This window comes from Acinetobacter tandoii DSM 14970 = CIP 107469 (genome assembly GCF_000400735.1).
Taxonomy (GTDB): Bacteria; Pseudomonadota; Gammaproteobacteria; order Pseudomonadales; family Moraxellaceae; genus Acinetobacter; species Acinetobacter tandoii.
Window position 1 is genome coordinate 358,343 of record NZ_KE007367.1, and the last position, 57,671, is coordinate 416,013.

At 38.9% G+C, this 57,671-nt stretch carries 59 protein-coding genes (2 of these 59 running past the window's edge); 45 read left to right on the top strand and 14 right to left on the bottom strand.

The window, feature by feature from the left end; genetic code table 11:
• A protein-coding gene (locus I593_RS11025; RefSeq protein WP_016167650.1) for a hypothetical protein crosses the window boundary here: on the top strand, window positions 1-752 show its 3' portion. It extends 439 nt beyond the left edge of the window; the window shows 752 of its 1,191 coding nt (coding positions 440-1,191); the start codon falls outside the window, past its left edge; it ends in the stop codon at window positions 750-752.
• A gap of 1 nt (window position 753) precedes the next feature.
• Here I593_RS11025 and I593_RS11030 read toward each other — a convergent pair whose 3' ends face one another.
• Window positions 754-1,722, bottom strand: coding sequence for an alpha/beta hydrolase (locus tag I593_RS11030; protein ID WP_016167651.1), 969 nt, complete (start codon window positions 1,720-1,722; stop codon window positions 754-756).
• A gap of 215 nt (window positions 1,723-1,937) precedes the next feature.
• Window positions 1,938-3,149: an iron-dependent methanol dehydrogenase gene (mdh, locus tag I593_RS11035; protein WP_016167652.1), complete on the bottom strand. Its 1,212-nt coding sequence runs from the start codon at window positions 3,147-3,149 to the stop codon at window positions 1,938-1,940.
• 286 nt (window positions 3,150-3,435) lie between these two features.
• Here mdh and I593_RS11040 point away from each other — a divergent pair, with 286 nt between their 5' ends.
• The 3 genes from I593_RS11040 (at window position 3,436) to I593_RS11050 (ending at window position 8,424) form a co-directional block, all read left to right on the top strand.
• On the top strand, window positions 3,436-5,445 hold the full coding sequence (locus I593_RS11040) for a hypothetical protein (protein WP_016167653.1): 2,010 nt from the start codon (window positions 3,436-3,438) through the stop codon (window positions 5,443-5,445).
• Window positions 5,446-5,621: 176 nt separating this feature from the next.
• Window positions 5,622-7,337, top strand: coding sequence for an AAA family ATPase (locus I593_RS11045; RefSeq protein ID WP_016167654.1), 1,716 nt, complete (start codon window positions 5,622-5,624; stop codon window positions 7,335-7,337).
• 103 nt (window positions 7,338-7,440) lie between these two features.
• A complete protein-coding gene (locus I593_RS11050; RefSeq protein WP_016167655.1) occupies window positions 7,441-8,424 on the top strand; it encodes an ion transporter in 984 nt (327 codons plus the stop codon).
• A gap of 95 nt (window positions 8,425-8,519) precedes the next feature.
• On the opposite strand, the gene I593_RS11055 is transcribed toward I593_RS11050, so the two are convergent.
• A complete protein-coding gene (locus I593_RS11055) occupies window positions 8,520-9,746 on the bottom strand; it encodes an MFS transporter (protein WP_042069085.1) in 1,227 nt (408 codons plus the stop codon).
• 501 nt (window positions 9,747-10,247) lie between these two features.
• On the opposite strand from I593_RS11055, the gene I593_RS11060 reads away from it, so the two are divergent.
• Window positions 10,248-11,168 (top strand): LysR family transcriptional regulator, encoded by a 921-nt coding sequence (locus I593_RS11060; RefSeq protein WP_016167657.1) that lies wholly within the window; start codon window positions 10,248-10,250, stop codon window positions 11,166-11,168.
• A 68-nt stretch (window positions 11,169-11,236) separates the two neighbouring features.
• On the opposite strand, the gene I593_RS11065 is transcribed toward I593_RS11060, so the two are convergent.
• Window positions 11,237-11,689 carry a DUF441 domain-containing protein gene (locus tag I593_RS11065; RefSeq protein WP_016167658.1) on the bottom strand — a complete coding sequence of 151 codons (453 nt, stop codon included), beginning with the start codon at window positions 11,687-11,689 and terminating at the stop codon, window positions 11,237-11,239.
• 125 nt (window positions 11,690-11,814) lie between these two features.
• Here I593_RS11065 and I593_RS11070 point away from each other — a divergent pair, with 125 nt between their 5' ends.
• Complete coding sequence (locus tag I593_RS11070) at window positions 11,815-12,525, top strand: pseudouridine synthase (protein WP_016167659.1); 711 nt, start codon at window positions 11,815-11,817, stop codon at window positions 12,523-12,525.
• Here the strand turns inward: I593_RS11070 and I593_RS11075 are convergent.
• From I593_RS11075 to I593_RS11085, 3 genes are all read right to left on the bottom strand, one after another.
• A complete protein-coding gene (locus I593_RS11075) occupies window positions 12,518-12,961 on the bottom strand; it encodes a GNAT family N-acetyltransferase (RefSeq protein WP_016167660.1) in 444 nt (147 codons plus the stop codon). The genes I593_RS11070 and I593_RS11075 overlap by 8 nt on opposite strands.
• 93 nt (window positions 12,962-13,054) lie before the next feature.
• Window positions 13,055-13,405, bottom strand: coding sequence for a type II toxin-antitoxin system RelB/DinJ family antitoxin (locus I593_RS11080; RefSeq protein ID WP_016167661.1), 351 nt, complete (start codon window positions 13,403-13,405; stop codon window positions 13,055-13,057).
• A 109-nt stretch (window positions 13,406-13,514) separates the two neighbouring features.
• Window positions 13,515-14,420 carry a pseudouridine synthase gene (locus I593_RS11085; protein WP_016167662.1) on the bottom strand — a complete coding sequence of 302 codons (906 nt, stop codon included), beginning with the start codon at window positions 14,418-14,420 and terminating at the stop codon, window positions 13,515-13,517.
• Window positions 14,421-14,552: 132 nt separating this feature from the next.
• On the opposite strand from I593_RS11085, the gene tsaE reads away from it, so the two are divergent.
• The 4 genes from tsaE to hfq all read left to right on the top strand — a co-directional run bounded on the left by tsaE (window position 14,553) and on the right by hfq (window position 18,556).
• Window positions 14,553-15,029: a tRNA (adenosine(37)-N6)-threonylcarbamoyltransferase complex ATPase subunit type 1 TsaE gene (gene tsaE, locus I593_RS11090; RefSeq protein ID WP_016167663.1), complete on the top strand. Its 477-nt coding sequence runs from the start codon at window positions 14,553-14,555 to the stop codon at window positions 15,027-15,029.
• On the top strand, window positions 15,022-16,953 hold the full coding sequence (gene mutL / locus I593_RS11095) for a DNA mismatch repair endonuclease MutL (RefSeq protein ID WP_016167664.1): 1,932 nt from the start codon (window positions 15,022-15,024) through the stop codon (window positions 16,951-16,953). The genes tsaE and mutL overlap by 8 nt, the downstream gene beginning before the upstream one ends.
• Before the next feature lie 6 nt (window positions 16,954-16,959).
• On the top strand, window positions 16,960-17,904 hold the full coding sequence (gene miaA / locus I593_RS11100) for a tRNA (adenosine(37)-N6)-dimethylallyltransferase MiaA (RefSeq protein WP_016167665.1): 945 nt from the start codon (window positions 16,960-16,962) through the stop codon (window positions 17,902-17,904).
• A 94-nt stretch (window positions 17,905-17,998) separates the two neighbouring features.
• Window positions 17,999-18,556 (top strand): RNA chaperone Hfq, encoded by a 558-nt coding sequence (gene hfq / locus I593_RS11105; protein ID WP_016167666.1) that lies wholly within the window; start codon window positions 17,999-18,001, stop codon window positions 18,554-18,556.
• A gap of 218 nt (window positions 18,557-18,774) precedes the next feature.
• Here hfq and I593_RS11110 read toward each other — a convergent pair whose 3' ends face one another.
• Both I593_RS11110 and I593_RS11115 read right to left on the bottom strand, forming a co-directional pair.
• The gene (locus I593_RS11110; protein WP_016167667.1) at window positions 18,775-20,085 is read right to left on the bottom strand and encodes a peptidylprolyl isomerase; all 1,311 of its coding nucleotides are present in this window, start codon (window positions 20,083-20,085) and stop codon (window positions 18,775-18,777) included.
• 16 nt (window positions 20,086-20,101) lie between these two features.
• Window positions 20,102-22,546 (bottom strand): LPS-assembly protein LptD, encoded by a 2,445-nt coding sequence (locus I593_RS11115; RefSeq protein WP_016167668.1) that lies wholly within the window; start codon window positions 22,544-22,546, stop codon window positions 20,102-20,104.
• A 120-nt stretch (window positions 22,547-22,666) separates the two neighbouring features.
• Here I593_RS11115 and I593_RS11120 point away from each other — a divergent pair, with 120 nt between their 5' ends.
• The 29 genes from I593_RS11120 (at window position 22,667) to I593_RS11260 (ending at window position 44,657) form a co-directional block, all read left to right on the top strand.
• A complete protein-coding gene (locus tag I593_RS11120; RefSeq protein ID WP_016167669.1) occupies window positions 22,667-23,683 on the top strand; it encodes an aminoglycoside phosphotransferase family protein in 1,017 nt (338 codons plus the stop codon).
• Window positions 23,680-24,369 (top strand): N-acetylmuramate alpha-1-phosphate uridylyltransferase MurU, encoded by a 690-nt coding sequence (gene murU, locus I593_RS11125; RefSeq protein WP_016167670.1) that lies wholly within the window; start codon window positions 23,680-23,682, stop codon window positions 24,367-24,369. The genes I593_RS11120 and murU overlap by 4 nt, the downstream gene beginning before the upstream one ends.
• A gap of 85 nt (window positions 24,370-24,454) precedes the next feature.
• Complete coding sequence (rsmG, locus tag I593_RS11130; RefSeq protein WP_026441037.1) at window positions 24,455-25,087, top strand: 16S rRNA (guanine(527)-N(7))-methyltransferase RsmG; 633 nt, start codon at window positions 24,455-24,457, stop codon at window positions 25,085-25,087.
• A gap of 25 nt (window positions 25,088-25,112) precedes the next feature.
• Window positions 25,113-25,895: a ParA family protein gene (locus tag I593_RS11135; RefSeq protein WP_016167672.1), complete on the top strand. Its 783-nt coding sequence runs from the start codon at window positions 25,113-25,115 to the stop codon at window positions 25,893-25,895.
• Window positions 25,892-26,779: a ParB/RepB/Spo0J family partition protein gene (locus tag I593_RS11140; RefSeq protein ID WP_016167673.1), complete on the top strand. Its 888-nt coding sequence runs from the start codon at window positions 25,892-25,894 to the stop codon at window positions 26,777-26,779. The genes I593_RS11135 and I593_RS11140 overlap by 4 nt, the downstream gene beginning before the upstream one ends.
• 26 nt (window positions 26,780-26,805) lie before the next feature.
• Window positions 26,806-27,444, top strand: a complete 639-nt coding sequence (locus I593_RS11145; protein ID WP_016167674.1) for a MotA/TolQ/ExbB proton channel family protein — start codon at window positions 26,806-26,808, stop codon at window positions 27,442-27,444.
• Window positions 27,445-27,452: 8 nt separating this feature from the next.
• Complete coding sequence (locus I593_RS11150) at window positions 27,453-27,875, top strand: ExbD/TolR family protein (protein WP_016167675.1); 423 nt, start codon at window positions 27,453-27,455, stop codon at window positions 27,873-27,875.
• Window positions 27,875-29,602, top strand: a complete 1,728-nt coding sequence (msbA, locus tag I593_RS11155; RefSeq protein ID WP_016167676.1) for a lipid A export permease/ATP-binding protein MsbA — start codon at window positions 27,875-27,877, stop codon at window positions 29,600-29,602. Before I593_RS11150 ends, msbA begins: the two co-directional genes overlap by 1 nt.
• Window positions 29,603-29,604: 2 nt before the next feature.
• A complete protein-coding gene (gene lpxK, locus I593_RS11160) occupies window positions 29,605-30,609 on the top strand; it encodes a tetraacyldisaccharide 4'-kinase (protein ID WP_016167677.1) in 1,005 nt (334 codons plus the stop codon).
• Window positions 30,610-30,618: 9 nt separating this feature from the next.
• Window positions 30,619-31,380 carry a 3-deoxy-manno-octulosonate cytidylyltransferase gene (kdsB, locus tag I593_RS11165; RefSeq protein WP_016167678.1) on the top strand — a complete coding sequence of 254 codons (762 nt, stop codon included), beginning with the start codon at window positions 30,619-30,621 and terminating at the stop codon, window positions 31,378-31,380.
• A gap of 12 nt (window positions 31,381-31,392) precedes the next feature.
• Window positions 31,393-32,379 (top strand): DNA polymerase III subunit delta', encoded by a 987-nt coding sequence (locus I593_RS11170; RefSeq protein ID WP_016167679.1) that lies wholly within the window; start codon window positions 31,393-31,395, stop codon window positions 32,377-32,379.
• 11 nt (window positions 32,380-32,390) lie between these two features.
• The gene (locus tag I593_RS11175) at window positions 32,391-32,732 is read left to right on the top strand and encodes a PilZ domain-containing protein (protein ID WP_016167680.1); all 342 of its coding nucleotides are present in this window, start codon (window positions 32,391-32,393) and stop codon (window positions 32,730-32,732) included.
• A gap of 25 nt (window positions 32,733-32,757) precedes the next feature.
• Complete coding sequence (locus tag I593_RS11180; RefSeq protein WP_016167681.1) at window positions 32,758-33,531, top strand: TatD family hydrolase; 774 nt, start codon at window positions 32,758-32,760, stop codon at window positions 33,529-33,531.
• A 54-nt stretch (window positions 33,532-33,585) separates the two neighbouring features.
• Window positions 33,586-34,185, top strand: a complete 600-nt coding sequence (locus I593_RS11185; protein WP_016167682.1) for a TetR/AcrR family transcriptional regulator — start codon at window positions 33,586-33,588, stop codon at window positions 34,183-34,185.
• Between the two features lie 11 nt (window positions 34,186-34,196).
• Window positions 34,197-34,748: a prepilin-type N-terminal cleavage/methylation domain-containing protein gene (locus I593_RS11190; protein WP_016167683.1), complete on the top strand. Its 552-nt coding sequence runs from the start codon at window positions 34,197-34,199 to the stop codon at window positions 34,746-34,748.
• Window positions 34,738-35,109, top strand: a complete 372-nt coding sequence (gene gspI, locus I593_RS11195) for a type II secretion system minor pseudopilin GspI (protein ID WP_016167684.1) — start codon at window positions 34,738-34,740, stop codon at window positions 35,107-35,109. The genes I593_RS11190 and gspI overlap by 11 nt, the downstream gene beginning before the upstream one ends.
• A gap of 2 nt (window positions 35,110-35,111) precedes the next feature.
• Entirely contained in the window at window positions 35,112-35,738 is a 627-nt protein-coding gene (gene gspJ, locus I593_RS11200; protein ID WP_016167685.1) for a type II secretion system minor pseudopilin GspJ, read from the top strand.
• Between the two features lie 41 nt (window positions 35,739-35,779).
• Complete coding sequence (gene gspK, locus I593_RS11205; protein ID WP_016167686.1) at window positions 35,780-36,727, top strand: type II secretion system minor pseudopilin GspK; 948 nt, start codon at window positions 35,780-35,782, stop codon at window positions 36,725-36,727.
• Between the two features lie 108 nt (window positions 36,728-36,835).
• Window positions 36,836-37,432, top strand: coding sequence for a 6-pyruvoyl trahydropterin synthase family protein (locus tag I593_RS11210; RefSeq protein WP_016167687.1), 597 nt, complete (start codon window positions 36,836-36,838; stop codon window positions 37,430-37,432).
• A 42-nt stretch (window positions 37,433-37,474) separates the two neighbouring features.
• Window positions 37,475-38,188 (top strand): uracil-DNA glycosylase, encoded by a 714-nt coding sequence (ung, locus tag I593_RS11215; protein WP_016167688.1) that lies wholly within the window; start codon window positions 37,475-37,477, stop codon window positions 38,186-38,188.
• Window positions 38,185-39,309 (top strand): enoyl-CoA hydratase/isomerase family protein, encoded by a 1,125-nt coding sequence (locus I593_RS11220; RefSeq protein ID WP_016167689.1) that lies wholly within the window; start codon window positions 38,185-38,187, stop codon window positions 39,307-39,309. Before ung ends, I593_RS11220 begins: the two co-directional genes overlap by 4 nt.
• Before the next feature lie 4 nt (window positions 39,310-39,313).
• Window positions 39,314-39,829: a tRNA adenosine(34) deaminase TadA gene (tadA, locus tag I593_RS11225; RefSeq protein WP_016167690.1), complete on the top strand. Its 516-nt coding sequence runs from the start codon at window positions 39,314-39,316 to the stop codon at window positions 39,827-39,829.
• A 57-nt stretch (window positions 39,830-39,886) separates the two neighbouring features.
• Entirely contained in the window at window positions 39,887-40,318 is a 432-nt protein-coding gene (locus tag I593_RS11230) for an SRPBCC family protein (RefSeq protein WP_016167691.1), read from the top strand.
• An 18-nt stretch (window positions 40,319-40,336) separates the two neighbouring features.
• Window positions 40,337-41,020 carry a (d)CMP kinase gene (cmk, locus tag I593_RS11235; RefSeq protein ID WP_016167692.1) on the top strand — a complete coding sequence of 228 codons (684 nt, stop codon included), beginning with the start codon at window positions 40,337-40,339 and terminating at the stop codon, window positions 41,018-41,020.
• Between the two features lie 108 nt (window positions 41,021-41,128).
• Window positions 41,129-42,805: a 30S ribosomal protein S1 gene (rpsA, locus tag I593_RS11240; RefSeq protein WP_016167693.1), complete on the top strand. Its 1,677-nt coding sequence runs from the start codon at window positions 41,129-41,131 to the stop codon at window positions 42,803-42,805.
• 161 nt (window positions 42,806-42,966) lie between these two features.
• The gene (locus I593_RS11245) at window positions 42,967-43,269 is read left to right on the top strand and encodes an integration host factor subunit beta (protein WP_016167694.1); all 303 of its coding nucleotides are present in this window, start codon (window positions 42,967-42,969) and stop codon (window positions 43,267-43,269) included.
• Window positions 43,270-43,286: 17 nt separating this feature from the next.
• Window positions 43,287-43,646: a lipopolysaccharide assembly protein LapA domain-containing protein gene (locus tag I593_RS11250; RefSeq protein WP_016167695.1), complete on the top strand. Its 360-nt coding sequence runs from the start codon at window positions 43,287-43,289 to the stop codon at window positions 43,644-43,646.
• A gap of 36 nt (window positions 43,647-43,682) precedes the next feature.
• Entirely contained in the window at window positions 43,683-44,363 is a 681-nt protein-coding gene (gene pyrF, locus I593_RS11255; RefSeq protein WP_016167696.1) for an orotidine-5'-phosphate decarboxylase, read from the top strand.
• Window positions 44,364-44,459: 96 nt separating this feature from the next.
• Window positions 44,460-44,657: a hypothetical protein gene (locus tag I593_RS11260; RefSeq protein ID WP_016167697.1), complete on the top strand. Its 198-nt coding sequence runs from the start codon at window positions 44,460-44,462 to the stop codon at window positions 44,655-44,657.
• 70 nt (window positions 44,658-44,727) lie between these two features.
• On the opposite strand, the gene I593_RS11265 is transcribed toward I593_RS11260, so the two are convergent.
• A complete protein-coding gene (locus I593_RS11265; RefSeq protein ID WP_016167698.1) occupies window positions 44,728-45,636 on the bottom strand; it encodes a LysO family transporter in 909 nt (302 codons plus the stop codon).
• A gap of 209 nt (window positions 45,637-45,845) precedes the next feature.
• On the opposite strand from I593_RS11265, the gene I593_RS11270 reads away from it, so the two are divergent.
• The 4 genes from I593_RS11270 to I593_RS11285 all read left to right on the top strand — a co-directional run bounded on the left by I593_RS11270 (window position 45,846) and on the right by I593_RS11285 (window position 51,553).
• Window positions 45,846-46,853, top strand: coding sequence for an AraC family transcriptional regulator (locus I593_RS11270; protein ID WP_026441035.1), 1,008 nt, complete (start codon window positions 45,846-45,848; stop codon window positions 46,851-46,853).
• A gap of 78 nt (window positions 46,854-46,931) precedes the next feature.
• Entirely contained in the window at window positions 46,932-48,080 is a 1,149-nt protein-coding gene (gene zapE, locus I593_RS11275) for a cell division protein ZapE (RefSeq protein WP_016167700.1), read from the top strand.
• 361 nt (window positions 48,081-48,441) lie between these two features.
• Entirely contained in the window at window positions 48,442-50,607 is a 2,166-nt protein-coding gene (locus I593_RS11280; RefSeq protein WP_016167701.1) for a malate synthase G, read from the top strand.
• A 277-nt stretch (window positions 50,608-50,884) separates the two neighbouring features.
• On the top strand, window positions 50,885-51,553 hold the full coding sequence (locus tag I593_RS11285; RefSeq protein WP_016167702.1) for an SOS response-associated peptidase: 669 nt from the start codon (window positions 50,885-50,887) through the stop codon (window positions 51,551-51,553).
• A 49-nt stretch (window positions 51,554-51,602) separates the two neighbouring features.
• Here I593_RS11285 and I593_RS11290 read toward each other — a convergent pair whose 3' ends face one another.
• Window positions 51,603-52,067, bottom strand: a complete 465-nt coding sequence (locus I593_RS11290; protein WP_016167703.1) for a MarR family winged helix-turn-helix transcriptional regulator — start codon at window positions 52,065-52,067, stop codon at window positions 51,603-51,605.
• A gap of 763 nt (window positions 52,068-52,830) precedes the next feature.
• On the opposite strand from I593_RS11290, the gene I593_RS11295 reads away from it, so the two are divergent.
• Window positions 52,831-54,363: a TerC family protein gene (locus I593_RS11295; protein WP_016167705.1), complete on the top strand. Its 1,533-nt coding sequence runs from the start codon at window positions 52,831-52,833 to the stop codon at window positions 54,361-54,363.
• A 98-nt stretch (window positions 54,364-54,461) separates the two neighbouring features.
• Here I593_RS11295 and I593_RS11300 read toward each other — a convergent pair whose 3' ends face one another.
• Window positions 54,462-55,325 carry an alpha/beta hydrolase family protein gene (locus I593_RS11300; RefSeq protein ID WP_016167706.1) on the bottom strand — a complete coding sequence of 288 codons (864 nt, stop codon included), beginning with the start codon at window positions 55,323-55,325 and terminating at the stop codon, window positions 54,462-54,464.
• A 139-nt stretch (window positions 55,326-55,464) separates the two neighbouring features.
• Between I593_RS11300 and I593_RS11305 the strand changes: the two genes are divergently transcribed.
• Window positions 55,465-55,896, top strand: coding sequence for a hypothetical protein (locus I593_RS11305; protein ID WP_035302133.1), 432 nt, complete (start codon window positions 55,465-55,467; stop codon window positions 55,894-55,896).
• Window positions 55,897-55,941: 45 nt separating this feature from the next.
• Here I593_RS11305 and I593_RS11310 read toward each other — a convergent pair whose 3' ends face one another.
• A complete protein-coding gene (locus I593_RS11310; RefSeq protein ID WP_016167708.1) occupies window positions 55,942-56,184 on the bottom strand; it encodes a hypothetical protein in 243 nt (80 codons plus the stop codon).
• Window positions 56,185-56,677: 493 nt separating this feature from the next.
• Window positions 56,678-57,671 carry the 3' portion of a branched-chain amino acid transport system II carrier protein gene (gene brnQ / locus I593_RS11315; protein WP_016167709.1) on the bottom strand. 299 nt of this gene lie beyond the right edge of the window, so only the last 994 of its 1,293 coding nucleotides appear in the window; the start codon falls outside the window, past its right edge; it ends in the stop codon at window positions 56,678-56,680.

Genomic DNA, 57,671 nt, shown 5'->3' on the forward strand with positions numbered 1-57,671 from the left:
CTAATGAGCACTACATGACTTCTATACAGGACTGGGTGTGTTATGCGGCACCTATTATTGATCCTTATTCAAAGCAACTATTGGGGGTCATCGATTTATCGACCACATGGAAAAACCACAATAGCTTGGGACTTTTGGCTGCTGAGCGCTGTTCTTCGATTATTCAATCCGCCTTATTGGAACATCAAAAGCAACAGTTATTTATTCGTGCATTTGCTGTGCCACAAATTTTGTTTAATGGTAAAGCTTTGGTACTGACGCCACGTCAAATTGAGATTCTTGCGATTTTGGCTTTGTGTCCTCAAGGGCTAACTTTGGATACCTTACATCAAGCACTATATGGGGAACGTAAGGTTAGTGTGGGAACATTAAAAGCTGAAATGTCACAACTTCGTGATATTTTGGGAGGCATGTTAGGCTCAAGACCTTACCGTTTGTTGGTCAATGTAGATGCGGATTTTTTACAGGCTGAGCAAGCTTTAGATGCTGGATATTTGGAAACCGCATTAAAGTTGTATACAGGCGTGTTCTTGGCGAAAACCGAAAGTCCATTTTTATGTGCTTGGCGGGATTGTTTAGAGTCACGTTTAAGTGATGCCATTTTTAAAGCCAACGAAACAGATGTATTGCTGAAACACGTGGCGCATTTTCCAGAAGCTATAGATGCGGTAGAGCGTTTGATTGAACTGATGCCTAAGACACATCCTGTCCATCAAACGCTATTGAAATTTAAGGATAGAGAGGACTTTTAATTCAGATTCCTTTCTCCTTTATCCAAGCAAATAAGTTCTGATAAACCTGTTCACGCACTTTAGGTGCAGATAAAACCAAATCGTGCAAACCATTTTCAATGGTTTGAATACTGATATCTCCGATCATTTTCTCAGCGTATTTTTGAATATCATGAACGTTTAAAATCACGTCACTGGTCTGAGCTTCAATCCCCCATTTTTTCGGGTTGGTGGTTTGATGTGAATGCATGACTAGGGTGGGAATAGTGAGTGTTACACCTGCGTGAATCTCTTTTTGAGCTTCATGGATGGCTCGAACAAAGCTGAGTTTTACCATTTTATAGCTTGGTTGTTTCCACTCCAGATTAAAATTCCATTCACCGTGATAGTGACAATGTAGGCTAGGGACGTACCATTTATTCAAACCGCTTGGAATAGTGAGATTCGGAAGCAATCGACCTAGTTTGCTAAGTTGCGGTAACGCTTTATTTTTCTCAAACTCGCTCATGTTGAAATCATAAAAAGGACTGTTTGCCCATAAACCCTTAATCAATGAATGCTGCGGGTGATGAGCTGCAAATAAGGTGCAAATGAGGCCTCCCGTTGAATGCCCGCTTAACAACACAGCATCATGACCTTCAGCTTGAATAATTTCTAACGCTTTATTAATTTCTGCATCGTATTCACTTAAATCACGTACATTATAGAGTTGTTGATGCCCTAAACGGGAACGTCCATATTTGCGTAAATCCAGTGCATAGAAATCAAAACCCTGCTGATTGAATTGATCTGCCATTTCAGTTTGAAAAAAATAATCAATAAAACCATGAATGTACAAAATTGCTTTGGTGGTGGTTTGAGTATTTTTTTTGCGGACTAAAGTCGCAACGACTTTGCCTTCATAATCATCGGGGAATTCAAGCACAAGCTGTTGATAATCTGATCCCAGAACATCGGCTTGATAGGTGGTAGGAATTTTGAGCGATGTCATTTTTATACTCATCAAGATTTATTATGGTTTAATCCTTGATGATGTTGGAACATTTGTCAAATTGAATTGATTGTAAAATAAAAAAATGCAACCCAGTGCCTTCTTCTGTAAAGAATCTAGACTGCAGCCAATGGTTAGTCAACATTGGCTACATTCCATGCCCGATTCAAACAGAACTGGGTTGCCAAAAGCAAAAAGTAAGAGATTGGAGAGACTTACACCGCTGCTTTAAAATCTACAACTTCAGCGCCACTTTTTAATGCCGCTTTGAAAATATCAACCACTTGAGCATGAGTAGCTTTACGTGGGTTAGTCAACATACAAGCATCTTTTTGAGCATTTTCAGACATAATGCCTAAATCTTGCTCTTTCACACCGAGTTCAGATAGGTTTGATGGAATACCGATAGAAGATGACAACTCACGGATTGCATCAATCGCAGCATAGGCAGCTTCAGTCACGGTAAATCCAGTGGTGTTAACACCCATTAACTCGGCAATACGTGCATAACGGTCAGGGCAGGCAATTAAGTTGAATTCGCATACATGTGGTAGTAATACCGCATTACATACACCATGTGGTAGGTTATAGAAGCCGCCTAATTGGTGTGCCATGGCATGAACATAACCTAAAGAGGCATTGTTGAATGCCATACCTGCAAGATACTGTGCATAGCTCATTGCATCACGTGCTTCAAGGTTTTCACCGTTGGCAACCGCTGGGCGCAACCATTCACTGATCATTGAAATCGCTTTTTCAGCACATGCATCGGTAATTGGATTTGCAGCAGTAGAAACATAGGCTTCTACAGCATGAGTCAATGCATCCATACCTGTAGCAGCAGTTAAGCTAGCTGGTTTTGCAATCATGAGTTTAGGGTCATCAATTGCAATCAGTGGAGTGCAGCGCCAATCGACAATTGCCATTTTTACATGCGTGTCTGTGTTGGTAATAATACAGAAGCGCGTCATTTCAGATGCTGTACCAGCAGTTGTATTTACTGCAATCAGAGGAGTCATTGGGACAGAGCTTTTATCAATGCCTTCATAATCACGAATATGACCGCCACCTGCTGTTACCAGACCAATGCCTTTTGCACAGTCATGTGATGAACCACCACCTAGTGAGACAATAAAGTCACAGCCATGGTCATTGTAAGCTTGTACACCGTTATGTACGTTAATATCTGTTGGGTTTGGTTCTGCACCTGGGAAGATGTGACTGTCGACACCCGCATCTTTTAGATAGCTTGCAATCGTGTCTGCGACCCCAAATTTAAATAAGCCTGCATCGGTAACAATCAGTGCTTTTTTAGCACCTAAATTTTGTGCTTTGGTCCCAATCTCTTTAGCACAGCCTGGACCAAAGAGTGAAACACATGGAATGTAAAAACCGTTTGTTTGATCTGCAATATTTTTAAAAGCCATGGTGCGATTCCTTCTACCATTGTTATGTTTTAAGCGGTGACCCTCACCGTGGCTTGAGTATTAAATGAAGACACATTTAAGCCTACCTACCAAACACCTACCATCATATTGAGATTGGAAAATTGTCGTGGAGAGGAAGAGTGCTGTTAAAAACAAATATTGAAAAATATTTCTATAATGTTTTGAAAAATAACAAAATATATGAATATCTTTCTTGAGGTGCTTTTTTAAAAAATTTGATTACAATAAAGAGAGGCATTATACAAAAGTAGAATGAGGGGCGTGTATGGAACAAGAGCGTTTAATACCGCAACAACGTCAAATTGCTCAGTTGATTCTGAGTTTTTCCCCAGATTTGATGACCATGCAGCATCAACAATGGCAAATCTTGGGGGATATTAATGCGCAAAATATGTTTCGGATAGATCAAGAGAAACATACCATCTATATAATGAATGAGATGTTTCATCTTTCTTTTGAATTAGTCCAAAATCAACAGACGCCTTTTATTCAATATAACTTCCATTATCAAGATCAACATGCAGAATTACTTGAAGATTTCTTTTTGAATGATGTCGGTTTTTTGACTGATCAATTGAATGAACAACACTCCTTATTTCTTAAAAATAAAGCGCAGCAATTACGTGAACTTATTGCGAAACAAATTTATCAGTGGGTAGATGGACCTACGCGTGTTATTACATGTTTAAACCGTATGAGCTTGGCTCAAGCTGAGTTGTTAGATCGGCGTTTAATGGTACTTGGAATGGCAAAATACGCTTGTTTTGCCCAGTCTAAACAAATGGGAACCGATTGGGATCCTGCATTACAACAACATTTTAGCCAGCTTTGTGCTTTACATATTGTGAATGGAGATGATTTTTTACCTTTGCAGGGTTTAATGGATTGTTATGATGAGCTTTGTCACAGTGCAGCGCAGTTTTTACCTTCAGCACTGTATCGGATAGCGACTTTAACTTTTGAACAAAAATTTAATTTAGATGAGTTGCTTGATCATCAAATGGATTTTGCATTACTGCAACCTTATGCCTTACAGCAAAGTCATGTTTTATCTTTTGTGCGTTTGATGAATCGGGAGTTGTGGCATAAAGATGATTTATTGGCTAAACAGAATTTTTTGCAGCCAAATGCGCAGATTTGGCAAAAAAAAGTGGCGCGTTTACCTATATTTGACTATTCCAGAACGGTCAATTGGCTGTTTAAGCAAGACGCAATGGTACTGGACTGGTTAAGTGCACACATCCAACACAGTCATGTACGCGTCGCCGTTACTGCTTTAAGTTTTGTCGATACCAGTCAAATTCATCCTTGTATTATTTTATTAACATTGCAATATTTTCAACATACTTGTGCGCGTATGTTCATTCAAAGTTGTGATATTCATGCGACTACAGAACAATGGTTTGAACACCAGAACAATCAAAGCGTAGTACTGAAAGGGCAGCAGCAAACGGTAGAAGATCAGCGTATCGCCATCAGTCCATCTATTTTATATTTGGATGAATGGATGAATTTACTGCGTAATGTTGCCAATAAGAATGAAACCATAGTGAAGCAGGTCTACAAGAAAATTAGCCGTGTCATGCAGGCATATATGTTGCATTTACATCATATTGTGCAAGATTTACCTCATGAGTTATTGAATTATGTACATCCAAGTACACACCAAAATCGGGGGTTTTATCGTACCTTACGTCGGCATCATGTCCCTGTGAATGAGTTTAGGGCTTTATTTTATTTGAGATATCAGAATTTAAGAGTGTCTGTATTTGATGCTTATGTTCGAGATTATTTGATCTATTGTTTTAATGAAAACCGTGAAATTGCCAAAAATAGTACATGGCTAGGTTTGTTTCACCACGCCGTAGAATGGCATCGGCAGTTACATAAAGACGAAATTTTAGCGCGGTTAAAACAAAATTTTGCAGTGAATACTTGGAATGCTGTATCGCCCCAAACCATTTTGCAATATTCTGGTTGGAGTTTTGAGGAACTGCATCATATTGAAAGAATAATCGAAGAGTCGAATATATTTCATCACTGCTTGGCGATGAGTTATGCGGAACGGATTATGCAGGGAGAATATGTTGCTTTTCATATGTCCTCACCGCATTACGCACAGTCTTTAACACTAGGTTGTCATATTCAGGCAGGTAAATTATTGTTTGATCAATTGGAATATCCAAATAATCAAAAAGCGGAGCAATTGTTGGTGACGATTGCAGAACAATTCATTCAATGGTTTAACGAACATTTTTCACCAGCACTGAAATAAACTTCATAAAAGTTAAACAATCAACAAAAACTATTTTGCTTAATTTTAAAATTGATAGATAAGCTTTTGTAATTTATGGGATTGATCTAAGAAAAGATAACTGTGTTTCTTCTCAGACTTAACTTTTAACACAAAACTCGTTAGGCTATAGCCGTTATTTATTGGTTATCGGTCATATGAAACAAGAAACTGCACTTAAGCTCCTTAAAGCTGGCGAAAATGTCTTCCTTACAGGTTCGGCTGGTGCAGGAAAAACCTATACTTTAAATCAGTACATCAATTATTTGAAAGCGCGTAAGGTACCTGTTGCAATTACAGCGTCTACAGGTATTGCTGCAACGCATATGAATGGTATGACTATCCATACTTGGGCGGGTATTGGTATTAAAGATAGCCTAAGTGATGATGACCTGAAGCGCATGAAAGAGCGTAAATACCTGAAAGAGCATTTAGAGAATGCACAGGTATTAATTATTGATGAAATTTCGATGTTGCATGCAAAACAACTGAATTTGGTCAATCAAGTTTTAAAATACTTTAAAGAAAGTGATGATGCTTTTGGTGGTATTCAGGTGATTGTTGCGGGTGACTTTTTTCAGTTGCCACCCGTTGGTAAAAAAGAAGAGCTGAATCGGGATAAGTTTTGTTTTATGTCCGAAGCGTGGGTAGAAGCCAAGTTTCGTGTTTGCTATCTGACCGAGCAACATCGTCAAGGTAATGATTATCTGAATGATATTTTGAATGCTATCCGTAGTCAGAGCATTACTTCAGAGCATATACGTGCATTAGAACAAACGCGCTCACAAGATATCGGCGAGACTTTCACACGTTTATACACCCATAATATGGATGTAGATTCGATTAATTATCAACATTTAAATGCGATTGAGCAGCAAGGTCATGAATTTATGGCTGTCTGTGATGGTAATGATAAATTAATTGAAACCCTGAAATCTTCTGTACGTGCCCCAGAAGCATTAACTTTAAAAAAGAATGCTAAAGTGATGTTTGTGAAAAATAACTTTGACATGGGGTATATCAATGGCAGTTTAGGCGAAGTCATTGGTTTTGAAGAAGATGATGATCATGGTATTTTGCCAAAAGTGAAACTCACTGATGGTTCAGTCTTATTGGTTGAACCGGAAACATGGTCGGTGGATAACGAAGCGGGGAAGAGTATTGCTAGTTTGCAGCAAATTCCACTACGTCTGGCATGGGCAATTACTATTCATAAATCACAAGGTATGACCTTGGCAGCGGCAGAAATAAACTTAAGTCATACTTTCGAGAAAGGACAAGGTTATGTCGCGTTATCACGGTTAAAATCATTAGATGGTTTAAAACTGCTCGGCTTTAACATGCAAGCTTTGGAATTAGACAGTCTTGCTATTAAAGCAGACCGACGCTTTCAAGAACTCTCTGCTGAAGCTGAAACGAATTTTGCTGAAACCGATTTAAGCGTACAACATAAAGCCTTTATTCGACATTGTGGTGGAACGTTGAATGAAGTTGAAATTGAGCGAAATGAAAAGAAAATTGCTCGGAGTGCGGGTAAGCAAAACTATGCTTCAGCAACTTTAGACGAAACTCGTGAACTATTTGAATCTGGTTATGAGATTGAAGATATTGCAACGGAACGTGGACTCACACCAGCCACCATTATTAATCATTTAGGACGTTTACATAAAGAACAAGGTTTGGATATTTCTGTTGCGCATCCAGGTGAAGAGGTTGTAGAGGAAGTCCGTAAAATCTATAAACGTTTACAGAAGCGTCAAAGCCCAGATCATTTCGCAGATGATGGTGCCATTAAATTACGTCCAATTGTAGAGGCAACCAATCCACGTATGGGCTATGACCAAGTGCGTCTAGCGTTACTTTATATTGAATAAAACTTAAATGCGAAAATGAAGTAGGCAGGAGGAATTCTTGCTTACTTTAATCTAAAGTTCATATACACTGATTTATAAGCGATAAGAATAACTTAGAACAGCAATGAAATTTACGGCATGGTATACGCTACGCAAGTTTGTTTATAACAATTTGCACAATGAAGATTATGAAACCCGCTTAAGTCGTGCGATTAATTATTTTCTGATAGCACTCATTATGAGTAATGCTGCTGCGGTATTACTTGAGTCAGTCCATCAATATTATATACGTTATGAAACTTTTTTTTATTATTTTGAACTTTTTTCAATTTTTATTTTTACCACAGAATACATTTTACGGTTTTGGTCAGTTGCAGAGGCAGACAGTTTTGAATCGGCTTGGAAAAATCGTTTAAATTGGGTTAAAAGCGGTGGGGCGATTATCGACTTACTGGCTATTTTGCCTGCATATCTCAATTTCTTTGTTCATTTCGACCTAAGATTCCTCCGAATTGTCCGTTTACTGCGATTATTAAAACTGACTCGATATTTTGTTTCATTGCAAATTTTATTACGAGTCATCGAACGCGAAAAAGGTTCATTCCAAGCCGTCATTTTTATCTTGGTGATTATGATTATTATGGCGGCAGCAGGTGTGTATTTGATTGAAAGTCGGGTACAACCTGATGTTTTTAGTTCAATCCCAGCATCGATGTGGTGGGCGGTCGTGACTTTAACTACGGTGGGGTATGGTGATGTGACTCCTGTAACGCCGCTTGGCCGTTTTTTAGGGGCACTGATTACCATTTTAGGTGTGGGCTTGGCCGCTTTACCCGCGGGTATTCTAGCCAATGGTTTGGCAAATGAGCTTGAATTGCGAAAACAAGAATTGGAACTCAGATTTCGTGAATTGATTCAAAACAGTGATATTGATTTTATTCTAGAAAAAGAAAAGATTGAGGAAATACGTAAAGAAGTGGGACTGACTCAAGAGCAGACCCAAGATATTATTCTTCAGTTGATTCGAGAGCAAAAAGAGGAATCTTTGAAACAGGAACGTGAACAATATGCTTATTGTCCACATTGTGGTAAGAAGTTACCTGAATAATATTTAAAAATTGAGAGTCAAGCGATGGGTAAAGCAATGAAAGCAGAAAGCACTTTCATTGCTTATTTCACATATGCACACGCCTAGGCATTGTGTTAGATAGATTCATGATATGATGAAACGACTAGATTATTTTTCTCATGCTGAAAAGCACAAAATAAAATAATTAAACCACCGAAACTCAGTAATGTACCAACCCAAATGGGCGCGAGCCACCCCAAGTTTTGACTAATTAACCAACCGCCCAGAAAAGCACCAAAAGCATTGGCAATATTGAATGCTGAATGATTCAGAGAAGCTGCCAAACTCTGAGCATTGCCCGCAACATCCATGAGGCGCGTTTGCAGCAATGGTCCTAAACCTGCAATGCTAAAACTGACTAAGAATAATGCAGCAAATGCCGTATAGAAGTTGCCTATCGTGAGTGCGCAAATAATATAAGAGCCAGCATTTGAAAGGAGTACCCAAATAATTGCCTTATTCAGATTTCTATCAGCGAAATGTCCTGCAACTAAACCACCAAGTACTAAACCTAAACCAATACTTGCAAGTGCGAAAGGGACGATTTCAATACGGGCATGTGTGTATTCAGTCAAAATTGGTGAAACGTAACTATATACCGAGAAAAGACCGCCAAAACCAATAGCACCGACAGCTAAAGTTAACCACATTTGCGTATTTTTAAGTCCGCGAAGTTCATTTTGAATGCTGGCAGTGTGGTCGAGTTGAATTTTTGGCAAGCAAAAACAAATTGCAATCACTGTTACAAATGCAATTGAAGCTGAAAATTCAAACCCAGTACGCCAACCATAATGTTGTCCCAACCATGTCGCAAAAGGCACGCCAATAACCGTTGCAACATTTAAGCCCATCATGAGTTTGGCAACAGCAGAAGCACGTTTTTGTTTGCCTGCAAATTCAGCAACAACTAAGGCTGCGATACCGAAATAAGCACCGTGAGGCAACCCTGCGATAAAACGTGATAGCAACATACTTTCATAGCTATTTGTTAAAGCAGTGATGACATTGGCGATACCATAAAAAAGCATCAACCCAATCAATAAGATTTTTCGGGGTACTTTAGCCGCTAAGATTGCGATGATTGGAGCACCAATAGTGACGCCTAAGGCGTAAGCACTAATAAAATGACCCGCAACAGGAATACTCACATTTAAATTATGTGAAATTTCTTGGATAAGACCCATCGCGACAAATTCAGTTGTGCCAATACAAAAACCACCTAAAGCAAGCGCAAGAATAACCCACAATAGGCGATAGGATGGCGTAGGATCAGTCGCCGTATTTATATCCACAGAGATCATTTTTAATAGAAACATTGGGAGGGGGAGAATGGACAATTATAGGTGAAATGAACGAATAATGTTAAGTAATTTACTCGGAATTTATTGTAATTTGAACGTAATTAAAATTATAAATGTTAGATTGGCTGTTTTAAATTAATGAATTTAATCATATAAATGAGATAATTTTTTGTATATTTTTGATATAAATTAAAGGATATGTTCAGTATTTTTTTAAAGAAAAAGTATTAAAAAATCTCACTTGATGCCTGAGTATGTTCACCCTAAAAATTAAGGAAAATGCATGTAAATGCGATTTAATTAAGAGATGCTGAAATGAACAAGTGGTGAAATATATTAATTTATTTTGTGATAGAATGAGTTAAATTCATTTTTTTGATTTTTGTTTTTAATTATATCAATCAACATTTATGTCGTTGCTCGCTCGGTTTGCGGTATTTCATCCGATTTAAACTATTACGCGGACATTTTACTTTTGATTTTTGCGGACTGATAATAAACATGCTTGAAATTCGACATCTAAAAACATTACTCGCACTTCGTGAACATGGCTCTTTGGTTGCTGCCGCCAATGATTTGTGTTTGACGCCTTCGGCTATTTCGCATCAATTAAAAGAGTTAGATCATTGGTACGGGGTAGAGGTGGTGAATCGTCGTAGCCGTCCTGTCTCATTTTCCAATGTGGGACAACGTCTATTAAAGCTTGCAGACGATGTTTTGCCGCAAATTCAAATTGCACAAACTGACATTACGCGAATTGTACATGGTCAAACGGGACGTATTATTTTCTCCTCAGAATGTCATAGTTGTTTTGATTGGCTCATGCCATTGTTAAATCAATATCGCCAGCAATATCCAGATGTAGATTTAGATTTTGCTTCTGGCTTCGAAGCCAATCCGCATGAGTTGTTGCAAAATGGCGAGTTTGATTTGCTTATTACTGCAGACCCAATCGCTTTGAAAGGGGTGGATTACTTTCCAATCTTCGAATACGAATCGCGTTTAGTATTATCCAATACACACCCTTTGGTGCGTGCCGAAAAGATTACAGTACAAGATTTGGCTGAAGAAACTCTAATTACATATCCAGTTGATAAACATCGCTTAGATATTATGTCAAAGCTGTTCATTCCAGCGAACATACTACCTAAACAGATCCGTACCACGGACTTAACTCAAATGTTAATTCAATTGGTGGCAAGTGGGCGTGGTATTGCGGCTTTGCCTGATTGGGTTGTGAATGAGTATGAGCAAAAAGGCTGGGTAACATCACGTCGTTTGGATTGTGTTTCTGAAAGAGGTCTGCGTAGGACATTATATGCTGGCTATCGAACAGAGGAAAAAGAGAAGAATTATTTTGAAGGCTTCTTGAAACAGTTGGATAAATTTTCACAGAAGCGTCATCAGTATTATTTGTCTTAATCTCATTGATATAGTGTGCTGTGATGGTGCAATTCAAAGATTGCATCATCACATTCAATTGAATTGGGCTAAGAGTGTCCTATAAATAATGACAATACACCTGCGGCAATTAAAGGACCTACAGGTACCCCACGTAACAGAGCAACCCCTGCTACAGTTCCAATCAGTAAACCTGCAACTATATTGGGTTGATGAGTCATCAGTTTGACCCCACGTCCACCTAACCAAGCCACAAATACGCCGATTGCAATTGCAAGTAATGATTTCCAGCTTAAAAATGATTTAAGAATAGCCTCACCAGGGATTTTGCCACTGGCAATTGGGGTTAAAACACCGATGGTTAAAATAACAATACCAATATTTAAACCGTGTTGTTGTAATAGCGGGAAAAACTCACTTAATGGTGTTATTTTGAAGACAATCAGTACAGCAGCAGCAATGGTAACAGCAGAGTTGTGACTGAAAATACCACAAGCCACTAAAACCAAAAGTACTATCAGATTTAAATCTAAATTAGGCATGAGATGCAGGGAGAATGTGTGAAAATGCAACTATTGTAACGACTTTTTGTACATTGCATTCAGAAAATCAGCGGGAAATTAGAAAATTGTTTAAAATGCAGCACTTTGATGTAAGGCTTTAAATTATGTATTTGGAAAAAATGTTGCAATCTCAAGGTTTTGGTTCGCGTAAGCATTGCCAGCAATTAATTAAATCTGGAGCTGTTAGCATTGACCAAGACATTATGCAAAATCCTAAGCAAAAGCTAAATTTGGAAAACTTAGTTTTTGATGTATATGGAAAACGCTATCAATATCGAGAAAACGTTTACATTGCACTAAATAAACCTACGGGCTATGAATGCTCTCATCAGGCAACGCATCATTTTAGTGTATTCGACTTGTTTGATGATGTACTGTTAAATCGTGGATTACAATGTGTTGGGCGTTTAGATCAAGACACCACTGGCTTATTGCTGCTTACGGATGATGGTCAATTTCTTCAAGCATTAACCCATCCCAAAAAGCATGTGGATAAAGTTTACCGTATGCAAACTGCTGATCCAATTTCCTCTGAACAGATTGAGCAGCTTAAACAGGGGGTTGAGTTACGTAATGAACAAGGTACTTTTGCAGCTACAGATGTACAGCAATTGGCAGCCTGTGAGTTGCAAATGACAATTCATCAAGGCGTTTATCATCAAGTGAAAAGAATGTTGGCTGCAGTGGGCAATAAAGTAGAACAGCTGCATCGTGTGCAAATTGGTGCGTTAGAGTGCCCTGAGCTAAAAGAAGGCGAATGGATTTATTTGACACCTGAGCAGATAGCGTTAGCACGTACCCGAGAAGCTATTTGAGGAAACAATGGTAGGTTCTAAACTCATTATCAGCAATAAAACCCATAGCTTCATATAGCCGATGAGATTCACGATTGGTTTTTTGCGTTTCGAGGCTAATGCGAAGCGCATTTTCATGTCGAGCAAACAAAATGGCAGTATCAATAAGTTGTTTGGCTGAGCCTTGACGGCGAAATTGGGGTGTTACATAAACATCGTCTAAAATATAGTAGGTTGAACAGGCAACAGAAGAGAAACCTAAATAAAGCAAAATGAAACCTGTAAATACTTCATCTTTGATATGAATAAAAATGACACTTTCTTGGTTTTCAAAGCGTTGTTTTAAAAATTGTTGGGAAAGATTTAAATTGGAAGAAGCACCATAAAATTGGCGGTATTCATCAAATAAAACTGCAAGTTGATTGAGATCATCTAATGTCGCTCTTTTTACAATCATTGATTGCTCCATGCATTTTTTATTGTCATTGCATGAAGCATACCTAAGTTTTTAAATGAAAAAATTTAAATAATGTATAAAAATGCAACAGGGTTAATTTTTATCACCTTCACCCAAGATTGCGTTAAGTTCTTCAAATAAGTCTAGATGGTCATCATCAATGAGAAATTCATCGTTATGTTGAATGCTGTTTGAGCTGTCATTGCTTTCATGCGTAACAGCAGCCGTTTTCTGCTCTTGTTTGAGTCGTCTTAACTTAATCAATTGCTCTAAATTGATATTCTGATTTTCAATAGAAAAGGGGATGGACTTTGTTAGTACAACTTGTTTGAAAAAAAGCCGCACCGCTTGTGCTGGCGTGATCCCCAACTGTTTAAAGACAGCAAAAGCCTGTTTCTTTTCCTGTGAATCGAGACGAATTTGATAAACTTCGGTTTTTCTCATGATTTTTATAAATTTGAAGATTAAAATTTTAGACTTCATTTTAATCAATTTTATTGTAATTTCAATATTCTTGAGCTTAAAACTTCATTTTTTTGTAATGACAAACAAACTACAGTGTCAGTTCAAAATTGGATGAAAAGTCCATAGACTTGTTTGTAACAGGATCGATGAATTGAATTCGCTTAGCCAGTAGTTGTAATGGGTTAGAGAAATCATCATCAGATTTGTGTTGCACTATTGGGTAAAGAGGATCATTTTTAATGGTTATGCCTAAATGATTCAGGTGAACACGTAATTGATGCTGTTTTCCTGTTTCGGGTTGTAACAGATATTTCGCCCATTGAGAATTGTGTTCCAAAATATCAATCTGGGTTTCGCTATTCGGTTCACCATCTACAATTTTCATGGTGTAAAAGGGCTGTCCTTTGTCCATTCTTAAACAAACGGTACGAGGGAATTCAAGGGTGGAATGATAAGCTGCAATTGCGTGATAGGTCTTTTTAACTTCACGATGAGCAAACATTTGTTGGTAAATACCACGTGTTGCTGGTCGTTTGGAGAATAAAACTAGTCCAGCCGTTTCACGGTCTAAACGATGAATCGGAGTTAAATCCGCATTTCCCATTTGATTTTTTAAGCGTACTAATAAGGTTTCCTGCACATACTGACCTGTAGGGCTCATGGTCAGGAAATGTGGTTTATCGACGATATACAGATCATCAGTTTCATACAAAATATGATGCTGAAACGGAACATGGATTTCGTGTGCTAAAAAACGATAGTAATAAATATGTTGATTGGCAAGATAAGCACTATCTAAACTTAGAATTGTACCGTCGGCTGCATAAATCAATTGGTCTTGAAAACGCTGTTGCCACTCTTGTGCTGAAATATGTGCAAACTGTTGGCAGAGATAATCATACAAACGTTGTGGCGCAGGTTGTAAAGCTGGTAAAAACAGTTTGCTTGCAGTTACTCCACGAATCATCGGTGGAACAAAGTCATGCGCAGTCATAAGATATCAATCACAACAGGTTAGTGTAAAACGTGCACTGTACTAAAAATGCACATTTCGTATGCGTGGCATAGGTATTAACAGCGTGGCGATGCTATCATAATTCTACTTTTGAATCATGTTGTGAGTCATATGTCGTATTCATTTCATTTGCCCCTAAACTCTGAAGCAGATACCCAGCAACTTGCGCTTGTGGTTGCACAACATTTTACTGAGGGTGTAATTTATTTAGTCGGTGATTTAGGTGCTGGGAAAACGACATTTACGCGTTATTTGTTACAACAACTTGGGCATCAAGGTTCAGTAAAAAGTCCAACGTATACCTTGGTGGAACCATATAGCATTCAGAATAAACAAGTATTTCATTTTGATTTGTATCGACTGAATGATCCTTATGAACTTGAGTTAATGGGTATTCGCGATTATTTGGATACACCCAACGCTTTATTCTTATTTGAATGGCCAAGTAAAGGTGGTGAAGAAATTCCTACAGCAGACTTCACCATTAAGATATTAAAGTCTGAAGACGAACTATCCCGTCATGCCACATTGAGCTTTAAAGATGAAGTGCTCTATAAAGCACTTGAGCAGGCATTTCAACATGCATGATGAAGTTGCTGTTCGCCGCATTCACACCTTAGATCCCGCACTTGCCAACCAGATTGCTGCGGGTGAAGTAATTGAACGACCAGCTTCTGTCGTCAAAGAGCTGTTAGAAAACTCAATTGATGCAGGTGCGACAGAACTGATTATTCGTGTTGAACAAGGTGGTAGTACGCTGATTGAAATTATCGACAATGGTCGAGGTATTCATCCTGATGATTTGTCTTTGGCGGTGATGCGTCATGCGACCAGTAAGATTCAGACCGCAGAAGATTTACAAGCGATTGTGAGTTTGGGTTTTCGTGGTGAAGCATTAGCCTCGATAGCAGCAGTTTCCCGTTTAACCTTGACCAGTAGCCAACTAGATGATGGTATTGGTTATCAGGTTGAAGTGAATGGCACTGCATTTCAGCACCAACAAATTCAAGCTGTAGCAGCAGCACGCGGTACACAGATTCGGGTGCAGGATTTATTTTTTAATGTCCCTGCACGTCGAAAATTCTTAAAAAAACCAGGCACGGAATTCGGTCATATCGAAGAAATTGTGCGCCGTTTAGCGCTTACTCATTTTGATATTCGTTTTGTGCTGGAGCATAACAATAATATTCGTTTGAATTTACCCGTTGCTGATAGTGGTGCACTACGTTTTCAGCGGGTACAACAATTACTGGGGCGTCAATTTACAGAAAATGCATATTGGATTGATGCAGACAGCGTCAATATGCGTCTTAGTGGTTGGTTGGGGCATCCTTCGGATGCAAGAGCACAAGCAGATTTACAGTATGTCTATGTCAATGGACGGATTGTCAAAGATAAAACGATTTCTCATGCTTTACGCATGGCTTATGATGGTATTTTGCACGGGCATCAACACTCTGCATATTTGTTATTTTTAGAAGTTGATCCTGAAAATATCGATGTCAATGTTCATCCAACTAAGCATGAAATCCGTTTTCTGAATCAACGCGAGGTTCATGAGTTTGTACGTCATTTTGCAAAAGACACGCTGTCTCAATTTCAAACTGCGAGCGCAGATTTAGCCCAAGCATTGAAAGTTGAGCCAACAAGCCCAATTAATACACAGCAACCGCGTTATCAGGAGCAGTTCCAACTGCATCGTTCGGTAGAGTCTACACCAACACCGGAGTCTGTCGCCATATTAACAGACTTCGAATCTTCACAGCCACATGCTGTGCAATATGTGGCGCAAGATTCCCGAGCGTATCAAGTCAATCCTACATCAAGGATAAATGCTGCTTTACAGAGCTACCTCGCACCATTACGTACAGTAGCTGAGTCTACTGATGATGTTGTAATTGATGATGTGGCACCTAAGGTAGATGAACATCCCTTAGGGATTGCAATTGCACAGCTACACGGCATTTATATTCTGGCGCAGAACACTGAAGGTCTGATTATTGTTGATATGCATGCGGCGCATGAACGGATTTTATTACAACAAATGAAATCCGCTTGGGAAAATCCAGAGTTTTGGATTTCTCAGCAGTTATTGATTCCAAAAGTAGTTAATGTGAATCGGATGCAGGCACTTCGAGTAGAAGATTTGAAAGAACCTTTAGCACGCTTGGGTTTGGAAATTGATCAATATGGTGATGAACAGGTTATTGTTCGTGGTGTGCCTGCTATTTTGCACAAAGCTGATTTTTCGGCTTTGATTCCTGAATTACTCAATGATTTGGATCCAACGGACGAGGTGCGTGGGCTATTGCAGAAACGTGATCAAATCTTGGCGGGTATGGCGTGCCACGGTGCTGTGCGTGCGCATCGATTATTAAGCCTTTCTGAAATGAATGCCTTGCTTCGTCAAATGGAGCAGACTGAATTTGCGAGTCAATGTAACCATGGTCGACCAACTTGGCGTGCATTTCCATTGGCTCAGCTAGATAAACTTTTTGCTCGAGGAGAGTAAACCTAAATGTCGAATCAATTGCCTGTCATCAATTTGATGGGACCTACAGCCAGCGGTAAAACGGCTTTAGCATGTGAGTTATATGAACAGGGCAATTTTGAATTGATTTCTGTTGACTCGGCATTGGTTTATCGAGATATGGATATTGGGACAGCGAAACCAAGTAAAGCTGAGCAAGCGCAGTATCCACATCATTTGATTGATATTATAAGCCCATTAGAAGTGTATTCTGCTGCGCAATTCGTAGAAGATGCATCTAAACTTATTGATGGCATACATGCCAAAGGGAAAACGCCGATTTTGGTCGGTGGAACGATGCTGTATTTCAAAGCTTTACTAGAGGGTTTATCGAGTAATTTGCCAAGTGCAGATTATGCAATCCGTGCTGAAATTGAAGCGCAAGGAGAGCAAGAAGGATGGGAGTCTGTTTTTGCTGCTTTATGCAAAGTGGATCCACTTGCAGGTGAAAAATTCAAAGTCAGTGATAAGCAGCGAATTATTCGTGCGCTCGAGGTGTATCGTATTACAGGGCAACCGATTACCAAACTACAAGCAGAACAACCTAAAAATGTACCATATCGTTACACTTTTCATAATTATGCTTTGCTACCAGATCGGTTAGAATTGCACAAGCGAATTGAGAAACGCTTAGAAATTATGTGGGATATCGGTTTTTTAAATGAGGTCGAGTCACTAATTGAAAAATACGATCTAACCGATGATTTGCCCTCAATGAGATCAGTAGGTTATCGACAAGCCTTAGATTTTTTATTAAAAAGCGACAAAAGTCTCGAAAATAAGAAAGAAATGGAGGATAAAGCCCTTTTTGCGACACGACAACTTGCCAAACGTCAATATACTTGGTTAAGATCTTTGCAACAGTCGCATAAATTTAAAACATATTTAACAATAAAGCAGGCTCAAGAAGACTTGCGAAACTGTTACGGATAAAGCAAAATTTACATACTGTCTTTTTTATAATTTTTAATTGAAAAATAAAGATAGTTTTTTGCGCTGATTTTTAATATTTTTGGAGTTGTATAACATGTCTAAAGGTCAAACTTTGCAAGATCCGTTCTTGAATTCTCTCCGTAAAGAACGTATTCCTGTATCTATCTTCCTTGTAAACGGTATTAAGTTACAAGGTCATATTGAATCTTTTGACCAATATGTTGTTCTATTGAAAAATACTGTAAGCCAAATGGTTTATAAGCACGCTATTTCTACGGTTGTTCCTGCACGTAACCCTCGTCCTGCTGGTGCTCCTGCTGGTGCACAAGGTGCTGGCTTTGGTGGTGGTCAAGGCGGTGGCTTTGTTGGCGGTCAAGGCGGTGGCTTTGGTGGTCAAGCTGGCGGCTTCGGTGGTCAAGGCGGTGGCTTTGGTGGTCAAGCTGGCGGCTTCGGTGGTCAAGCTGGCGGCTTCGGTGGTCAAGCTGGCGGCTTCGGTGGTCAAGGTGGCTTCGGTGGTCAAGGTGGCTTCGGTGGTCAAGGTGGCTTCGGTGGTCAAGGTGGCTTCGGTGGTCAAGGTGGCTTCGGTGGTCAAGGTGGTTTTGATAGCGAAACTAAATTTGATGACTCTCAAGAAGACGATAACAATCGTTAATTGATATTCATTAAAAAGCCTCTCATTTGAGAGGCTTTTTTTTTTAATAAAAATTATAGGTATTTAAAAAATATTCTGAGTGGATAATGGGGACTATATTCACGCAAAGTTAATAATAAGTATAAAAAGCGCATAAAATTTTTATCAATGGCGAATGAATTGCCTAACAGTAGTAAAGCAAAAAGCCAGTCATTTGACTGGCTTTTTTCAGTTATCACTTAAGATGTTTTATTGTTCTTACGGTCCAAATTTGGGTCTTTAATTTCGACAAAAGCATTATTACGAATTTCACGTAACCAACTATCTAATTCGGCATCAAATTGACGCTCACCTAGAATTTGGCGAGCCATGCGCTCTTGATATTCCTGTGTCATATCTTGCTGGCGCGTCTCAGTCACTTGAAGAATATGCCAACCAAACTGGGTCTGGAAGGGTTGGCTAATTTGACCTACAGGAGTGCTCTTCATTTGCTCTTCAAATTGAGGAACCATCATACCAGGGCTTACCCAACCTAAGCTACCGCCATCACGTGCAGAGCCGGAATCATTTGAGAATGTAGCTGCCAATACTGCAAAATCTTCACCCGCTTTAAGACGATTGTAAATGCTATTAATCATTTGTTTAGCACTGTCAGGGCTTACAACTTCAGAAGTTTGAATCAAAATATGACGCGTCTGGTATTGAGGAATAATGGCTTTTTGTTCAGAACCTTTGCGTTCTAATAGCTTAATCACGTGAATACCATCGCGTGCAGTAATTAGTTCACTGGTTTGACCAACTTGTAGTGGGGTGACACGTGCTGCAAGTTCAGCAGGGATTTCAGAAAGATTTCTGAAACCCATATCCGCACCTTCAACTTTTACGCTATTGGTACTAAATTGCTTGCTAATTGCGGCAATATCGTTGCTGCTATCTAAAGCAGTACGTACCTGTTTGGCAACACCTTCTATATTGCTATTACCCGCTATACGAGCATGAATGACATGAACTTGACTGCCTAGAGCTGCTTGTCCTTGCGGGGTTTTAAGGAAATTGGCAACATCCTGATCGCTAATTTTAATGCGTGACATCACAATCTGTTGGCGTAAACGAGTGATTGCTAAATCTTCTGCAATACGTTTGCGAAGTGATTCGTAGGTGCCTGGAGCCATTTTGTCTAACTTTTGCTGAAATGCTTCTAATGAAGTGATTCCAGATTGATTGGCTACTTTGAGTACAGCCTCATTTAAGCTCTTTTCATCGGCTTTAATGTTATAGCGTTTTACCTGCTCTAATTGAGTTTGACGTAAAATAAGTTGCTCGAGGGCTTGTTGCTCAAGATACTGCTCTGGCGGAACAGGGCGCTTTTGAGCTTCTAATTGATGTTTGGCTTCGGCAACATTTTGCTGTAAATCACTGCGTAAAATGACACTGTTGTCGACAACTGCTACAACTTCATCTGAAGTTTGGGCAAATGTCGGCATTGATGAAGAAAGGGCAATTGCTAGTGCAGTCGCCTTAAAGAATTGTTTTAACTGTTTTGTCTTCATTAACATCGTGTCCAAATTAATTAATACGATCGTAACCTAAAATTCGATTTTCAAGCATGGATGCCAATTTATTATTGAAACCAGCCAAACCTTTCAGGTTAATTTCAGCCATAAAAGCACGTTTTGGTTTAACGCTAGAATCGCTTACATCATCTAAGTCGTTGTAGTAAGAACGTCCGTAGAGAGAAAGCCCCCAACAGCACGATTCATAATTCACGCCGAGTAAGTATTCACGCGCAACATTGTTGTCCATGTCATATTGAGCGTGACCCATAATACGCCAGTTGTTATGAATGGGTTGTATAAATGATGCAACAAACTGGTCATATTTATCTTGGCGGTTAGCAATTTCCTTGCGATAGAAATAACCTGCACTATAAATATTCCCTTGATCACCCATGTAATAAACTTGTACATCACGTTGAGCATTGTCTCCATTTGCCATCCAAGCCGAGTTGGCGCTTACACGATAATGTTGAGAAAGTTGGCTGGAAAGACTGACAATTGGGCCTGTATGTGACTCAGTATTTAACTCATCTGTTGTGCCATCTAAAGTGACTCGACGATCATCAAAATAGAAACTCTGACCTACACTCGCTTTTATGCGTTCTAAGCCAATATCATCAAATAAGCTATAACTTAAGCCCAACGATAAGAAATTATTATCTTCTAAACGGTCATGACCGTAGAAGCGTCGTGAACTAAACAATTGATCATAGTTGATTGAGGCGCTAATGGTATCGAAGTTTGGATAATTCGCTTGGTTTTCATAAGGCGAATATGCATAGAAGGCGCGTGGTGTAATCGTTTGTAAGTATTTTCCATCTTTCTCGAATGTTAAGCCAGTGTCCAAGCTAAATTGTGGAACAACGACAGATTTGTTTTGGTCGGCATTGCTTACACTTGTGGTCTGATTCTGCTGTGCAGTAATCGTGTCTTGGTCATAAAAAGTATTGATACTGCGTACCGACACTTCTGGAATAACAAACGACCAAGGATTGCGGTAATTGTAACGTACAGCAAAATCGTTATAGAACCTTGTGCCGCTTGGTTCTGAGGTTGCTGAGGTTGTACTGCCAATATTCTTTTTGAAATAAGCGGTGTCGTTATTAAATTCATACTGGAAACCTTGTGGATTTCCACCTTTGTAGGTGAGTAAGAATTGAGGTAAACGCGCGTAAGGACGCTTTTCATCGGAAACTGATTTATCTAAGGTCTGGAAATCTTCGACTTTTAACTGAGCCGTCAGACCTGGGATGCCGTTTTTGTAATTAAGCTCCCAAGCACGGCGTAAGTTCAGGTCAGTTTTGGTATTTGGATTGCTGTTTAGGTCGGTAAAGTAGTCTTTATCTGACGCATAGTTGTATTCAAGGTTGGTTGATAAGCTGTCGTTGATTTGCCATTTGTGGATAACGTGCAAATCTTTACGATCTTGATTTTTATAGCTCTCATCTGAAGGTAAATAGCCACCCCAAATTTTACCTTCACCAAAGTTTTCTGTTAAATAACGGAACTCAGCATCTATCATGGCGCCACGGTCGCTCATATAGCGTGGTGTCAGTGTGGCATCATAATTCGGTGCAAGGTTTAAATAAACAGGAACTGAAAACTCGATACCACCATCGTTGGTATAGCCAAAACCAGGAGTCAGAATTCCTGTAGTTCGACGGTCATCAATCGGAAAGTTGAAATATGGTACAGCTAAAACAGGAACATCCTTCACATATAACTTAGTGCCTTTGGTAACACCACGTCCAGTGTCTTGATTCAATTCAATTGTATTGGCTTGAATTTTCCAAGTTGGTTTTTGTTCCGGTGGGCAAGTGCTATAGGTGGCATTGCTTAATACGACAACATTTTCAGAGGTGCGAGCAATTTTGGCTGCATGACCATGTGCATGTTGTTCTTCGGCAATGTAGTAACTGTTATTTAAATCACCCTGTTGGGTTTTCAAATTGTAATTGATTTGGTCACTTTGCGCCAAAAGACCAGCTTGCGCCATTTGCACACGTCCTTGCGCATTGGCGAAAGTTTGTGTTTTATCAATGGTAATTTTATCGGCACGAATTTGACGTCCTTCTTGATCTATCAGAACATTACCTTCAAGAACAGAATCACCGTTCGGGTCATAATGGCCATAATCGGCCGTAACCACGGATGTTGCTTTGCTTGGATCAACCGCTGCTGTGTTTGAGGCAATTGGAGTGACCCAAGCTCCTTGACAATAAGCTGCACTTAGTGATTTCCCCTGGCGTTGCTGTGCTTCAGGTGCAGATTTGTCGACATAGTATTGTTCAAAAAAATGTTGCCCCGCATAGGCTTCATTTATACTTGCTTTCAGTTGTTCATTGGTTAGGGATGAAACAGTATTAGATGTATCTGCGTATGCCGTAATCGAGCTTCCGCATAAGAGGCTGAAAATAGCAGTCGCTAAAGGATTGAATTTAAACTGATGCTTCATTTGTATCATTAACCAAGTATGCTTAATCGCAATTAATTATTGTCGCATCATAGAGAAAAAGTTGATAAGTGGCTACACTTAGCACTTTAAAAACTCAGCCTGTATTAGAATTTATCGCAAATGAATACACAACGTGAACAATTGATACAAACATGGATTACATCTGTACTTGGTTCAGATCAATTTGAAATTAATTTTTTAGCAGGTGATGCCAGCTTCCGTCGTTATGCACGAATCAATTTGAATCATAAAACATTTATGTTGATGGATGCACCTCCTGAGAAAGAAGATTGTGTACCTTTTGTGTCGATTGATGAATTTTTTGATGCACATGGTGTACGTGTACCCCATATTGTGGCGAAAGATTTAGAGCAAGGTCTGTTGTTGCTTGAAGATTTTGGCGATGTGTTGTTATCAACTCAGTTAGATGAAAACACCGTCGATGCACATTATGAGCAAAGCTTTAAACAGTTGATTCAATTACAGTCAATTAATGGTGAGGGACATTTCCCCGCATATTCTTATGAAAAGTTAATGACTGAAATGTCGTTATTAACCGATTGGCTGCTGCCAAGTTTACAGATTCAACCCTCGGAAGAGGAATCTGCATTGATTAAAAGAACATTTGCGATTTTAGCTAATGCTGCTTTGGCCCAGCCACAAGTGATTGTACATCGTGATTTCCATAGTCGTAATCTCATGCTTTTGGCAGACGAGCAAGAGCAAGGTGTGATCGACTTTCAAGATGCGGTGATTGGTGCAGATACTTATGATCTAATTTCAATTACGCGTGATGCTTATGTACAGTGGGATCCTGTGCGCGTGTATGGTTGGTTTAAAGTGTTTTATGACTTATTGCCTGTTTCTGCGAAAGAAGGTCGTGACTTTGAGCAGTTTAAGCAAGATGCAGACCTAATGGCGATTCAGCGCCACATCAAGATTTTAGGCATTTTTGTACGTTTGTTTGAACGCGATGGAAAATCGGGGTATCTCAAAGATTTACCGCGAGTGATGTGGTATTTGCTGGAAGAAAGCAAGCCATATGCAGAATTACAACCATTTATGCAGTTCATTCGGGTTAAAGTTATGCCAAAATTTGAACAAAAATATGGCAAATACGAGGTCGTTGCTGCATGAAAGCCATGATTTTAGCTGCGGGATTGGGCAATCGGATGCGTCCCTTAACGCTGTATAAACCTAAGCCTTTACTCGAAGTTGGTGGTAAGCCACTGATTGTATGGCATATTGAAAAACTCAAAGAAATTGGTGTGACAGACATCGTGATCAATTCTGCATGGTTGGCTGATGTGTTGATTGGTGCATTAGGTGATGGCTCGCAATTTGGTGTAAATATTTTGTGGACACGCGAAGAAGAAGGTTTAGAAACAGCGGGTGGCATTATTAATGCATTGCCTTTATTGGGAACAGAACCTTTTATTCTAGTCAATGGTGATGTCTGGACGACCTTTGACTTTGCTTCATTACTGGAAATACAACTTGATCAGGATTTGGCGCATTTGGTCTTTGTGAAAAATCCCCCACAGCATTTACAGGGTGATTTCACATTGGTGAATGGACGAGCATATACTTTTGAACAAGCACAGCAAGGCGAAGATTTAACCTATAGTGGTGTGGCTGTTTTACATCCGCAGATGTTTGCAGGCTTGGAAAATGGTAAACGTCCTTTGGCGCCTTTATTGAAACAGGCGATGCTAGATGGTCGAGTTTCTGCAGAAAAAATGCATGCTTCGTGGGTTGATGTGGGCACGCCAGAGCGTTTAACTGCTCTAGATTTGCAGATTCGACAAGGCATGTATGCTTAAGTGAATATTCACTAAGCACAAGCCACTATGACTTCATGGATAAATCGGTATACTTCACCTAACATTTTCGAGACGTTAATTGTATATGCACATGTTTTTTCAAGAACTAAAGCAGGGTAGTCAAGCTTTAGGTTTAGAGCTCAGCGAAGAGACTTTAAATTTATTACTCAAATACCAAGACGCTTTAGTTCTTTGGAATAAGGCGTATAACTTGACAGCAATTCGTGATCCTAAAGAAATGCTGGTCAAGCATTTGCTTGATAGCCTCAGTATTTTAAAAGACTTGCCAGAAGGTCGTTTGCTCGATATTGGTACAGGTGGTGGTATGCCAGGCATGATCATTGCATTATGTCAGCCTGAACGTAATTGTGTGTTATTAGACTCGAACGGTAAAAAAATTCGTTTCTTAAAGCAGTTTATTGCAGACTTAAAATTAAAAAATGTGGTTGCTGTACAAACGCGTGTTGAAGATGAAGGTAGTATTCAAAATTTAGGAAAGTTTGATGTCATTACCAGTCGAGCATTTGCTTCACTGACTGACTTTGTAACTGCATCTAAGCCATATATGCATGAAAAGAGCATCATTGCATCAATGAAAGGCTTGATTCCTCAAGATGAAATTATCGCGTTAAAAGATGAATACAGTTGTGAAGTGATCGAGTTAAAAGTACCTCGATTAGATGAGCAACGCCATTTATTATTATTGAAACAGATTTAATTATTTTCGAAGGACTGGGGTTACCATGGCTCAAATTATTGCGATTGCGAACCAAAAAGGTGGCGTAGGAAAAACCACAACCGCAGTTAATTTGGCAGCATCATTAGCCGTGCTGAAAAAAAGAGTTTTACTTGTGGACATGGATTCACAGGGTAACGCCACAATGGGGTCAGGCATTCAAAAGAATGACCTATTATATTCAGTAACAGATGTGCTTTTGGGTGAAGTGCCGATTGAAACGGCAATTACCAAAGCTGAAGTGGGTTATAAAGTTCTTGGGGCAAACCGAGATTTGGCGGGTGTAGAGCTTGCAATTGCCGAGCAAGAAGGTCGTGAGTTCATTTTGCGTGATGCTTTACAAAGTATTGATCATGCATTTGATTATATTATTGTGGACTGTGCGCCAAGTTTAAGCTTAATTACAGTAAATGCATTAGCTGCCGTTCAAGGTGTGATTATTCCAATGCAATGTGAATATTATGCATTAGAAGGCTTGGCAGACTTAACTCAGACCATTGACCGTATTCAACAAGCTTTGAATCCGCAGTTAGAAGTTGTGGGTGTGTTACGCACCATGTATGACGGTCGTAATGCTTTAACCCGTGATGTATCAGCTGAATTAGAGCAGTATTTTGGTAAAAAGCTATATGACTGTGTAATTCCGCGTAATGTACGTCTGGCTGAAGCACCTGCTCACGGTTTACCGATTATTTATTTTGAAAAAAGTTCCAAGGGTGCAGTTGCCTATTTAAATTTAGCAGCTGAGATTTTAAAGAAAAGCAAAGTGAAGAAAGGAAGTAAAGCATGACCTTAAAAAAACGCGGACTTGCCAAAGGTCGTGGTTTGGATGCCTTACTTGGGTCAATCCAAAAAGAAAAACTACAACTTGAAGTGCAAGCATTAGATCATGGTCAGCTAAAACAAATTGATGTTAATTTGCTTAGACGTGGCGAATATCAACCGCGTCGATTTATTCAGGAAAATGATTTACAAGAATTAGCTGCATCCATTAAAAAACATGGCGTGATGCAACCAATTGTGATTCGTCCGATTGCCGATGAAGAGCACCCGTACGAAATTATTGCGGGTGAGCGTCGTTGGCGTGCAGCTCAATTGGCGGGATTGACTGAAATTCCAGCATTAGTTCGTGATTTGAATGATCAAGTCGCAATTGCTTTGGCGTTGATTGAAAATATTCAACGTCAAGATTTGAACCCAATTGATCAAGCGCTTGCTTTACAGCGTTTCCATGATGAATTTGGTTTAAGTCATCAAGAAATTGCGGACACTGTGGGTAAAGCACGTACCACAGTGAGTAATTTATTGCGTTTGCTGACACTGGCTGACTCTGTCAAAGATATGATGCAACAAGGTCAACTTGATATGGGGCATGCGCGAGCAATTCTGACTTTGAAGGCGAAAGAACAAATAAAAGTCGCAGAGTTGGTGATTGCTAAAAGCTTGTCGGTACGTCAAACAGAGCAACTTGTACGTGATTTGACTGCGCCAAAAACTGAAAAGGCGAAAACCGATGTTGCGCCAGATTTACAACAGCTCACACAGCGTTTAGCTGAACGTTTTAGTGCAGATGTAAAAATTGATCATAATAAGCAAGGGAAAGGCAAACTCGTAATTCATTATCATTCACTTGATGAGTTGGATGGTATTTTGAATATTTGTTTGGCTGATTAATATTTTAAAATTCTTGGGGAAGAATAATGTGGGAATTAGTAAAAGCTGGTGGATGGTTAATGATTCCACTGGTTTTGTGTTCCATTTTTACAGTGGCGATCACCATTGAGCGTTTTATTCGTTTGAAACGTTCAATGGTATTACCAAAAGAGTTGTTGTTGAGTGGTGGGCAGGATGTACATCACGTCGTCCAACAATTACAAAATAATCAAAATTTGCAGTTAAGTAGTCTAGGACGCATTTTAGTTTCTGGCTTAAATAGCCAAAAGCAAACAGAGCAATATGCACGTGCGCAAATGGAAGCAACAGCATCACAAGAAATTGGTTTTTTAGAAAAAAATATTAATTTCCTAGGCACTTTAAGTGCGGTTGCGCCACTCTTGGGATTATTGGGAACAGTTGTGGGGATTATTGAATCCTTTTTAGTCATTGATATGGGAAGTAACAGTAACCCAACCATGATGATTCCAGGGATTTCAAAAGCTTTAATTACCACAGCTGCGGGCATGTTGATCGCAATTCCAGCTTTATTTGCCTATCGTTATTTCCAGCGTTTGGTACAGGAATATGTGGCAGAATTAGAGCAGCAATCTACCTTATTTCATGCAGCACTTTACTACCAAAACTCTGCTGTTGAAGAGCAAGAACTTCGTAAAGCAGGCTAAGGTGAAATATGAAATTCAAGCGTAGGCAAGTTGAAGATATTCATATTAATTTGACACCAATGATTGACTGTTTATTGTTTATCTTGGTGTTTTTACTGTTATCGACCACATTTAATCAATTTAGTCGCATGAACCTGACTTTGCCCGATGCGCAAGGCGTTCCACCGAAGCAATACAATCAAAAGATTGAAGTGATTGTGGACTCTTCAGGGCACTATGCCGTGAATGGACAGGCGTTATCGAGCAAAGAAGTTGCTGATTTAAGTACTGCAATTAAACAGATTTCTAATGAGCGACGTGATTTAATGTTTGTGATTGCTGCTGATGCAAAAGCTACGCATCAAGATGTCATCCGTGTCATGGATGTTGCAGGGCAACTCGGTTTTGTGAATATTAATATCAGTACCAAAGTACCATCTCGAGGTTATTAGTGAATCAGGATTTCAAGGTCTATCTGCGTCTTCTGAGCTATCTGAAGCGATTTTGGGGCGTAGCGATTTTAATCGTCATTGGTTTTGCTATTAACGCAGCAACCGAAGTATCAATTGCCAAGTTGCTGGAAAAAATTATTACAGCCATTCAACATCGGGATCAGGGTTTTACCAACCTTATCCCGTTTTTGGTTGTGTTATTGATGTTCTTTCGAGGTGTAGGTTCCTTCATTGGTGGCTATTTTACGGCGGTTATTTCACGAAATTTAGTTTTTGATATTCGTCAGGAAGTGTTTGCCAAGCTATTACGTTTGCCTTCGCAATACTACTTAGACAATACCAGCGGACACATTACAGCCAAAATTATGTATAACGTGGAGCAGTTAACCGCTGCTTCATCTGAATCACTAAAGACCATTGTTCAGCAGGGCTTAATTACCTTGGGGTTGTTGGGATATTTGATTTATACCAACTGGCGCCTAACCTTAATTATTCTGATTTTCGCGCCACTAATTGGTTTGTTGATTCGTAAAGCATCAAAACGTATGCGTAAATTGTCATTACAAGTGCAAGACACGATGGGTGACGTTAACCATGTCGTACAAGAAACGGTCAATGGTAATGTGGTGGTGAAAGGTTTTGGTGGACAAGCTTATGAACAAGAGCGTTTTAAAGCGACATCTGTTGAAAACCTAAAACGTGGTTTGAAAATGGTTGTGGTACAGCAGTTGAACAGCCCAGTAGTGCAGTTCATTATGTCGATTGCCATGAGTATTATTATGTGGATTGCCTTGCGTCCTGAAATTTTGCGAGATACCACAGCAGGTGAATTCGTTGCCTATATTACTGCCGCAGGTATGTTAAGTAAGCCAATTAAAGCTTTAACCGATGTGAATGAAAAACTGCAACGTGGTATGGCGGCTGCGCATTCAGTTTTTGAATTAATTGATTTACCTGAAGAAAAAAATACGGGGACTTTAACACCAGTATTACAAGGTAATATCCAGTTTAAAGATGTTAACTTGGTTTATTCTGATGGTCATCATGCCATTCATGATTTTAATTTGCAGGTTAAAGCAGGTGAAACGGTTGCATTGGTTGGCCGTTCGGGCGCAGGTAAAACATCTTTAGTTAACTTGTTACCACGTTTTCAAGAGTTAAGTTCGGGTCAGCTATTGTTGGATCAATATCCAATTGATGACATCGAAGTGAATTGTTTGCGTTCGCAAATTGCGATGGTGAATCAGCAAGTTGTGTTATTTAACCGTACAGTGCGTGAAAATATTGCCTATGGTTTATTGCAAGATGCAACTGATGAGCAAGTGATTGCTGCTGCAAAAGCCGCTTATGCACATGATTTTATTATGGCGTTACCACAAGGTTATGATACACAACTTGGTGCGCAAGGCTTAAATTTATCGGGTGGGCAACGACAACGAATTGCAATTGCACGTGCGATTTTGAAAAATGCACCGATTTTAATTTTAGATGAAGCAACTAGTGCATTAGATAACGAATCGGAATACTTTATTCAGCGAGCGTTTGATTCAGCAATGCAAAACCGTACTACGATTGTTATTGCACATCGATTATCAACCATTGAGAATGCTGATCGAATTGTGGTGATGGATCAGGGGCGTATTGTTGAGCATGGCTCTCATGTAGAATTAATCGAAAAACGTGGTGCATACTTCCAGTTACATCAACGTAATTTTGAGGAAAATTAAGCATGTCGGTAGCACAACTTATTCAAAATGCTTGGAATAGACAAGCAAAGTGGTTAATTGTGCTACGTCCTTTGTCATGCTTGTATCATTTGGGTTTTTGGGTGAATCAAAAGCTTTATGAAAAAGGGATAAAAGCAGTTTACACAGCACCAGTGCCAGTCATGATTATTGGCAACATTACTGTGGGTGGAAGTGGAAAAACACCGCTCTTAATCCATTTGGTGAATTATCTACAGTCCCAAAATGTTCGCGTAGGAATTATTAGTCGCGGTTATGGTGGTAAAGGTCCATTCCCAGCATATGTAGGGTTGGATGCTACACCAGATCAAGTGGGTGACGAACCGTGTCTGATTGTACAGTCTACTGGCGCTGCGATGGCGGTGGGGTCAAATCGTCAACAAAGCATAGAGTTGTTGTTGGCTAAGCATGAGCTAGATCTCATCATCAGTGATGATGGTTTACAACATCACGCGCTTGCTCGACAACTCGAATGGATTGTACTAGATCGTAATCGTGGTTTAGGTAATGGAAAATTGTTGCCTGAAGGTTATTTACGTGAACCGAAAAGCCGTTTAAATACTGGAACAGTGATTGAACATGCTGCTCAGCCTGAAACAGAGCTGAATATGCATTTAGAAGTTGCAACACCTTACTTACTGAATGCCTATGAATCGCGAACATTTGATCCTAAACAAGATTTTTATGCCGTTGTAGGGATTGGCTTTCCGCAGCGTTTTTACCGTACGCTTGAGTCTTTAGGTGTACAACAGTTTCAGTGCCATGAATTTCCTGATCATTATGATTATGATCTAACAGATTTACAGTTTGAAGATACCAATCCGATTATTACTACGGAAAAAGATGCAGTTAAACTGCTGCCAATTTTAAAACATCATCCAGATTTTAATCGTGAAATTTGGGTAGTGCCCGTTGAAGCTGTACTTTCAAGTGCATGTTATCGTGTGCTTAATCAGCAACTGGCTGATTTAGGCATTTCAATTGAATAAGAGTAAATTATGAAGCATATCGTCATTCCTGCGCGTTTTTCCAGTTCAAGATTACCAGGTAAACCATTATTAGAAATTCATGGTCGTCCAATGATTTTACGTGTGGTTGATCAAGCAAAAAAAGTGCAAGGTTTCGATGATTTGTGTGTGGCCACAGACGATGTACGTATTGCTGAAGTGTGTCGTGCGGAAGGTGTAGATGTTGTACTGACTAGTGCAGACCATCCATCGGGTACAGATCGTTTAAGTGAAGTGGCACGTTTAAAAGGCTGGGATAAAGACGATATTATTGTGAATGTGCAGGGTGATGAGCCATTATTGCCTGCGACATTGGTGAAGCAGGTGGCGGAGCTTTTGGTTGCTCAACCAGATTGTTCAATGTCCACTTTGTGTGAGCCAATACATAGTCTAGATGAATTTCTGCGTGACAGCATCGTAAAGGTGGTTAAGTCTAAGTTTAATCAGGCACTTTATTTTAGTCGTGCGACTATTCCTTATGACAGAGATGGAGCTAAACTGAGTCATCCAGAGCTGCATCAACAAGCGTTTCGTCATTTAGGTTTATATGCCTATCGTGTTAGTTTATTGCAAGAATATGTCACTTGGGACATGGGTGTTTTAGAAAAACTAGAAAGTCTTGAGCAACTACGTGTATTGGAAAATGGACATCGTATTGCCATTGCTGTTGCAGAAGCGAATTTACCGCCAGGTGTAGATACGCAAGCGGACTTGGATCGTTTAAACAGCATGGATGTTGCACATTTTGAATAAGACTGATTGATGATGCTAACTGATATTCAACCGCAAATTTTTCCGTGGCAACAACATGTCTGGGATACCCTAACAGGGCGTTTCCCACAGTTAGGGCATGGATTATTGTTTTATGGCAAAAAAGGCTGTGGTAAAGAAGCATTTACCCAATATTTTTTGGCATGGATTTTGTGCCAACAACGTCAATTGCGTAATGCACCTTGTGGAGAGTGTGGTAGTTGTCAGTGGTTGAAATCGGATACACATCCGAATTATGTGTATATCTCGACGGATGAAGAAAATAAAAAGCAGAATGCTAAAATTAAAATTGAAAAAATTCGAGAATTATTGCCATTTGTGCAGCAAACCGTCGATGGTTGGCGAGTAATTGTGATTGATCCAGCCGAAGCCTTAAATACTGCTTCTGCAAATGCGTTGTTAAAAACTCTGGAAGAACCAGGTGATCGAGTTGTCATTATTTTGTTGGCGGAACATTATTTAAAACTACCGGCCACAATTCGTAGTCGATTGCAGCATTTTGCACTAGATCGTATCAGTACAGAACAAACTCAAGCATATTTGTCAGCACATCTTGCTTCTGAATTGACACCGGAGCAATTGCAGCTGTTGTTGAATCTGTCGAATGATATGCCCTTGCAAGCTTTAGAGTTGGCGCAAAGTCAATGGTTGAATTTACGTCAAGATTTTTTAAATGATTGGCAGAAGTTGGTACAGGATAAAAATATGCCTATGGCTATTGCGACCAAATGGCAGAAAGCCTTGCCCTTTGATGATTTTAGTCGCATGTTTGAATACTTGTTGGCTGACCTGATTTGTGTCAAGCTAAATCAACCAATAAAAAATATAGATTTGGAATTGGTGCAGCTTTCTGAGCAATATTCTTTAGAAACGCTTTTTAATTTGTATTCAGATTTACAACAGTCCAAACAGTTTATTGAGCAAAACGTACAAACAAATTTAGTACTCGATCAACTGTGTATAAAACTAATGAATGTTTAAAGGGGAAAACAATGCAACCACGTATGGGCGGTATTATTCAGGCAAATATTCCAGATAAGGAAACCTTGTACCAATCGTATATGCCTTATGTTGTAGGCGGCGGTTTATTCATTCCTTCAAAACAAGCAGTTAAGTTAGGTGATGAGGTTTTCGTACTCACGACATTACCAGAACAATCTCAGAAAATTCCCTTAACGGGTAAAGTGATTTGGATATCACAGAAACAAAATGGCATTAAACCACAAGGTTTTGGTATGCAATTATCGGGTGAAAAAGGGGTTTACTTCAAAACCGAAGCTGAAAAAATTCTGGCAGGCTTTAAAGCTGAAGGTCGTTATAGTTACACCATGTAAAGTGGTTGAGAAATAGGAAAAAATTGTGTTTGTAGATACTCATTGTCATTTAACTATGCTAGATCTAACTCCATATGATGGAAATTTGGATATGGCATTGGCACAAGCCCGCGAAGCGGGTGTAACCAAATTCATGGGTATCTCGGTCGATTTAGACGACCATATTGCTTTAGCGCAAATTGCAGCAAGACATGCTGATGTGGGTTATACCGTAGGTGTGCATCCATGTGAAGATGCGGCGACCATGGCGCGAGCAACAACTGAATATTTAGTTGAGTTAGCACAAGCAGAAAAGGTTTGGGCACTCGGTGAGACAGGATTGGATTATTTTCATAGTACCGACTTTGTTCAAGCACAAAAAGAATGTTTTGCTCGCCACATTCATGCTTCTCAAATTGTGAAAAAACCTGTTGTGGTACATACCCGTTCAGCGAAGCGTGACACAGTTGATATTGTTCGTGCAGAAAAATCAACACATGGTATTTTGCATTGTTTTACAGAAGACTGGCCGACAGCAAAAGCTGTTTTAGATTGTGGCTATTATATTTCTTTCTCAGGCATTATTTCTTTCAAAAATGCACAGGATTTAAGAGATGTTGCAAAACAAGTTCCTTTAGACCGCGTGCTGATTGAAACGGATAGTCCATATTTGGCACCTGTGCCTTATCGTGGTAAAACAAATGAGCCAAAATATGTGCCATATGTAGCCAAAGCCTTGGCTGATGTATATGATAAGTCGCTGGAAGAAATGGCATTGATTACCACACAAAATTTTGAAAACTTGCTGCAATTAAAGTAATAGATTGTGTGGCTTTAGACTGAATATAAGAATTGAAGAGAGTGTAGAGTGAAGATGGATCGTCAAGCTCAGTTTCGAGCAAGAGAAACTTTAATTTTTCAAGTGGCTGAGCAATTATTGCTAGAAAATGGTGAATCAGGCATGACACTCGATGCCTTGGCTGCTGAACTTGATTTAGCCAAAGGCACACTCTACAAACATTTTCAAAGCAAAGATGAGCTGTATATGCTGCTTATTATTCGTAATGAGCGAATGTTGCTAGAGATGATTATGGATTCGGGAAAAGCATTTCCTGAACACCTTGCATTTTTCATGCTTCATCATCTTCACCATCCTGAACGTACTGTCCTTTTTCATCAAATTGAAGAGCGCCTTTCAATTACGGGTCAAGGTATTCAGCACTTATTCAGTGAGTTATATAAAGTGCGACGTCATCGCTTGCGACTCATTATTAATATGACAGAAACCTATTTGGATTCGATTCAGAGTTTAATGTCTGTACGCGATTATCTGGCGTCAATTTGGTCACTGACTCATGGTGCTGCTGCGATTTTGAATTCTAGCTTCTATCAGCGCTATCTTGGCTCGCGTGATACTTTACGTGTTGCGTATATTGATCAAGCTCTTGCATTACCCAAACAAGTCAATTCGTAGACATTTAAATCATGAAATACCATCAATATGCTTCGAGTCGAGGTTTTACACTGATTGAGGTAATGGTGGTCATTGTGGTTGTCGCTATTGTGACATCATTAATCATGATGAATTTTGGTGGGATTGATCAGCGTAAAGCCATGCAAGCACGTGAAATTTTCATGATGAATCTGAAACGTATTGCTCGTGAGGCGAATGATCAATCGCTTGTTTTGGCTTTGAATGTACAACCAGCAACAGATGTAAACCCTTTTCGATATACCGTTGTTGAATATCATCCTGCACAAACTGAAGTAAATATGGTTGAGAATCAGCCCACGTGGACTGAGTATTCTGCTTTTAAAATACAGTCTTTACCTGAAGATGTTAGCTTTCAAATACAATCGACAGATTATCAATATGATAAGGCGCAGAATTCAACTTTATTAGATGCTAAGGCACCCCAGTTAATTTGGTTGGGTAATGGTGAAGTTAAACCTGTCAGAATACAATTTTATTTTGCGCAGCAACCGATTGGACCTGAAATTGAAATTGACCATTTAGGTAAAATGAATGAAATCTAAAGGGTTTACACTATTAGAAGTCATGGTGGCTTTGGCGATTTTTGCAACAGCAGCAATCGCATTGACCAAAGTTGCAATGCAATATACGCAAGCAACAGCACAAGCAATTTTACGAACGAAAGCTCAGTTTGTTGCACAGAATGAAATTGCTGAAATGCAAATTAAAGGTGAATGGTTGGATGGTACTCAATCCGAACAACTTTCCCAGCAGGGTGAGCATTGGCAAGTAGAGAAAAGTGCACAATCCACAATTAGCCCAGATGTGCAACGGGTAGAAATACAAGTACGGTTGTTTAATACAGAAACTGGTAAGGCGGAAGTGGGAGTTACCCATCTGGTCTTTTTTAATAATAGAACATAATTATGCACAAACGAGCTGGTTTTACTTTGGTCGAGCTGTTAGTTGCTATTGCAATTTTTGCAGTATTATCTGCTTTGGGGTGGAAAGTTTTTGATTATTTAATAAAAGTAAAAGAACGTAATGCTCAACATGAACAAAAACTGGCGAATTTACAACAAGCCTATCAGCAGATTTTAAAAGACAGTATTCAGATTGCACCATTGACCTCAAATATAAATGGTGAAATTGAACCTGCTTTGGTTTTGCAGAATGAACGTTTTGCTTTTAGTAAAATAGGGGTCACAGATCCGCTATTACAGGGTATTCCAGCAGAGGAACGTATCCAATATCAATATCAGGCAGATACACAACGATTAAATCGATTGCGTTCACGTGGTTTAAATGCAGCAACACAGATACAACCTGAGTCGAGTGTATTGCTTGAAAATGTTGAGCAGTTTCAGGTGAGAGTATTGAACCCGAATGAACTCACGACTTGGCCTGAATTTGCAGAACAGCAAGATGATTTGGTACAAAAAAAGAAACTACCAAAGGGAATAAAAATAAATTTAACGGTCAATGGTGTGGCCTATGAATGGGTATTTAATCTGCTGAATACAGATTATTTAGAGCAGAAACAAAAGAGTTAAAGTGCAGTCAATGTTCATTACTGCACACAATGGGATGTCAAATGAATAAGCAAAAAGGTATCGCATTAATCACGATATTGGTGATGGTGGCTTTAGCTACTATTTTGGCTGCAACGATCGGTCAACGTCAAAAGTTTACAGCAGATAATACAGCTTATTTGATGAGACAGAATCAATCATTGTGGTATGCAAAAAGTGCAGAAACTTTTTTTGCGGAAATGTTAAAAGAAGATGCTGAAAATGCAGGTGATGTGGACTATTTACAAGAAAACTGGGCAAAACCTATGCCTGCATTCCCTGTTGAAGATGGCTACGTGACTGGGCAACTCTATGACGAATCAGGTAAATTTAATCTGAATAATCTGGTAGATGATTCAGGACAAGTCAATGTGGCAGCAAAACAATGGTTTGAGCGATTACTTGTGAATGCGGGGTTAACAGCAGAATTAAGTGAAGCTGTGATTGATTGGCAAGATGCTGATAATGACAATATTGGGCCGATGGGAGCTGAAGAAGGCTATTATGGTGGGCTTAATAATGCGTATTTGCCAGCAAATACTAAATTTCATGCGGTAGATGAGTTAAAAATGGTTCGAGGGTTTGAAGGTGAAAATTACCTGAAAATTGCACCCTACGTCAGTACTATATCGGTGAAAGATGCCAAAGTGAATGTGAATACTGCACCTGCAATCGTATTGGCGAGTTTAGGTGAGCATTTAGATGTAAAAGCAGTCCAAGCTGCATTGGAAACCAAGCGACAGAATATGGAGCATTTTTCTAATTTAGAAGAGTTCTGGAAGTTAGAGCCTTTTAATCAGGTTAATTCGGATATACAGAGCTCAGTGCAAGGTCTACTTGGAGTCAAGTCGAGCTATTTTCGTGCCAAAATTGAAGTGATGCTCAGTGAAAGGAAGCGGAAGTTTCAGACATTTTTTTTGAGAGAAGATAAGAAAATTTCAGTATTAAGTCGTTCTCTTACTCCTGAATAAGTAAATCAGAATAGACCGATCATGATAAATGGGAAAATTAATGTGCTTTGGGTCACTTTTGTTCTATAATTAGCATTATTTCATTGATGACTGATACCATTAAGGCACATGTTAATTCGTAAGTTATTTAAGTTCGAGAATGCGCATATAGTGCGAAATTGCACATCAGATCGCTGCAAGCGTTCGATTCATGGGCATAGCTATAAAGTTGAATTATTACTTAAAGCTTCGAAGTTGGATCATGGTCAAATGGTATATGACTTTGGTTTACTTAAAGGTTTAATCAAAGATATTTTTGACAGTTTCGATCATGCGATTTGTTTTTGGCAACATGATGACTTGGAATATATTCAAGCATGTCAAAAATTTAGTGCACGTTGGGTCTCATTACCAGTTTCGCCATCAGCAGAACAGTTTTCCAGAATATTTTTCTTTTTAGCACAGCAAATTTTAGCATCGACTGAAACACAAAATGGTGAAGGTGATGTTGAAGTTTATTCAGTAATTGTGCATGAAACTGATACAGGTTATGCACAAAGCTTTATAGAAGATATTGAAAATGAGCAAATGGGAATTTTACGCCTAGACGAAATTATATTTTCTGAGCAAGTACAATCAGAATGGACTGATCCATTCATGTACGACAAGCTGAAACAAGGCTTTAAATTCCAAAATCCAAGTGTGGATTTACAAGTAAAAATTTAATTTAAAAACTAAGAAAGAATTCAAAGGGATTAGGAAATAAGCATGTCTTATACCGATCAACAACTCTACAAGTTGGACAAAGTTCAGCTTGAAGCCAGTTGGAAATATGGACTCAGTGATTTCTTACTCAGCCCAAAAATGGATGAGTTAAGAGATTTTTTGGTGTCAGAAAAACAAGCGCAGAAAGAAATTTATCCACCGAATAGCTTGATTTTTAATGCGTTTAATATGACACCTTTAGAGCAAGTCAAGGTGGTGATTTTGGGGCAAGACCCATATCATGGACCAAATCAGGCGCATGGCTTAAGTTTTTCTGTGCAAAGAGGTGTTGCATTACCTCCATCCTTACGTAATATTTTTCATGAGTTACATGCGGATGTTGGTGTAGAAATTCCTCGGCATGGTGATTTAACCCGTTGGGCGGAACAAGGGGTGCTCTTGTTAAACAGTGTACTTACCGTTGAAGCAGGTCAGCCGACTTCACATCAAAAGCGTGGTTGGGAAAATTTTACCGATCATGTTATTGATGTATTAAATGAACAACGTGAACACATCGTATTTATTCTTTGGGGCGCATATGCTCAACGTAAAGGGCAAAGAATAGATCCAAATAAGCACCTCATTTTAAAAGCAGCACATCCATCTCCGTTGGCTGCAAATCGTGGTGGTTTTTTTGGATGCAAAGTTTTTTCGAAAACAAATAATTATCTCAAACATAATGGCATTGAGCCTATAAATTGGCAGCTGGACGCATGACACATTCTCCCGTAGTAAAAAATTATCATCCTGACATCCTCGTACAAGAAGCGATTAATGGCTGGCGTATTGTGCGTTTGAATCGCCCAAAGTCATTACATGCTTTAGATGAATCAATCGTCACGGCATTATTGGAAGTATTTCAAGATTTCCATCATGACGATCAAGTAAAAGCTATTTGGTTGGATTCAACCACACCAAAAGCATTTTGTGCGGGTGGTGATGTACGTAAATTGCGTCAGTTGGTCATTAATTCTGAAGTTGCTGCTGCAAATAAATTCTTTGAACAAGAATATGCGCTTGACTTGCTTTTACATAACTATGCAAAGCCTGTATTAGTTTGGGGTGAAGGCTATGTCATGGGTGGTGGCTTAGGATTGTTTATGGCTGCTCCATTCCGTATGGTGACACCATACTCACGTTTAGCCATGCCTGAAATTAATATTGGTTTATATCCTGATGTTGGGGCTACACGTTTCTTGGCAGATCGTGGGGCGATTGGATTATTTACTGGTTTGACTGGTTCGATTATGACGGCTGCTGGTGCTTATAGTATTGGTTGGGCGACGCATATTTGTGATGCACATCGTGATAAAGTGCTAGATAAGCTCATCAATATTGATTGGGGACATTACCCAGCAGGTGATTTTCGTGCAATTGATGACACTTTGAATAGTCTACATAGACCTGTTGGACCCGGGCCATTACAAAACTCTCTGGATGTGATTCAAAGTGTTTGTCGTGGTGTGAATTTTGAACATGATTATGAATCAATCATAGGTTTACGTGATGCGCGTAGCGATTGGTTGCGTCAAGCCAGTGAAAATTTACAAAAAGGGTCGCCTGCAACTGCTGCACTCACTTGGCTATTATGGCAATGGGGTAAGCAGATTCACTCTTGGAATGAAGTATTTGAATTAGAAACGCAAATTTCTGATTGGAAAATTCGCCATGCAGACTTTGTGGAAGGTGTACGTGCACGTTTGGTAGATAAAGATTTAGCACCTGAATGGACAAAAGGAACAGATTTGTCCCTAAAAGGAATTTTATCTGCAAACCCGCCTGTAACAACGATTGAAAGTTGGAATCAATTGCTGAAACAGTATGGTGTGATTGCCTAATTGAATGGCTGAGTTTGAACTTTATTCCGATGAATATTGGATGCAGCTTGCTTACGAGCAGGCTGCTATAGCTGCATCACAACAAGAAATTCCTGTGGGTGCTGTTTTAGTGAGTCAGAATCAAATTCTTGGAATGGGACATAATGCACCTATTTCAAAAATCGACCCAACAGCACACGCGGAAATACAAGCAATCCGACAAGCTTGCCTTAATTTGCAAAATTATCGTTTGCCTTCTGATGCAGTTCTATATGTCACTTTAGAGCCTTGTACAATGTGCGTTGGGGCATTAATACATTCACGCGTTGCAAAGGTGGTATTTGCTGCAACCGAACCCAAAGCAGGTTCTTTGGTTAGTGCGCGTAGGTTATTGGAAACAGGTTACTATAACCATCAGTTTGAAGTGGTTTCTGGATGTTTGCAGGAACAATGTTCTCAGCAGTTGAGTGATTTCTTTAAAATGCGTCGTCAGCAGAAGAGAGAGCAAAAAAGACAAGAAAAACTTCAGGGTTCTGATTAATTAAATAAATTCATGTAAAATCTAATGACAATGAAAATTGTCAAAATGGATATATGTATGAATTCAATTCAAGTAAAGAAGAAATTTGAAGCGCCAATTCAACAAGTTTTTGATTTATTAGCAAAACATGCAACGTATAATGTTGCTTTTGCTCCCATTCAAGTCGAGCGAATAATCGACTCAAATGATTCGCAAAGACCTGATGGTTTAGGTTCGGTTCGTCGAATGGGGATTGGTCCTGTAAAGCCATTACGTGAAAAAATAACTTTAATGCAAGAAAACCAGCGTATTGAATATAAAATTATTCAGAACCCTCTCATTAAGCACCATCTTGGGATTATTGAATTTGAAGCATTAACGCCTGATTCAACATTAGTCACCTATACGATTGAATTACAAGCACGTGTTCCTTTTGTGAATAAATTAATTCTTGCGCAGCTCAAATCTGCGATTAAACTAGGTTTTTCTAAACTCGCGAAATCTGTATAAGGCAACAACGGAAAAGCAATGACAGTTAAAATTATTACGATTGATGGACCTAGCGGTTCGGGTAAAGGTACTTTGGCGGCTAAATTAGCTGCACATTATCAATTTCATTTATTAGATTCTGGTGCTTTATATCGGTTGCTAGGCCTGTCATTGCATAAACAAGGCTTATTGGAAGAAATTGATTCCCATCTTGATCATTGTGCTGAAATTGCAACAAATTTAGACATACAATTTGTAACAACCCCAAATGAAACACAAATTTTGTTAGATGGTGAAGATGTCACTCAAACTATTCGTACGGAGCGAGTGGGTGAGTTTGCCTCAAAAGTTGCTGCAATTCCTGTGCTTAGAACAGCATTATTCGAGCGCCAGCGTGCCTTTGCACAAGCGCCAGGCTTGGTTGCAGATGGTCGCGATATGGCAACTTCAATTTTTCCAGAAGCGCCAGCGAAGATTTATTTGACCGCTTCGGCACAATCCAGAGCTGAGCGTCGGGTAAAACAGTTGCAGGGCATGGGGCTGGATGTTAAAATAAACGACATTTTAGCTAATATTGAAGCTCGCGATAAACGAGATATGGAACGCGAAGTCGCTCCACTCAGACCCGCAGCAGATGCTTTGATTATTGATAGCTCTGAATTAAACATTGATGAAGTGTTTAATCTCATGACTCAATATATCGACAAGCAGTTAGCCAAGTAAAGAAATTTTTAGCGAAAGCATAGCTTGATCAGTTTATAACGGACTATGTAGACGCTTAACTAAAACGGCCTTGTCTGATCCAAGACCGCATACTTTATCGGGTATATCATGACCGAATCTTTTGCAGCCCTCTTTGAAGAAAGCGAATTAAACCTCAACGTTGAAAAGGGTGCTGTCATCCAAGGCGTTGTAGTAAGCATCGACTCTGACTGGGTAACAGTTGACACTGGCCTTAAATCTGAAGGCGTAGTTGACCGTGCTGAATTCTTAAACGAACAACGTGAACTTGAAGTTCAAGTTGGCGATACAGTTGATGTTGTTGTTGAAGCTCTTGACAACGGTATGGGCCAAACTGTTTTATCACGTGAAAAAGCGAAACGTGCTGAAACTTGGACTAAACTTGAAAAAATCTTTGAAGATGGCGAAATCGTTACTGGTGTTATCTCTGGTAAAGTTAAAGGCGGTTTCACTGTTGACATCGGTCCAGTTCGTGCGTTCTTACCAGGTTCTTTGGTAGATACTCGTCCTATCCGTGACACGACTCACCTTGAAGGTAAAGAGTTAGAATTCAAAGTAATCAAACTTGATGCAAAACGTAACAACGTTGTTGTATCTCGTCGTGCTGTTATGGAAGCTGAATCTTCAGCTGACCGTGAAGCTCTTCTTGCTCAGCTTGAAGAAGGTCAAACAGTTACAGGTACTATTAAGAACCTTACTGACTACGGCGCGTTCGTTGACCTTGGCGGTATCGATGGTCTTCTTCACATCACTGACATGGCTTGGAAACGTATCAAGCACCCATCAGAAGTTGTTGAAGTTGGTCAAGAAGTTACTGTTAAAGTACTTAAATTTGACAAAGAGCGTAACCGCGTATCTTTAGGTCTTAAGCAATTAGGCGAAGATCCATGGTTAGCGATCATGAGCCGTTACCCTAAAGGTTCTATCGTTAAAGCTCGCGTAACTAACTTAACTGACTACGGTTGCTTCGCTGAAATCGCTGAAGGCGTTGAAGGCTTAGTACACGTTTCAGAAATGGACCACACAAACAAAAACATCCACCCATCTAAAGTTGTTCAGATTGGTGATGAAGTTGATGTTATGGTTCTTGAAGTTGATGAAGAACGTCGTCGTATTTCTCTTGGTATTAAACAAACTCGTGCTAACCCATGGGAAGAGTTTGCTAAGAACCACGACAAAGGCGAGAAAGTTTCTGGTACGATCAAATCTATCACTGACTTCGGTATCTTTATCGGTTTACCAGGTGGTATCGACGGTTTAGTTCACTTGTCTGATATTTCTTGGAACGAACAAGGTGAAGAAGCAATTCGTCGTTACAAGAAAGGTGACACTGTTGAAGCGGTTATCTTATCTGTAGACGCTGAAGGCAACCGTATCAGCCTTGGCATCAAGCAAATGAACAGCGATCCATTCAATGATTTCTTAGCTGCTAACGAACGCGGTGCTTTGGTTAAAGGTACTGTAACTGCAGTTGACGCTAAAGGCGCTACTGTTAAGTTGGCTGACGAAGTAGAAGCTCAATTAAAAGCTTCTGAAATCAACCGTGATCGCGTTGAAGATGCAACTAAATTCTTAGAAGTTGGTCAAGAAGTTGAAGCGAAAATCATCAACGTTGATCGTAAATCTCGCTCTATCAACTTGTCTATCAAAGCGAAAGACGAAGCTGAAGAGAAAGAAGCTGTTGCTAACTTGAAGACTGCATCTGCATCTCAAGACAATGGTCCTAAGACTATTGGTGACTTGATCAAAGCTCAAATGAACCACTAAGTAGGTCGTATAAATTGTATTGTTAATGTAATTTAACTAATACTTTTTACACAAATACTGTAAACGGTAGCGTAGTATTTAATTATTGCGCTACCGTTTTGTATTTAAACAGGTTATTATCAGTTTAGGTACAAGTAGCTTGATAATTAAAGAGGTCGCCGATGACTACTGAAGCACTTAATAAGTCTGACTTAATTGAGCGTATTTCTCTAAAAAACCCGCACTTAGCGGAGCCGTTAGTAGAAGAGGCTGTTAAGATCATGATTGATCAAATGATTGCATCCCTTTCATCTGATAGTCGTATTGAAATTCGTGGGTTTGGTAGCTTTGCATTGCATCATCGTGAGCCACGAATTGGTCGCAATCCGAAAACAGGAAAATCTGTTGAAGTGGCAGCAAAAGCAGTTCCACATTTCAAACCTGGTAAAGCATTACGTGACGCAGTGAATGAAGCTATAGAATAATAATAGGTGGGGTGTATATGCGTTATGTATTGGTCGCCATATTAATCATTTTATTTGGTTATTCATTGGCTTTGGTTTTACAGAATGGTACCGAAGTCACTGTCGATTTGTTATTTACACAAGTTCCAGCTATGCGCTTAGGTTTGGTTCTATTACTGACTTTAGCCTTAGGTGTGGTGGTCGGATTATTACTTGGTGTGCAAGTATTCCGCGTGTTTCAAACAAGTTGGGAGATTAAGCGCTTACGTAAAGATATTGATCACCTGCGTAAAGAACAAATTCAGGCTGCGCAATTGGCTGCTGCTGAAGCTGCTGCAAATGCAAGGTATGAAAAAACTGTATTTGATGTAACAAACGATAATAAAAGCCCATTATAATGGGCTTTCTTTTTGTCTAATCAAAGGTAAATTCTCTTGAGTATCATTGTTGCACTAGATGCTAAAAGCCAAATTGATGCATTGCACATTGCAGAGCAGTTAGATCCTGCATTATGTCGAGTAAAAGTTGGTAAAGAGTTATTTACTCATGAGGGACCATCTGTTGTTAAAGCTTTGCATGCAGAAGGGTTTGAGGTTTTCTTGGACCTAAAATTTCATGATATTCCAAATACCACAGCACAAGCAGTTTGTGCAGCTGCGGATTTGGGTGTATGGATGGTCAACGTGCATGCATCAGGTGGCCGTAAAATGATGGAAACCTGCGTAGAGCGTTTAAAAGCAGGAAATTATACAACTCAGTTGATTGCTGTGACTGTTCTAACTTCTATGGGTCGTGAAGACTTGCGTGACATTGGTTTGGATGTTGAGCCATTTGAACAGGTTAAGCGTTTGGCACAATTAACCAAAGAATCAGGCTTGGATGGTGTAGTATGTTCTGCGCAAGAAGCAAAAATGTTGCGTGAATTGTTGGGGCAGGATTTTGCATTGGTGACACCTGGAATTCGTCCTGAGGGGGCTAATGCAGATGACCAAAAGCGAATTGTTACACCAAAGCAAGCAATGCTAGATGGTTCTACACATTTGGTGATTGGTCGTCCAATTACAAAATCTGAGAATCCACGTCAAACCTTAAAAGATATTTTGGTAACACTGTAATCTTTAATATTACGAATAATTGATAAAAGCCTTTCTAATGAAAGGCTTTTTTGTATGAATACACTATTAAAAAGGTGAATAGGTGGTAAATAAAAAATGTTAGAGCTTGATGAGATTGGTGAAGCGGAGAATGTTGCTTCGTTACAGAACACTTTAGAAGAAGCGAAGTTACTTGAAGAAAAGAAAGAAGGCTCTTCTACTGATTGGTCATCTGGAATGGATTTGGTAGATATCGGATCTGCTATTATTGAAGCTGTGGGTGATATTATTAGTAATATTGATATAGACCTGTAGGGCATTTGGTTCGACTTTATTAATCCCCTTGGTGTTAACTCTTAAATTAATACCAAGGGATGTCTTATTTTTAAAGTGCAGCAAGTACACTAACAGCAATAGGGGCAAGAATAGAGAGAATAAAACCGCTGACCATTGCATGGGGGATAAAGTCATTACCGCAAGCTTGTTTAACCATTGGAAGAGAAACATCCATTGCGGTGGCTGCTGCTGAAGCGATTGCTGAACGCGGATAACGCCAGCCAATACAATACATGAGAATGATTGCAAAGATCTCTCTAAATAAATCATTAATTAGCGCAATACTGCCTAGAGCAGGATTTTTAAGTTCTGAAACAACAATTCCGCTCATGGAGTAGAAACCATAACCTTGAGATAGCATAATCAGATCTTTCAATTGTAGTTGTTTTAGAAAAATACTACACAGTAAGGCTCCAATAATAGAACCAACAATACAACCAATAGGCACTAAAAGAATTTTAAAATTTAACCAAGAGCGATCTAATGGGCTGAATGCAAGATCGAGTCCAATCAAGAACATGAAAACCAGAAGTAGATACCATGTATTTACTTGGGTTGGAATTCCTATATTTTCCAGTAATTTTGCTAAAAGAAATCCTACTGCTAGTGCTATACACGCGTAGGAGATACTAATGCAGGACTTCAATAATAATAACAGTGAAATTTTGCCAGAAACAGGTTGTATGCCAATAAATTTATAGAGAGCAAAACAACATAAAAATGACCCTATTGTCGTAAAAAAAGCCAATGCGGTTGCACTACTTAATATTTGAGAAGAGCCATGAATATTTTCAAGGGCATGGGTGAATTCCATGCTAATCCCAATCAAGAGCAAATAAGAAAAGTAAGGTAAGACTTTAAAGCATAGTTTAATTAAACTACTTGGAATTTTTTTTGCAAAGAAATATCCAGCGGCTAAGCACAAAAGAAGCTGAGATATAAGAATAAATGCTTGCATAGGTAAAGCGATATTTTAATGATGTGCCATCATAGCCTAAGTATGCAAATGTTGCAGTGGTTGATGTCGATATGATCGAAATTTTGACATTAGATTCAGGCGGCATGAAATCCTACATCTTTATATGCGATTGTAGTTTGATAGATTCGGCAATTTTCAAATAAGGGGAATTGAGTTAAAAAAGGATTCTTATCTTTATTGACACAAATATGAAAAGATCGATTCTCAGTCTCATGTATTTAATACAAGCGATGCGTAAAGCTGGGATTGATGTTGATCAGCAGTTAAAAGGCATTGGTTTAAGTGTCGATACCTTGGACCCGACTGCGATTATTCACCCCAGTTTAGAGCGTGATGTATTGATGGTCTTGGGTGAGCATATTTCGTCTGAGCAAGGCTTAAATATTGGGCAACATTATACGTTAGCAGGGTATGGTCCTTTATTGATGCTATTGGTGACCAGTGACAATATTAGAGTTGCCCTTGAAAAAGTGATTGCATATCAGCCGCTAACACATCTTACAGCTAAACTGAGTTTAAAATTTCAAAATCATCAGGTGGCATTGTGTTATGAAGCCAATGATTTAACTGATGAGCTAAATATGCTGCGTACGCAATCTGAATTGGCGGGTACATATAAGTTTATTCAGGAGTTGTATAAGAAGATGGGGCTAAGCGTGCCTCAGCTAAAAGTTGAGTTACCCTTTGATCCGCCTGAAAATACTGAGATTTTGGCAATGTATCAAGCATACTATGGGATGGATATTACCTTTTCAAAGCCTTATGCTGCATTTTGGTTTGATGAGGCTGTTTTGGAGATTAAAATTCCTTCGGCTGATCAAATGACATTCCGTATTTATGATTATAAATGTCAGGCTGAAATGAAGCGATTGTCTCAGCAATCAGCAGTACCTGATTTGGTGGAGCGCGTTCAGGACTATTTGGACTTGCAGCAAGGTGTTATTCCAACAATGGCGGAAACAGCACAAGCATTACATATTCCAGAGCGCACACTGAGACATCAGTTGCAGCAGCTAAATAGTAGTTATAAGCAGATTAGAGAACAATTAATTAAGGAAAAAGCGCTGAGGTTAATTGAATATCAGGAGTACACCATTGAAATGATTGCTGAATTATTGGGCTATTCTGAACCAGCGGCATTTAACCATGCCTTTAAACGTTGGTTTGGACGCAGTCCTCGGCAATATTCCAAGTAGTGTTACTCATGCCAAAGTTTTATTTATTGTTCCCTAATTTTCGTTATACTTTCGTCAGACCAAAATAGTAATCAAGATATGTCGGATTTAAATCTTCACAGCACCGCCTTTGCTCCATTATCACCAGCTGAACGTTACGCGCAAGCTTTGGCTTCTGGGCAATTTATGCCTGATGAAGCTCAAGCACAGGCCGTACATGAATTAGACCGTGTCTGGCAAGAACTGATTCAGCGCTATAAGGCATCAAAGAAGGCATTTCGTCGCTTTCGTCGTCAGACATCTCCACAAGGTGTTTATATGTGGGGTGGGGTGGGTCGCGGTAAAACATGGTTGATGGACCAGTTTTATGATTCGATTCCATTCCGTCGTAAAACACGCATGCATTTTCATCACTTTATGCAGCATGTACATCGTGAGTTGAATAAATTATCTGGTCAGCGTAATCCCCTAGATGCGGTTGCAGATCAGATTTATAAAGATGCGGTGATTATCTGTTTTGATGAATTCTTTGTTACAAATGTCACGGATGCAATGATTCTGAGTGAACTATTCCAGAAGTTGTTTAGCCGTGGTGTAACTTTGGTTGCGACATCAAATATTGCTCCAGATGGTTTGTATAAAAATGGAATCCATCGTGATCGTTTTATTCCAACCATTGAGATGGTGAAGAAAAACTGTGTCATCTTAAACGTAGATGCGGGTGTGGATTATCGTTTGCGTGTACTTAAGCAGGCACAATTGTTTAAGCATCCTTTAACACATGATCATAAAGTTTGGATTGCTCAGCGTTTTACAGCATTGACGCAAACACAACTTCAGTCGCAAGAGCCGATTGTAATTAATAATCGCTTGGTGGAAACAATTGGCCATACCGAGGATGTATTGTGGTGTGAGTTTTCTGAACTGTGCTTGAAACCTCGCAGCCCAGCAGATTTTATTGAAATTGCGAATATCTATAACACGGTATTGGTGAGTAATGTTCCGCATTTGACCGATTATCTCTCTGAGGGAACGCGTCGTTTCATCTATTTAGTGGATGAATTCTATGACCGCGGAGTCAAATTGTTGCTGACTTCGGAAGATACAATCATTGATATTTATCAGGGTGAAAAATTAGCATTCGAAATTGAGCGGACACGTTCACGGTTACTTGAAATGCAATCCGATGATTATTTGCATTCAGAGCACCGACTCATTGAGAAATCTGCCAAAGATTTTAACGAATAAGCAAAAAACGCCATGAATTGGCGTTTTTTTATGGCTAAAAGTATTGTATGTTAAATCAACATTTTTGCTTGTATATGGAAAATGCGTCAGATCAAACAAGAAATGAAAATAAGTAATTGGGATGAGTTTGATAGATGTTCTGAACTTAAGTCTAATTTCGGCATTTCAAAAACTTAATACACTGTAAAAAGAGTATTCATGAGCGTGATAATACAAACTAAATAGGATTTTATTTGATGATGTCAATATTTATTGCACAGAAAATGCTTACTATTTAGGAATGTGATATTCGTATTCAGAAAAGTATAAATAGGTATACTGGAATCTCTTGTTATAAAAAGTAGCAATATCAGGAAAGACAATGACTGTACGTATTCAAAAGGGTAAGTTAGCGATTGCTAAAGAACTTTACGATTTTATCGAGAATGAAGCTTTACCAGGTTCTGGTTTGGACAGCGAAACATACTGGAAAAACTTTGAGCAAGTCGTTGTCGATCTTAGCCCAAAAAATAAAGCGCTTTTGGAAAAGCGTGAAGATCTTCAGGCTAAAATTGATGAATGGCACCGCAACAACACATTTGAATTAGAAGCTTACAAAGCTTTCCTTAAAGAAATTGGCTACTTGGTACCAGAAGTAGAAGATTTCCAGATCAGCACAGAAAATGTTGATGAAGAAATTGCGTTATTGGCAGGACCACAATTGGTTGTACCTGTGCGTAATGCGCGTTATTGCTTAAATGCGGCAAACGCACGTTGGGGTTCACTGTACGATGCACTTTACGGTTTTGATGTGATCCCTGAAGAAGGTGGCGCTGAAAAAGGTAAAGGTTATAACCCTGTTCGTGGCGATAAAGTTATTGCATTTGCTAAAAATTTCTTAAATGAAACTTTCCCGCTTGCACAAGGTTCACATGCTGACGCAACACGTTATGCGGTGGAAAATAACAAATTAGCTGTAACACTTAAAGATGGTTCTACAACTGGTTTAGCACATGAAGCACAATTCGTTGGCTTTAATGGTGAAGAAGCAAATCCTTCAGAAGTTGTTCTATTGAACAATGGTTTGCATGTCATTATTGAAGTTGATGCAACAAGCCCAGTGGGTAAAACTGATGCGGCAGATGTGAAAGATTTAGTTCTTGAAGCAGCAATTACAACGATTCAGGATTTAGAAGACTCTGTTGCAGCAGTTGATGCTGAAGAAAAAGTAGAAGGCTACCGTAACTGGTTAGGCCTAATGAAAGGTGATTTACAAGAATCAATTGAGAAAAATGGCAAGACCATTACTCGTACATTAAATAAAGACCGTACAATTAAAAACTTGATTGGTGGTACGACAACTTTACATGGTCGCTCGTTAATGCTTCTACGTAACGTCGGTCATTTAATGACGAACCCTGCAATTTTAGTTGATGGTGAAGAAATCTTTGAAGGCATTATGGATGCCTTAGTAACGCCATTACTCAGTGTTGCTGATATTCGTGGTCAAAATGAGAACAAAAACTCTCGTAAAGGCTCAATGTATATCGTTAAACCAAAAATGCATGGTCCAGAAGAAGTTGCATTTGCAGTTGAATTGTTTGAACGTGCAGAACAAGCAATTGGCTTACCAGCGAAGTCTTTAAAAATCGGTATTATGGATGAAGAGCGTCGTACATCAGTTAACTTGAAAAACTGTATTGCGGCTGCAAAAGACCGTACGATCTTTATTAACACTGGCTTTATGGACCGTACAGGTGATGAAATCCATACTTCTATGGAAGCAGCACCAGTTGTTCGTAAAGAAGCAGTAAAAACACAAAAATGGATTGCAGCTTACGAAAATCGTAACGTAGCAATTGGTTTAGAGTGTGGCTTACAAGGTAAAGCGCAAATTGGTAAAGGTATGTGGCCTAAACCAGACAGCATGAAAGATATGTTGGCAACTAAAGCTGCACATCCAAATGCAGGTGCATCATGTGCTTGGGTGCCATCTCCAACAGGTGCGGCACTCCATGCAATGCATTACCATCAAGTGAATGTAAAAGCACGCCAAGATCAATTGAAAGCAGAAGAAATGCTTTCTCTAGATGATTTGTTAACGCCTCCGTTTGCTCCAGAGACTAACTGGTCAGCTGAAGAAATTAACAATGAACTTGAAAATAACTGTCAAGGTATCTTGGGTTATGTAGTTCGTTGGGTCGACTTGGGTGTAGGTTGTTCTAAAGTTCCAGATATCAACAACGTTGGTTTAATGGAAGACCGTGCAACATTGCGTATTTCTTCACAACACGTTGCAAACTGGTTGCGTCATGGTATCGTTACACGCGAGCAAGTTGAAGAAGTGTTGAAGCGTATGGCTAAAATTGTAGATGGTCAAAATGCTGATGATCCGTTGTATACGCCAATGGCAACAGACTTTGATAATAATATCGCTTTCCAAGCTGCTTCTGATTTAATTTTCAAAGGTGGTGTTCAGCCTTCAGGTTACACTGAGCCATTGTTACATGCTGCACGTTTGAAACTTAAAGGTTATACAGGTGACTAATTTCGACTAGTTACGTGAATTTGACAAAGACCTTTCAATTTTGAAAGGTCTTTGTTTTTATAAGAGAAAAAATCTAACAACAAAAAGAATATGATTGTATTTAGATAAGTATAAGAATTGAGATTCAATAGAATGATTTATTCCGTATGGCGATTATGAAGCCCACTATGATTATGTCTATAATATTGAAGTTGCAGATTCTAATCGTTATTTTGTGACTGAAATGAGAATTCTAGCTCATTGTGATATGAAAGAAAGCATCTATCGGATTCAATAAATGTGTGCCAATTTTAAACCTCTAACCTTGTCGCAACTACAGCAATTGGGCTTGCCACAAATTCCATTTGAATATCTGGAAGAGGTTTATCCTAGTTATAAAACTCCGTTATTGTTTAAATCTGAACATGGATTGGAATGGCGAGAAGTATTATTTGGTTTAGTGCCGAAATGGGCTGAAGATGCTAGTACCTCTAAGCGTACTTATAACGCTAGACATGAGACTATTTTTGAAAAACCAAGCTTTCAAGATGCAGCTTATAAATGTAAGTTTGGTGTGATTCCAGTCACTGAGTTTTATGAAAGTAAATATATTGAAAATAAACCACAACGATGGGGTGTGAGGCGTAAAGATGGCAAAGCCTTCTTTATTGCTGCAATTTATGAAATTTGTAAAATCAATAACGAAATCATTCGTTCTGCAGCAATGCTGACGATGAATGCAATAGACCACCCTATGATGAAAGAGTTTCATGAACCTGGTGATGTAAAACGATCAGTTGTCATCATTCCACATGAGTATCTTGATCATTGGCTAAGCTTAAAACAGCCACATCAAATGACTCAATTTATGCAGGGATTCCCAGTTGAGGAGTTTGAATGTTCACATGTGCCTAAAGCAAAAATAGAGAAAATAACAGCTCAGTTGAACATGTTTGATCTTTTCTAAATATAAAAAAAGGGTTTCATTTGGAAACCCTTTTTTTATGGTTTATAAATTAACGGTTAAGATTGTTAAAAATATGTTTTAAGCTGTCCATCATTTTTTCAATCTGTAAGGGCGTTAAACCTTCAAAGGATTGTTCGAGTACAGCACTAGTCAAATCATTGATTTTATGTGTCATTTCATTGCCCTTTTCGGTAAGAACAACACGTGTTATACGAGCATCATCTTCACATGAATAGGTGTTAACGAGCCCTTCGTCTTTAAGACGATAAACAATCTTTGTCGTTGTAGACATTTTCGATACGACCATATCGGAAAGATCGGATACGCTAGCATTTGGTTTAGATTTTAAAGCAAGTAAAATACGACGACGAGAATTATCTAATCCGTATTTTTTTAGGACTTGATCGACCTTTTGCACATGTTGCGAATAAACCTGAGTGATCCAAAAAAAAGGAAAATTCTCTAGAGTAAAGTCGTCAGCGGTAGGTAAAAACTTCGCATACTTTTTAGTCATATGGGATTCCAAATATTTATTTTTATATTGCTTAATATTATGTGAAATATGACACGTTAAGCAATATAATTGTGATGAAATGTTCAAAATTCGATTTGTGTATTTGCAGTGACTTGATGGCGAGTCTATACCCGAGGAAATTTAAATGACTGCTCTAGTGCTAAATGAGCATCGTTTTGATGCAAATTAAGAATGCGCATTAAGGGGAGATAAAAGGTCAATCCTGTTCCTTCTGTCATAGCAACCAATCCTGTAAATAAATCTGAGTTAAGTAGGTAATTCATTTACCATACATATTGAGTAATAAATAATTTGATAGATATTCCATTTAATTTTTTCATTTTAGTATAAAAACTTCTTTTGAAAACTGGCTTTGTTTACAAAACATTTCTGTTATTTGAAGCATTAATTTAAGAAAAATTAATATTTAAATACTAAATAATCAATAAAAAGAATAATTTAATTCATTAGAAATCCTTACACAAGCAGTATGAGACTATTTGTGACTACTCAGTTTTCTTTTTTTGTTACAATCAACTCTGTCAATGTATTTGAATTGTATCTGATGATAATATTTTAATCTTTCTTGACAAGAATATCTAGTAAGTTGATTTTGTAAAAAAATTAAAAAAAATAATTACAATGTAAGAAGAGTATGCATAATAAAACTATCTATTGTTAAAAAGAGGTTTTACATGGATCCGTCGCCGTGCAGGTCTAGCTTATTAAAATTTTGCCTTGAGTTAATCGAGGTGCGTCAATAATGGAATTCTTATTAGATCCAGGAATTTGGGTTGGCTTACTTACCCTAATTGTCTTAGAAATTGTTTTAGGTATTGATAACCTAGTCTTTATTGCCATTTTGGCAGATAAACTTCCACCAGAACAGCGTGATAAAGCGCGTATTATTGGTCTTTCACTCGCATTGATTATGCGATTGGGGTTGTTATCCGTTATCTCTTGGTTGGTTACTTTAACCAAACCGCTCATTCAAATTGCTGATTTATCTTTCTCGGGGCGTGATTTAATCTTGCTCTTCGGTGGTCTGTTCTTGGTCTATAAAGCCGTGACCGAGTTACATGAGAAAATGGAAGGTAAACCCGAAATTAAATCAACATCTTCAGTGGTGTATGCAAGTTTCTGGGCAGTCGTTGCTCAAATTATTGTGCTTGACGCGGTCTTTTCTCTGGATTCTGTCATTACAGCCATTGGTATGGTAGATAATATCTACGTGATGATGGCGGCAGTAACAATTGCAGTTATTGTAATGTTGTTTGCCTCTAAACCACTCACTAGCTTTGTAAACCGTCACCCTACAGTCGTCATTCTGTGTTTAAGTTTCCTATTGTTGATTGGTATTAGCTTAATTGCGGAAGGATTTGGTTTCCATATTCCGAAAGGTTATATTTATTCGGGTATTGGTGTAGCTATTTTAATTGAAGCCTTCAATCAATATTCAAAACGCAATGTGGCGAAACATGAATCTAAGATTCCATTGCGTCATCGTACTGCCGATTCTATCTTGAAATTAATGGGTGGAAAAGTAGAACCTTCTCATATGGATGCTGAGCAAATTGAAGCTCAGGAAGCCTTTGCAGATGAAGAGCGTTACATGATTGGCGGGGTCTTAACTCTGGCAGAACGTTCTGTTGCTTCTATTATGACACCTCGAAATCAGATTTCATGGGTCGATTTAAATGATACCCCTGAAAAAATTCGAGAGCAGGTACTTGCAGTACCGCACAGTTTATTTCCAGTATGTCGTGGTAGCTTGGATAAAGTTATCAGTGTAGTGCGTGCGAAAGAACTGCTTGATGTGCTGGATGATGGTGAAGAGGCGTTAAAATCATTGATTAAACGTCAACGTCCAATTTTTATCTTTGAAAAGATGAAAGTGATTGATGCCATTAATACCTTAAGGACATCAAAAGGTTCATTGGTTCTGGTCACTGATGAATTTGCTAATGTTAAAGGGTTAATATCTCCACTGGATGTTTTTGAAGCAATTGCAGGTGAATTCCCTGATGCTGATGAACAGTTGGACTTGGTCAAAATTAATGATCAAACATGGAAGGCTTCGGGCATGTTGGATTTATATCAGCTTGAGCTTGAACTTGGTGTTTTTGATTTAGTCGAAGATGATGCAGGCTACATGAGTGTGGCTGGTCTTATTCTGGATAAGACGCAAGGCGAAGTTCGAGTTGGAACTCAGCTTGATTATCAAGGTGTCCATTTTGAAGTTACTGAATTAGATGAAAATCGCATAAAATTCGTGACAATTATTTATCGCCATTAAGTTATGTAATGATGAAAACGCCCGAATAATCGGGCGTTTTTTTTGAAATAAAAAGCCATCAAGCTGGATTGGAGATGAAATACAACTTGATGGGAAAACTAGATGTAAAGTTGTTGTTCGATCAAATCCCAAATATTCCGATGTGACTTACGGAACATTTGCATATGACCAATGCTTTTGTGTTGAAATTGTTTGGGCTGAAGTTCAATTATATTTGTTTCAGCATTCGGATAAAGATTGAGAAGGGCTTGAACATTCGCCTGAGTTGCAATTTCATCGTCTGATGCCCAAATTGCAGTAATTGGGCAGGTAATTTTGCTGTGATAATCAGGGAGCTGTTGTTTCTTGACAGCATGCATTACATAGCCTTGTGTCCCACAAAACTGAGCCCATTGTTTTGCGACATTTTTAGGTAAATTTTCGCCCATTCCAATCATTTTAGTAGCACCAAACCCTTTTAACTTACTTGAAATTGGGAAAATGACATGGAACATAATGGGTGCAAGGAACTTAGTTTTGCCTTTTAAGCCGCGAACATGACCTGTTGATCCTGCAACAGCAATAATTTTTGCGACTTTATTATAATTTGGTGAAATACCCAGAAGCTGACCACCAGCGCTATGGCCAAGGAGAATAATTTTTTCGGCTTGTGTTTGTTCTAGTAGACAATCAATCGCTGCTGTAATATCTAATTGCCCCCAATCGACAATGTCTGCTTCAGATTGGTGCAGTGGGCCGTATAATGAAGCGCCAATTCCTCTAAAGTCAAAGCACATGACTGTATGCCCAAGCTTATTTAACCATTCAGCATAAGAGTGGTAGAACTCTTTCACAATACCAGTTGCTGGGCAAATGAGAATAGGGAAAGGTTTGTCGGAACTTATTTGATTTTGATAGAGTTTGGCACTTAATTTATAGCCATCGACACATTGTATTTGAATAGATAGTGGTTGAGTATTCATGAGCGTCTTGTCGTTGCTGTTTTAAACATACTTTATCTAAGTTCTAAAAAGAAACTTGCTAAAAGTATGACTTTGAAGTCAGAAAATTCATATTTAAGAAGGATAAGGAGGGGTGGTGTTTGATCATTTTTCAATTGCTATGAAATTGGCAATTCTTTTTAGTGGTGTGTATTTGTGGTTGGGTATGTTAACTGGGGTTTGGAAGTATTGGCAGATTAGACATTCGATTCAAGCAAGAGCACATTATTATGTGGATATCGCGCATAGAAGTAGTTTGTTATATGCATCTGCAACTTTGATTTTAGCTGTGCTTGCTGAATTTTCAATTTGGTCTGAAACGTGGAATCTGATTTTTGTAATGATAAATTTGGTTTTCTTTAGTGCATCAATATTGAGTTATGCATTGCATGGTTATTTAAAAGACACAACCAATCAATTTAAAGTACCACATCAATTGGGTAATAAGGTTTTACCAAGAACGATGATGACTTTGGCGATAGTTTTACTGGTTGTAGGTGAGCTGTTTGCGACGGGAATGTTGGTAATGGGTACTGGGCTTAATTTATTTTAATTATTTGTATATTTTTTAAAGATGGATGAATAATCATCCATCTGTTCAATCAAAATTCTTAGATTTTTTCTGGGCACGGACTTTTTGATCAATTACAGCCCAACTATAGAATGCTGCAGAGACGAACAGAGCGTACGCGAAATATTCAGCTTTCAGGTGACCTTGAATCAGTCCATGAAAAAGCAAAGTAAGCATAAGTGCCACGGTCGTACTTAAGTACGTGACCATATTCTTGTTTGCCTTTAGAGCGTTAATGAAGACTTGCTTGTTGAAATGTAATGATAACATCTCCATCCCTCCTAATGAATTTGACCTAAACCTAGTGTTTCGGTCGGATTGGTTACTAATGTTGTACTGTGAATTAAAGGGTATTTCAATAGCTAATACCGTTATTTTTTCATAAAATTTTTACTAGTATTGCAATTTGGATGGTGGATTGTTTAATTTATGAATAGTTCATATTTTGTTGAGTAATAATTACCTGTACATATTGTTTTGATCAAATATGTTATCAATATGATATTCATAACCCTAACACTTAGCCTACTTCTATATTTGAAAAAGCTTAATAGTGCTTAAGTTGTATAAAGCAAAAATTAGACCAAAAAAGTTCAATTTGGCAAAAGAGATTAACTCGAAGGGATATTTAAGCATGCAGGGCATGGTATTGCATGACTGCGAAAAGTAAACAATAAAAGTTGATTTGGGTAAAACCGACGTTTATTGGTCACATATAAAATCAAATTTGGGTAAAATTGGATTTTAATTACAAATTGAAAACTTATTTTCTAAATTTGTCGCAGATTAAAGCAATAACCAAGACCAGCAAAGATGGGATTAACCATGCAAGATTTTGTTCATTTAGGGGTAAGTGTTGAACAAACTCTGGTAAAAATGAATTAAGTTCAGCTGCTTTTAGACCTTCTAAAATTCCAAAGACAAAAGCAATTGCCGTTACTGGTGCAATTACTGCTGGAGGATTTTTCCAGAATTTTGCAAAGAAACTGAGCATGATCACTACAATTGCAGGTGGATAAATTGCACATAGCACAGGCACAGATACCGCAATGAGTTTGGTTAAACCTAAATTAGAGATCAGAAGCGAAAAACCAACCAAAACAAATACAAAAATCTTATAAGGAATTTGAGTCAGTTCTGAAAAGTATTCAGCACATGCACAGGTTAGGCCAATTGCAGTAACCATACATGCAAGGAAAATCATCCCCGTAAGGAAGATGGAACCTAAATCGCCAAAAGCATGTTGCACATACGCGTGCAAAATAACAGCGCCATTTGCTGCATTTGGTGCGACTTCATGACTTCCAAGTCCAAGTTTAAACAAACTGAGATAAACCAGCGTTAAACCAATACCAGAAATAATACCTGCGATAACCGCGTATTTTGTCACTAACTTTTTGTCAGTCACACCACGTGAGTGAATCGCATGAATAATCACGATACCAAATACTAAGGCACCTAGCGTATCCATAGTGAGATAGCCATTGACAAAACCTTCAGACACAGGGCTGCTTGCATAATTATTAATTGCAGGAGGGATGTAACCCGCTGGAATTAAGAATGCTGCGATACCAAGTACGGCTAAAGAAACGATTTTGATCGGTGCGAGGAAGTGACCTACAGTATCCAATAATTTGTTTGGATAAAGTGAAACCAGCGTCACAATTGCAAAATAGATAATGCTGTAAATTAGCAAACTATTTGGCGAAGTACCAAAATATGAAGAAAAACCAATTTCATAAGAAACTGTTGCTGTG

Excerpts from the sequence above, each read along its gene's own strand:
- I593_RS11245 (WP_016167694.1), top strand. The coding sequence starts at position 42,967 with ATGACTACTGAAGCACTTAATAAGTCTGACTTAATTGAGCGTATTTCT.
- I593_RS11110 (WP_016167667.1), bottom strand. The coding sequence starts at position 20,085 with ATGAAGACAAAACAGTTAAAACAATTCTTTAAGGCGACTGCACTAGCA.
- tadA (WP_016167690.1), top strand. The coding sequence starts at position 39,314 with ATGGCTGAGTTTGAACTTTATTCCGATGAATATTGGATGCAGCTTGCT.
- I593_RS11250 (WP_016167695.1), top strand. The coding sequence starts at position 43,287 with ATGCGTTATGTATTGGTCGCCATATTAATCATTTTATTTGGTTATTCA.
- I593_RS11070 (WP_016167659.1), top strand. The coding sequence starts at position 11,815 with ATGTATTTGGAAAAAATGTTGCAATCTCAAGGTTTTGGTTCGCGTAAG.
- I593_RS11085 (WP_016167662.1), bottom strand. The coding sequence starts at position 14,420 with ATGACTGCGCATGACTTTGTTCCACCGATGATTCGTGGAGTAACTGCA.
- I593_RS11300 (WP_016167706.1), bottom strand. The coding sequence starts at position 55,325 with ATGAATACTCAACCACTATCTATTCAAATACAATGTGTCGATGGCTAT.
- I593_RS11210 (WP_016167687.1), top strand. The coding sequence starts at position 36,836 with ATGTTAATTCGTAAGTTATTTAAGTTCGAGAATGCGCATATAGTGCGA.
- murU (WP_016167670.1), top strand. The coding sequence starts at position 23,680 with ATGAAAGCCATGATTTTAGCTGCGGGATTGGGCAATCGGATGCGTCCC.
- I593_RS11115 (WP_016167668.1), bottom strand. The coding sequence starts at position 22,546 with ATGAAGCATCAGTTTAAATTCAATCCTTTAGCGACTGCTATTTTCAGC.
- I593_RS11055 (WP_042069085.1), bottom strand. The coding sequence starts at position 9,746 with ATGATCTCTGTGGATATAAATACGGCGACTGATCCTACGCCATCCTAT.
- I593_RS11060 (WP_016167657.1), top strand. The coding sequence starts at position 10,248 with ATGCTTGAAATTCGACATCTAAAAACATTACTCGCACTTCGTGAACAT.
- I593_RS11175 (WP_016167680.1), top strand. The coding sequence starts at position 32,391 with ATGCAACCACGTATGGGCGGTATTATTCAGGCAAATATTCCAGATAAG.
- I593_RS11065 (WP_016167658.1), bottom strand. The coding sequence starts at position 11,689 with ATGCCTAATTTAGATTTAAATCTGATAGTACTTTTGGTTTTAGTGGCT.
- rpsA (WP_016167693.1), top strand. The coding sequence starts at position 41,129 with ATGACCGAATCTTTTGCAGCCCTCTTTGAAGAAAGCGAATTAAACCTC.
- miaA (WP_016167665.1), top strand. The coding sequence starts at position 16,960 with ATGTCGAATCAATTGCCTGTCATCAATTTGATGGGACCTACAGCCAGC.
- I593_RS11050 (WP_016167655.1), top strand. The coding sequence starts at position 7,441 with ATGAAATTTACGGCATGGTATACGCTACGCAAGTTTGTTTATAACAAT.
- I593_RS11260 (WP_016167697.1), top strand. The coding sequence starts at position 44,460 with ATGTTAGAGCTTGATGAGATTGGTGAAGCGGAGAATGTTGCTTCGTTA.
- I593_RS11080 (WP_016167661.1), bottom strand. The coding sequence starts at position 13,405 with ATGAGAAAAACCGAAGTTTATCAAATTCGTCTCGATTCACAGGAAAAG.
- I593_RS11045 (WP_016167654.1), top strand. The coding sequence starts at position 5,622 with ATGAAACAAGAAACTGCACTTAAGCTCCTTAAAGCTGGCGAAAATGTC.
- I593_RS11170 (WP_016167679.1), top strand. The coding sequence starts at position 31,393 with ATGCTAACTGATATTCAACCGCAAATTTTTCCGTGGCAACAACATGTC.
- cmk (WP_016167692.1), top strand. The coding sequence starts at position 40,337 with ATGACAGTTAAAATTATTACGATTGATGGACCTAGCGGTTCGGGTAAA.
- I593_RS11230 (WP_016167691.1), top strand. The coding sequence starts at position 39,887 with ATGAATTCAATTCAAGTAAAGAAGAAATTTGAAGCGCCAATTCAACAA.
- gspJ (WP_016167685.1), top strand. The coding sequence starts at position 35,112 with ATGCACAAACGAGCTGGTTTTACTTTGGTCGAGCTGTTAGTTGCTATT.
- mutL (WP_016167664.1), top strand. The coding sequence starts at position 15,022 with ATGCATGATGAAGTTGCTGTTCGCCGCATTCACACCTTAGATCCCGCA.
- I593_RS11305 (WP_035302133.1), top strand. The coding sequence starts at position 55,465 with ATGAAATTGGCAATTCTTTTTAGTGGTGTGTATTTGTGGTTGGGTATG.
- kdsB (WP_016167678.1), top strand. The coding sequence starts at position 30,619 with ATGAAGCATATCGTCATTCCTGCGCGTTTTTCCAGTTCAAGATTACCA.
- I593_RS11030 (WP_016167651.1), bottom strand. The coding sequence starts at position 1,722 with ATGACATCGCTCAAAATTCCTACCACCTATCAAGCCGATGTTCTGGGA.
- I593_RS11220 (WP_016167689.1), top strand. The coding sequence starts at position 38,185 with ATGACACATTCTCCCGTAGTAAAAAATTATCATCCTGACATCCTCGTA.
- I593_RS11265 (WP_016167698.1), bottom strand. The coding sequence starts at position 45,636 with ATGCAAGCATTTATTCTTATATCTCAGCTTCTTTTGTGCTTAGCCGCT.
- I593_RS11270 (WP_026441035.1), top strand. The coding sequence starts at position 45,846 with ATGAAAAGATCGATTCTCAGTCTCATGTATTTAATACAAGCGATGCGT.
- gspK (WP_016167686.1), top strand. The coding sequence starts at position 35,780 with ATGAATAAGCAAAAAGGTATCGCATTAATCACGATATTGGTGATGGTG.
- ung (WP_016167688.1), top strand. The coding sequence starts at position 37,475 with ATGTCTTATACCGATCAACAACTCTACAAGTTGGACAAAGTTCAGCTT.
- I593_RS11310 (WP_016167708.1), bottom strand. The coding sequence starts at position 56,184 with ATGTTATCATTACATTTCAACAAGCAAGTCTTCATTAACGCTCTAAAG.
- I593_RS11040 (WP_016167653.1), top strand. The coding sequence starts at position 3,436 with ATGGAACAAGAGCGTTTAATACCGCAACAACGTCAAATTGCTCAGTTG.
- I593_RS11280 (WP_016167701.1), top strand. The coding sequence starts at position 48,442 with ATGACTGTACGTATTCAAAAGGGTAAGTTAGCGATTGCTAAAGAACTT.
- I593_RS11290 (WP_016167703.1), bottom strand. The coding sequence starts at position 52,067 with ATGACTAAAAAGTATGCGAAGTTTTTACCTACCGCTGACGACTTTACT.
- I593_RS11150 (WP_016167675.1), top strand. The coding sequence starts at position 27,453 with ATGAAATTCAAGCGTAGGCAAGTTGAAGATATTCATATTAATTTGACA.
- tsaE (WP_016167663.1), top strand. The coding sequence starts at position 14,553 with ATGTCGTATTCATTTCATTTGCCCCTAAACTCTGAAGCAGATACCCAG.
- I593_RS11185 (WP_016167682.1), top strand. The coding sequence starts at position 33,586 with ATGGATCGTCAAGCTCAGTTTCGAGCAAGAGAAACTTTAATTTTTCAA.
- zapE (WP_016167700.1), top strand. The coding sequence starts at position 46,932 with ATGTCGGATTTAAATCTTCACAGCACCGCCTTTGCTCCATTATCACCA.
- I593_RS11295 (WP_016167705.1), top strand. The coding sequence starts at position 52,831 with ATGGAATTCTTATTAGATCCAGGAATTTGGGTTGGCTTACTTACCCTA.
- I593_RS11140 (WP_016167673.1), top strand. The coding sequence starts at position 25,892 with ATGACCTTAAAAAAACGCGGACTTGCCAAAGGTCGTGGTTTGGATGCC.
- I593_RS11135 (WP_016167672.1), top strand. The coding sequence starts at position 25,113 with ATGGCTCAAATTATTGCGATTGCGAACCAAAAAGGTGGCGTAGGAAAA.
- I593_RS11285 (WP_016167702.1), top strand. The coding sequence starts at position 50,885 with ATGTGTGCCAATTTTAAACCTCTAACCTTGTCGCAACTACAGCAATTG.
- lpxK (WP_016167677.1), top strand. The coding sequence starts at position 29,605 with ATGTCGGTAGCACAACTTATTCAAAATGCTTGGAATAGACAAGCAAAG.
- I593_RS11075 (WP_016167660.1), bottom strand. The coding sequence starts at position 12,961 with ATGATTGTAAAAAGAGCGACATTAGATGATCTCAATCAACTTGCAGTT.
- gspI (WP_016167684.1), top strand. The coding sequence starts at position 34,738 with ATGAAATCTAAAGGGTTTACACTATTAGAAGTCATGGTGGCTTTGGCG.
- I593_RS11190 (WP_016167683.1), top strand. The coding sequence starts at position 34,197 with ATGAAATACCATCAATATGCTTCGAGTCGAGGTTTTACACTGATTGAG.
- I593_RS11120 (WP_016167669.1), top strand. The coding sequence starts at position 22,667 with ATGAATACACAACGTGAACAATTGATACAAACATGGATTACATCTGTA.
- hfq (WP_016167666.1), top strand. The coding sequence starts at position 17,999 with ATGTCTAAAGGTCAAACTTTGCAAGATCCGTTCTTGAATTCTCTCCGT.
- I593_RS11145 (WP_016167674.1), top strand. The coding sequence starts at position 26,806 with ATGTGGGAATTAGTAAAAGCTGGTGGATGGTTAATGATTCCACTGGTT.
- mdh (WP_016167652.1), bottom strand. The coding sequence starts at position 3,149 with ATGGCTTTTAAAAATATTGCAGATCAAACAAACGGTTTTTACATTCCA.
- rsmG (WP_026441037.1), top strand. The coding sequence starts at position 24,455 with ATGCACATGTTTTTTCAAGAACTAAAGCAGGGTAGTCAAGCTTTAGGT.